This is a genomic window from Lentzea fradiae, assembly GCF_900100955.1.
Lineage (GTDB): Bacteria > Actinomycetota > Actinomycetes > Mycobacteriales > Pseudonocardiaceae > Lentzea > Lentzea fradiae.
Window position 1 is genome coordinate 1 of sequence record NZ_FNCC01000008.1, and the last position, 56334, is coordinate 56334.

Annotated in this window: 59 protein-coding genes and 2 rRNA genes (1 of these 61 only partly in view); 46 read left to right on the forward strand and 15 right to left on the reverse strand. The window is 70.5% G+C overall.

Translation table 11 applies throughout. From position 1 onward, the window contains the following. From BLT23_RS19445 to BLT23_RS19500, 13 genes are all read left to right on the forward strand, one after another. A 23S ribosomal RNA gene (locus BLT23_RS19445) occupies positions 1–111 on the forward strand; the annotation flags it as partial. An 89-nt stretch (positions 112–200) separates the two neighbouring features. Then, positions 201–317: ribosomal RNA gene (gene rrf, locus BLT23_RS19450) — 5S ribosomal RNA — on the forward strand. An 86-nt stretch (positions 318–403) separates the two neighbouring features. Continuing rightward, a complete protein-coding gene (locus tag BLT23_RS41680) occupies positions 404–2788 on the forward strand; it encodes a hypothetical protein (protein ID WP_143035980.1) in 2385 nt (794 codons plus the stop codon). Continuing rightward, complete coding sequence (locus tag BLT23_RS19460) at positions 2785–3579, forward strand: HAD-IIA family hydrolase (RefSeq protein WP_090051232.1); 795 nt, start codon at positions 2785–2787, stop codon at positions 3577–3579. Before BLT23_RS41680 ends, BLT23_RS19460 begins: the two co-directional genes overlap by 4 nt. A 4-nt stretch (positions 3580–3583) precedes the next feature. Then, positions 3584–3751 carry a hypothetical protein gene (locus BLT23_RS40815; protein WP_176946829.1) on the forward strand — a complete coding sequence of 56 codons (168 nt, stop codon included), beginning with the start codon at positions 3584–3586 and terminating at the stop codon, positions 3749–3751. A gap of 6 nt (positions 3752–3757) precedes the next feature. After that, positions 3758–4555 (forward strand): TlyA family RNA methyltransferase, encoded by a 798-nt coding sequence (locus BLT23_RS19465; RefSeq protein WP_090051233.1) that lies wholly within the window; start codon positions 3758–3760, stop codon positions 4553–4555. Continuing rightward, the gene (locus BLT23_RS19470) at positions 4552–5442 is read left to right on the forward strand and encodes an NAD kinase (protein WP_090051234.1); all 891 of its coding nucleotides are present in this window, start codon (positions 4552–4554) and stop codon (positions 5440–5442) included. The genes BLT23_RS19465 and BLT23_RS19470 overlap by 4 nt, the downstream gene beginning before the upstream one ends. An 80-nt stretch (positions 5443–5522) precedes the next feature. Continuing rightward, positions 5523–7304, forward strand: a complete 1782-nt coding sequence (gene recN, locus BLT23_RS19475; protein ID WP_090051235.1) for a DNA repair protein RecN — start codon at positions 5523–5525, stop codon at positions 7302–7304. Positions 7305–7481: 177 nt separating this feature from the next. Continuing rightward, entirely contained in the window at positions 7482–8141 is a 660-nt protein-coding gene (locus BLT23_RS19480; RefSeq protein WP_143035981.1) for a hypothetical protein, read from the forward strand. Continuing rightward, positions 8138–8569, forward strand: a complete 432-nt coding sequence (locus BLT23_RS19485) for a hypothetical protein (protein WP_090051237.1) — start codon at positions 8138–8140, stop codon at positions 8567–8569. The genes BLT23_RS19480 and BLT23_RS19485 overlap by 4 nt, the downstream gene beginning before the upstream one ends. After that, complete coding sequence (locus tag BLT23_RS19490) at positions 8566–9003, forward strand: hypothetical protein (protein ID WP_090051238.1); 438 nt, start codon at positions 8566–8568, stop codon at positions 9001–9003. The genes BLT23_RS19485 and BLT23_RS19490 overlap by 4 nt, the downstream gene beginning before the upstream one ends. Positions 9004–9066: 63 nt before the next feature. After that, on the forward strand, positions 9067–10251 hold the full coding sequence (gene steA, locus BLT23_RS19495; protein WP_090051239.1) for a putative cytokinetic ring protein SteA: 1185 nt from the start codon (positions 9067–9069) through the stop codon (positions 10249–10251). Continuing rightward, a complete protein-coding gene (locus BLT23_RS19500) occupies positions 10248–11186 on the forward strand; it encodes a copper transporter (protein WP_090051240.1) in 939 nt (312 codons plus the stop codon). Before steA ends, BLT23_RS19500 begins: the two co-directional genes overlap by 4 nt. A gap of 8 nt (positions 11187–11194) precedes the next feature. Here the strand turns inward: BLT23_RS19500 and BLT23_RS19505 are convergent, their stop codons facing one another. Beyond that, a complete protein-coding gene (locus tag BLT23_RS19505; RefSeq protein WP_090051241.1) occupies positions 11195–11878 on the reverse strand; it encodes a hypothetical protein in 684 nt (227 codons plus the stop codon). A gap of 178 nt (positions 11879–12056) precedes the next feature. Here BLT23_RS19505 and BLT23_RS19510 point away from each other — a divergent pair, with 178 nt between their 5' ends. From BLT23_RS19510 to BLT23_RS19520, 3 genes are read left to right on the forward strand one after another with little or no spacing between them, the layout of a single operon-like run. Then, positions 12057–13742, forward strand: coding sequence for a CTP synthase (locus BLT23_RS19510; protein WP_425434397.1), 1686 nt, complete (start codon positions 12057–12059; stop codon positions 13740–13742). Positions 13743–13795: 53 nt separating this feature from the next. Then, positions 13796–14374: an NUDIX domain-containing protein gene (locus BLT23_RS19515; protein ID WP_425434402.1), complete on the forward strand. Its 579-nt coding sequence runs from the start codon at positions 13796–13798 to the stop codon at positions 14372–14374. Between the two features lie 9 nt (positions 14375–14383). Further along, the gene (locus BLT23_RS19520; RefSeq protein WP_090051243.1) at positions 14384–14779 is read left to right on the forward strand and encodes a DUF2752 domain-containing protein; all 396 of its coding nucleotides are present in this window, start codon (positions 14384–14386) and stop codon (positions 14777–14779) included. On the opposite strand, the gene BLT23_RS19525 is transcribed toward BLT23_RS19520, so the two are convergent. Next, positions 14776–15378, reverse strand: coding sequence for an NINE protein (locus BLT23_RS19525; RefSeq protein ID WP_090051244.1), 603 nt, complete (start codon positions 15376–15378; stop codon positions 14776–14778). The two genes, BLT23_RS19520 and BLT23_RS19525, sit on opposite strands and share 4 nt — an antisense overlap. 53 nt (positions 15379–15431) lie before the next feature. Between BLT23_RS19525 and ald the strand changes: the two genes are divergently transcribed. The 14 genes from ald to BLT23_RS19595 all read left to right on the forward strand — a co-directional run bounded on the left by ald (position 15432) and on the right by BLT23_RS19595 (position 30087). Then, positions 15432–16502 (forward strand): alanine dehydrogenase, encoded by a 1071-nt coding sequence (gene ald, locus BLT23_RS19530; RefSeq protein WP_090051245.1) that lies wholly within the window; start codon positions 15432–15434, stop codon positions 16500–16502. Then, positions 16499–17386, forward strand: a complete 888-nt coding sequence (gene xerD / locus BLT23_RS19535) for a site-specific tyrosine recombinase XerD (RefSeq protein WP_425434398.1) — start codon at positions 16499–16501, stop codon at positions 17384–17386. Before ald ends, xerD begins: the two co-directional genes overlap by 4 nt. A 24-nt stretch (positions 17387–17410) precedes the next feature. Beyond that, positions 17411–17740 (forward strand): ArsR/SmtB family transcription factor, encoded by a 330-nt coding sequence (locus BLT23_RS19540; RefSeq protein WP_090051246.1) that lies wholly within the window; start codon positions 17411–17413, stop codon positions 17738–17740. Between the two features lie 102 nt (positions 17741–17842). Continuing rightward, positions 17843–18766, forward strand: a complete 924-nt coding sequence (locus tag BLT23_RS19545) for a ParA family protein (RefSeq protein ID WP_090051247.1) — start codon at positions 17843–17845, stop codon at positions 18764–18766. Then, positions 18763–19077: a hypothetical protein gene (locus tag BLT23_RS19550; protein ID WP_090051248.1), complete on the forward strand. Its 315-nt coding sequence runs from the start codon at positions 18763–18765 to the stop codon at positions 19075–19077. The genes BLT23_RS19545 and BLT23_RS19550 overlap by 4 nt, the downstream gene beginning before the upstream one ends. Beyond that, positions 19074–19925 (forward strand): segregation and condensation protein A, encoded by an 852-nt coding sequence (locus tag BLT23_RS19555; protein WP_090051249.1) that lies wholly within the window; start codon positions 19074–19076, stop codon positions 19923–19925. Before BLT23_RS19550 ends, BLT23_RS19555 begins: the two co-directional genes overlap by 4 nt. Beyond that, a complete protein-coding gene (scpB, locus tag BLT23_RS41685; protein WP_245744048.1) occupies positions 19922–20860 on the forward strand; it encodes an SMC-Scp complex subunit ScpB in 939 nt (312 codons plus the stop codon). Before BLT23_RS19555 ends, scpB begins: the two co-directional genes overlap by 4 nt. Beyond that, complete coding sequence (locus tag BLT23_RS19565; protein WP_090051250.1) at positions 20853–21587, forward strand: pseudouridine synthase; 735 nt, start codon at positions 20853–20855, stop codon at positions 21585–21587. The genes scpB and BLT23_RS19565 overlap by 8 nt, the downstream gene beginning before the upstream one ends. A 167-nt stretch (positions 21588–21754) precedes the next feature. Further along, a complete protein-coding gene (locus BLT23_RS19570; RefSeq protein ID WP_090051251.1) occupies positions 21755–24454 on the forward strand; it encodes an nSTAND1 domain-containing NTPase in 2700 nt (899 codons plus the stop codon). Positions 24455–24556: 102 nt separating this feature from the next. Further along, positions 24557–27295, forward strand: coding sequence for an nSTAND1 domain-containing NTPase (locus tag BLT23_RS19575; protein WP_090051252.1), 2739 nt, complete (start codon positions 24557–24559; stop codon positions 27293–27295). 246 nt (positions 27296–27541) lie between these two features. After that, positions 27542–28120 (forward strand): ABC transporter permease, encoded by a 579-nt coding sequence (locus BLT23_RS19580; protein ID WP_342713680.1) that lies wholly within the window; start codon positions 27542–27544, stop codon positions 28118–28120. Then, the gene (locus BLT23_RS19585) at positions 28117–28884 is read left to right on the forward strand and encodes an ABC transporter permease (protein WP_090051254.1); all 768 of its coding nucleotides are present in this window, start codon (positions 28117–28119) and stop codon (positions 28882–28884) included. The genes BLT23_RS19580 and BLT23_RS19585 overlap by 4 nt, the downstream gene beginning before the upstream one ends. Then, the gene (locus tag BLT23_RS19590) at positions 28868–29668 is read left to right on the forward strand and encodes an ABC transporter ATP-binding protein (protein WP_090051255.1); all 801 of its coding nucleotides are present in this window, start codon (positions 28868–28870) and stop codon (positions 29666–29668) included. The genes BLT23_RS19585 and BLT23_RS19590 overlap by 17 nt, the downstream gene beginning before the upstream one ends. A gap of 8 nt (positions 29669–29676) precedes the next feature. Further along, positions 29677–30087 (forward strand): DUF5956 family protein, encoded by a 411-nt coding sequence (locus BLT23_RS19595; RefSeq protein ID WP_090051256.1) that lies wholly within the window; start codon positions 29677–29679, stop codon positions 30085–30087. 191 nt (positions 30088–30278) lie between these two features. On the opposite strand, the gene BLT23_RS19600 is transcribed toward BLT23_RS19595, so the two are convergent. Both BLT23_RS19600 and BLT23_RS19605 read right to left on the reverse strand, forming a co-directional pair. Then, on the reverse strand, positions 30279–30656 hold the full coding sequence (locus tag BLT23_RS19600) for a hypothetical protein (protein ID WP_090051257.1): 378 nt from the start codon (positions 30654–30656) through the stop codon (positions 30279–30281). 147 nt (positions 30657–30803) lie between these two features. Continuing rightward, the gene (locus tag BLT23_RS19605) at positions 30804–31979 is read right to left on the reverse strand and encodes a 4-hydroxybenzoate 3-monooxygenase (protein ID WP_090051258.1); all 1176 of its coding nucleotides are present in this window, start codon (positions 31977–31979) and stop codon (positions 30804–30806) included. Positions 31980–32179: 200 nt separating this feature from the next. On the opposite strand from BLT23_RS19605, the gene BLT23_RS19610 reads away from it, so the two are divergent. The 5 genes from BLT23_RS19610 (at position 32180) to BLT23_RS19630 (ending at position 38038) form a co-directional block, all read left to right on the forward strand. Beyond that, positions 32180–33184, forward strand: a complete 1005-nt coding sequence (locus tag BLT23_RS19610) for an ABC transporter substrate-binding protein (protein ID WP_245744049.1) — start codon at positions 32180–32182, stop codon at positions 33182–33184. Between the two features lie 221 nt (positions 33185–33405). Further along, positions 33406–36207 (forward strand): nitrate- and nitrite sensing domain-containing protein, encoded by a 2802-nt coding sequence (locus tag BLT23_RS19615; RefSeq protein WP_245744050.1) that lies wholly within the window; start codon positions 33406–33408, stop codon positions 36205–36207. Beyond that, on the forward strand, positions 36204–36626 hold the full coding sequence (locus BLT23_RS19620; RefSeq protein ID WP_090051261.1) for a roadblock/LC7 domain-containing protein: 423 nt from the start codon (positions 36204–36206) through the stop codon (positions 36624–36626). The genes BLT23_RS19615 and BLT23_RS19620 overlap by 4 nt, the downstream gene beginning before the upstream one ends. Positions 36627–36654: 28 nt before the next feature. Continuing rightward, complete coding sequence (locus tag BLT23_RS19625; protein WP_090051262.1) at positions 36655–37251, forward strand: GTP-binding protein; 597 nt, start codon at positions 36655–36657, stop codon at positions 37249–37251. 271 nt (positions 37252–37522) lie between these two features. Next, on the forward strand, positions 37523–38038 hold the full coding sequence (locus BLT23_RS19630; protein ID WP_245744051.1) for a snapalysin family zinc-dependent metalloprotease: 516 nt from the start codon (positions 37523–37525) through the stop codon (positions 38036–38038). A 135-nt stretch (positions 38039–38173) separates the two neighbouring features. Here the strand turns inward: BLT23_RS19630 and BLT23_RS19635 are convergent, their stop codons facing one another. From BLT23_RS19635 to BLT23_RS19645, 3 genes are read right to left on the reverse strand one after another with little or no spacing between them, the layout of a single operon-like run. After that, positions 38174–38617 carry a hypothetical protein gene (locus tag BLT23_RS19635; RefSeq protein ID WP_090051264.1) on the reverse strand — a complete coding sequence of 148 codons (444 nt, stop codon included), beginning with the start codon at positions 38615–38617 and terminating at the stop codon, positions 38174–38176. Continuing rightward, the gene (locus BLT23_RS19640; protein ID WP_090051265.1) at positions 38595–39212 is read right to left on the reverse strand and encodes an RNA polymerase sigma factor; all 618 of its coding nucleotides are present in this window, start codon (positions 39210–39212) and stop codon (positions 38595–38597) included. Before BLT23_RS19640 ends, BLT23_RS19635 begins: the two co-directional genes overlap by 23 nt. A gap of 54 nt (positions 39213–39266) precedes the next feature. Next, positions 39267–40253, reverse strand: coding sequence for a S8 family peptidase (locus BLT23_RS19645; RefSeq protein WP_245744052.1), 987 nt, complete (start codon positions 40251–40253; stop codon positions 39267–39269). A gap of 66 nt (positions 40254–40319) precedes the next feature. On the opposite strand from BLT23_RS19645, the gene BLT23_RS41690 reads away from it, so the two are divergent. Next, a complete protein-coding gene (locus BLT23_RS41690) occupies positions 40320–40547 on the forward strand; it encodes a hypothetical protein (protein ID WP_245744053.1) in 228 nt (75 codons plus the stop codon). Beyond that, positions 40544–43132, forward strand: a complete 2589-nt coding sequence (locus tag BLT23_RS19650; RefSeq protein ID WP_245744054.1) for a CHAT domain-containing protein — start codon at positions 40544–40546, stop codon at positions 43130–43132. The genes BLT23_RS41690 and BLT23_RS19650 overlap by 4 nt, the downstream gene beginning before the upstream one ends. A 4-nt stretch (positions 43133–43136) precedes the next feature. Here the strand turns inward: BLT23_RS19650 and BLT23_RS19655 are convergent, their stop codons facing one another. Continuing rightward, positions 43137–43433, reverse strand: coding sequence for a YggT family protein (locus BLT23_RS19655; RefSeq protein WP_090051266.1), 297 nt, complete (start codon positions 43431–43433; stop codon positions 43137–43139). Between the two features lie 177 nt (positions 43434–43610). On the opposite strand from BLT23_RS19655, the gene BLT23_RS19660 reads away from it, so the two are divergent. After that, a complete protein-coding gene (locus tag BLT23_RS19660) occupies positions 43611–44057 on the forward strand; it encodes a nucleoside deaminase (RefSeq protein ID WP_090051267.1) in 447 nt (148 codons plus the stop codon). A 97-nt stretch (positions 44058–44154) separates the two neighbouring features. Here BLT23_RS19660 and BLT23_RS19665 read toward each other — a convergent pair whose 3' ends face one another. From BLT23_RS19665 to BLT23_RS19675, 3 genes are read right to left on the reverse strand one after another with little or no spacing between them, the layout of a single operon-like run. Continuing rightward, on the reverse strand, positions 44155–44517 hold the full coding sequence (locus BLT23_RS19665) for an STAS domain-containing protein (protein WP_176946830.1): 363 nt from the start codon (positions 44515–44517) through the stop codon (positions 44155–44157). Between the two features lie 19 nt (positions 44518–44536). Then, a complete protein-coding gene (locus tag BLT23_RS19670) occupies positions 44537–45304 on the reverse strand; it encodes an iron-containing redox enzyme family protein (protein WP_143035982.1) in 768 nt (255 codons plus the stop codon). Continuing rightward, positions 45304–46371 carry a carboxylate-amine ligase gene (locus BLT23_RS19675; RefSeq protein WP_090051270.1) on the reverse strand — a complete coding sequence of 356 codons (1068 nt, stop codon included), beginning with the start codon at positions 46369–46371 and terminating at the stop codon, positions 45304–45306. The genes BLT23_RS19670 and BLT23_RS19675 overlap by 1 nt, the downstream gene beginning before the upstream one ends. A gap of 49 nt (positions 46372–46420) precedes the next feature. Here BLT23_RS19675 and BLT23_RS19680 point away from each other — a divergent pair, with 49 nt between their 5' ends. Then, positions 46421–47344, forward strand: a complete 924-nt coding sequence (locus BLT23_RS19680) for a DNA topoisomerase IB (RefSeq protein ID WP_090051271.1) — start codon at positions 46421–46423, stop codon at positions 47342–47344. On the opposite strand, the gene BLT23_RS19685 is transcribed toward BLT23_RS19680, so the two are convergent. From BLT23_RS19685 to BLT23_RS19695, 3 genes are read right to left on the reverse strand one after another with little or no spacing between them, the layout of a single operon-like run. Next, a complete protein-coding gene (locus BLT23_RS19685) occupies positions 47331–47756 on the reverse strand; it encodes a DUF4383 domain-containing protein (RefSeq protein WP_176946831.1) in 426 nt (141 codons plus the stop codon). The two genes, BLT23_RS19680 and BLT23_RS19685, sit on opposite strands and share 14 nt — an antisense overlap. Positions 47757–47798: 42 nt before the next feature. After that, positions 47799–48518 carry a SigB/SigF/SigG family RNA polymerase sigma factor gene (locus BLT23_RS19690; RefSeq protein WP_090051273.1) on the reverse strand — a complete coding sequence of 240 codons (720 nt, stop codon included), beginning with the start codon at positions 48516–48518 and terminating at the stop codon, positions 47799–47801. A 13-nt stretch (positions 48519–48531) separates the two neighbouring features. After that, complete coding sequence (locus BLT23_RS19695; RefSeq protein WP_090051274.1) at positions 48532–48996, reverse strand: SRPBCC family protein; 465 nt, start codon at positions 48994–48996, stop codon at positions 48532–48534. 223 nt (positions 48997–49219) lie between these two features. Between BLT23_RS19695 and BLT23_RS19700 the strand changes: the two genes are divergently transcribed. The 7 genes from BLT23_RS19700 to BLT23_RS19730 all read left to right on the forward strand — a co-directional run bounded on the left by BLT23_RS19700 (position 49220) and on the right by BLT23_RS19730 (position 56270). After that, positions 49220–49993 (forward strand): ABC transporter ATP-binding protein, encoded by a 774-nt coding sequence (locus BLT23_RS19700; RefSeq protein WP_090051275.1) that lies wholly within the window; start codon positions 49220–49222, stop codon positions 49991–49993. Continuing rightward, positions 49990–50769, forward strand: a complete 780-nt coding sequence (locus BLT23_RS19705; protein WP_090051276.1) for an ABC transporter ATP-binding protein — start codon at positions 49990–49992, stop codon at positions 50767–50769. Before BLT23_RS19700 ends, BLT23_RS19705 begins: the two co-directional genes overlap by 4 nt. Beyond that, positions 50766–52601, forward strand: coding sequence for an AMP-dependent synthetase/ligase (locus tag BLT23_RS19710; RefSeq protein WP_090051277.1), 1836 nt, complete (start codon positions 50766–50768; stop codon positions 52599–52601). Before BLT23_RS19705 ends, BLT23_RS19710 begins: the two co-directional genes overlap by 4 nt. Beyond that, positions 52594–53481 carry a branched-chain amino acid ABC transporter permease gene (locus BLT23_RS19715; RefSeq protein WP_090051278.1) on the forward strand — a complete coding sequence of 296 codons (888 nt, stop codon included), beginning with the start codon at positions 52594–52596 and terminating at the stop codon, positions 53479–53481. Before BLT23_RS19710 ends, BLT23_RS19715 begins: the two co-directional genes overlap by 8 nt. Further along, entirely contained in the window at positions 53478–54578 is a 1101-nt protein-coding gene (locus BLT23_RS19720; RefSeq protein WP_090051279.1) for a branched-chain amino acid ABC transporter permease, read from the forward strand. The genes BLT23_RS19715 and BLT23_RS19720 overlap by 4 nt, the downstream gene beginning before the upstream one ends. A 13-nt stretch (positions 54579–54591) precedes the next feature. Next, complete coding sequence (locus BLT23_RS19725; protein ID WP_090051280.1) at positions 54592–55878, forward strand: ABC transporter substrate-binding protein; 1287 nt, start codon at positions 54592–54594, stop codon at positions 55876–55878. 185 nt (positions 55879–56063) lie between these two features. Next, positions 56064–56270, forward strand: coding sequence for a hypothetical protein (locus BLT23_RS19730; RefSeq protein WP_143035983.1), 207 nt, complete (start codon positions 56064–56066; stop codon positions 56268–56270). On the opposite strand, the gene BLT23_RS19735 is transcribed toward BLT23_RS19730, so the two are convergent. Next, positions 56259–56334: the end of an alpha/beta hydrolase gene (locus BLT23_RS19735; protein ID WP_218133800.1), read on the reverse strand. 827 nt of this gene lie beyond the right edge of the window; the window shows 76 of its 903 coding nt (coding positions 828–903); its start codon lies off the right edge, out of view — the gene reads right to left on this strand; it ends in the stop codon at positions 56259–56261. The genes BLT23_RS19730 and BLT23_RS19735 overlap by 12 nt on opposite strands.

Sequence of the window (56334 nt, forward strand, 5' to 3'; positions counted from 1 at the left end):
CACCCTTTGTGGGTTAAGGCCCCCAGCTAGACCACTGGGTTGATAGGCCAGAGGTGGAAGACCGGTAACGGTTGGAGCTGACTGGTACTAATAGGCCGAGGACTTGTTACAAAGACGCTACGCATCCACTGTGCGGTTCTGGAAGAACAACCAGGACCGATCGCGGCCCTGCGGGGTTGCTGGTTGTAATTTCATAGTGTTTCGGTGGTTATAGCGTTGGGGAAACACCCGGTCCCATTCCGAACCCGGTAGTTAAGCCCTTCTGCGCCGATGGTACTGCACTGGTTACGGTGTGGGAGAGTAGGTCGCCGCCGAACTTCTTCCCTGAAGGGGCTTGTGATTGCGGGGCACAACAACAGTGCTCGCTCACAAGCCCCTTTCAGCGTGTCCATAGGAGGATTAGGTGTCTAGGTTCGGGGAACGTCCCGGCGACCGTCAGCGTGGCCAGGGAGACCGACCGCGCCGTTCCGAGGGTGGCCGTCCAGCAGGCGATCGCAAGTTCAGCAGCAACTCCCAGCGTGGTGAAGGCTCCGGCGACCGCAGCCGCGGTGACCGTCGAGACGACCGCGCCGGCTCCGGGTACCGCGGTCAGGGTTCGGGTGACCGTCCCGGCTACCGCAAGGACGACTCCGGCGACCGCGGTGGCTACCGCGGCGACCGGTCGAACGACCGCGGCTCGAACGACCGCGGAGGGTACCGCAAGAGCGATTCCGACCGTGGTGGCTACCGCGGCCAGGGTTCCGGCGACCGCCCGGGCTACCGCAAGGACGACTCGAAGGACCGCGGCGGTTACCGCGGCTCCAGCGACCGGCCGAGCTACCGTCGTGACGACTCGGGTGACCGTGGTGGCTACCGCGGCGACCGCTCTGACGACCGCGGGTCGAGCGACAGGGGCGGGTACCGGAAGAGCGACTCGGGCGATCGCGGTGGATACCGCGGGCAGAGCTCGGGTGACCGCGGCGGCTACCGGAAGAGCGATTCCGGTGACCGTGGTGGGTACCGCGGGCAGGGGTCGGGCGACCGGCCCAGCTACCGCCGTGACGACTCCGGCGATCGTGGCGGGTACCGCGGCCAGGGTTCCAGCGACCGTGGCGGCTACCGCAAGAGCGACTCGGGCGACCGGGGCGGGTTCCGCGGCGAGCGTTCCGGGGACCGCGGCGGCTTCCGTCGTGACGACTCCGGGGACCGTGGTGGCTTCCGTCGTGGCGAGGGTTCCGGTGGCGGCTACCGCTCCGACCGTGGCGGCGACCGGCCGAGCTACCGCCGTGACGACTCGAACGAGCGCGGCGGCTACCGCGGCGACCGTTCCGACGACCGGGGCGGCTACCGCAAGAGCGACGACCGTGGTGGATACCGCGGTCAGGGTTCCAGCGACCGTGGCGGCTACCGGAAGAGCGACTCCGGCGATCGCGGTGGGTACCGCGGGCAGGGTTCGAGTGACCGGCCCAGCTACCGCCGTGACGACTCCGGTGACCGTGGCGGGTACCGCGGCCAGGGCTCCAGCGACCGCGGCGGCTACCGCAAGAGCGACTCCGGCGATCGCGGTGGGTACCGCGGCGACCGTCGTGACGACCGTGGCTCGAACGACCGCGGTTCGAACGACAGGGGTGGCTACCGTCGCGACTCGCGTCCCGGTGACCGTTCCGGTTCGCGCAGCGAGGGACGTCCCAGCTACCAGCGTGACGACCGCCGTGACGATCGGCGCGATGACCGCCGTGACGATCGGCGGGACGAGCGCAGTCGTGAGCGTGCGGCGCGGTTCCAGGAGCGCCAGGCAGAGCAGGAGACGACCAGCCCGGAGACCGCCTCTGAGGTGACCTCCGGTGGCGAGCGCGCCGGCTACCGCCTCGGCGACGGTGCCGCGGCCAGCCGCGCCGCCGCCAACCGTGAGCCGGTCGCCGAGACCGAGTCCGCCGACGAAGCCGACGTCGTGGAGGTCGCCGGCGACACGGCGGCCGAGGCGACCGAGGACAAGGCCGACGACAACGCCGGTGTTGAAGCCGAGGACGAGGTCGAGACCCGGTCCGAAGGCGAGCCCATCGACGCCGAGCCCGCCGACGCCGGTGCTCAGGCCGACGAGCGCGACGACGCCCCCGCCCCGCGCGGTGGTCGTCCCGAGCTGCCCGAGGAGGCCGACCTCTCGCTGCTCGACCCGGAGATCAAGGCCGAGCTGCGCAGCCTCCCCAAGGGGCTCGCGGAGATCGTCGGTCGGCACCTGGCCGCGGCCGGGCTGCTGATCGACGAGGAGCCGGAGCTCGCGCTGGAACACGCCCGGTACGCGCGCAGCAAGGCGGCGCGGGTGGGTGTCGTGCGTGAGGCGGCGGGTCTGACCGCGTACTTCGCCGACGAGTGGGCCGAGGCTCTGAGCGAGCTGCGGGCCGCGCGCCGGATGATGGCCGGTCCGGGCCACCTGGCGATCATGGCCGACTGCGAGCGGGCGCTCGGGCGTCCCGAGCGGGCCATCGACCTCGCCAAGGACCCGTCGGCCAAGGACCTGAGCCAGGAGGACGAGATCGAGCTGCGGATCGTCGCGGCCGGTGCCCGTCGTGACATGGGCCAGCTGGAAGCGGCCGTCGTGGCGTTGCAGGGACCGGACCTCGATCCCGGCCAGCGCACCCCGTACTCGGCGCGGCTCTTCTACGCTTACGCGGACAACCTGGCCGCGGCCGGGCGTACCGAGGAAGCGGTCAAGTGGTTCCTCAACGCCGCCGAGGCCGACGACGAGGGGGAGACGGACGCCGCCGAGCGCGCGTTCGAGCTGACCCAGGAGGAGACCCCGCAGCAGTGAGCGAGACGTTGGTCGACCGGTACGACGCTTTGCTGATCGATCTCGACGGCACCGTCTACCGCGGCAAAGAGGTCGTGCCCGGCGCGGTGGAAGCCGTCGCCAAGGCCAGAGAGCACGGCGTCGGGATCCGGTACGTCACCAACAACGCCTCTCGCACACCGCAGGCGGTCGCCGACCAACTCGTCGAGCTCGGGTTCGAAGCCGCTCTCGACGAGGTGAGCACCTCCTCGCAGGCGGGCGCGGCCATGCTGGCCGAACGCCTGCCCGCTCGCTCCACCGTGCTCGTGCTGGGCACCGAGGCCCTCGAGGCCGAGGTGCTCAAGCGCGGTCTCATCCCGACCGACACCGCCGAGGGCGCGGTGGCGGTCGTGCAGGGCATGTCACCGGACCTCGGCTGGCGTCAGCTGGCCGAGGCCGCGGTGGCCATCCGCGCGGGCGCGCTGTGGGTGGCGTGCAACGTCGACGCGACGCTGCCCACCGAACGCGGCTTGCTGCCCGGCAACGGCAGTCTCGTCGCGGCGCTGAGGACCGCGACGGACCAGGAGCCGCTCGTCGCCGGCAAGCCCGCCACCCCGTTGCTGCAACAGGCGGCGAAGAGCCTCGGCGCGCACCGGCCGCTGGTCGTCGGCGACCGGCTCGACACCGACATCCTGGGCGCCGTGAACGCGGGCATGGACTCGTTGCTCGTGCTCACGGGCGTGTCGACGGCCGAGGAGGCGCAAGCGCTTCCGGATGAGCAGAAGCCCACGTATGTCGGCGCGGACCTGTCGGTACTGCATCGGCTACCGTAGGTCCGTGAACTACCCCCTGCCCGGACCGCCGCCCAACCCGGCCGACGCCATCGACGGCGCGCTGGAGAGGCTCGACGGGCTCGAGAACGTTCCCCTCGCCGAGCACGTGGCGCGGTTCGACGCCGTGCACGCGACGCTCACCGACGCACTGTCGAGCATCGACAAGGTGTGATGCACAGTGCCTCGCAGGGTGCGGCTCGACGCCGAACTCGTGCGCAGGGGGCTCGCCAGGTCCCGTGAGCACGCCAGCCAACTCGTCGCGGACGGCCGCGTCACGGTGCGCGGCACCGTCGCGACCAAACCCGCGACCGCCGTGGAGACCTCCGACGCGGTCGTCGTCAAGGACATCGACAACGACCCGAACTGGGCCTCCAGGGGCGCGCACAAGCTGATCGGCGCGCTCGAGGCGTTCAAGATCGACCCGACGGGCAGGCGCTGCCTCGACGCGGGCGCGTCCACCGGCGGTTTCACCGACGTGCTGCTGCGCGGCGGTGCCCGGCAGGTCGTCGCCGCCGACGTCGGCAGGGGCCTGCTCGACTGGAAGCTGCAGACCGACGACCGGGTCGTGGTCAAGGACAAGACCAACGTCCGCGCCCTCACCCCCGAGGACATCGGCGGCACGGTTGAACTGGTGGTAGCCGATCTTTCGTTTATCTCGTTGAGGCTTGTGCTCCCCGCACTGGCCGCGTGCCTCGACGAGGAGGGCGATCTGCTGCCGATGGTCAAGCCGCAGTTCGAGGTCGGCAAGGAACGTCTCGGCTCGGGTGGTGTCGTGCGCGACCCCGGGCTGAGGGCCGCGGCCGTCCTGGACGTGACCACGGCCGCGGCGGAGCTGGGGCTGGCCGTGCACGGGGTGGTCGCCAGCCCCCTGCCGGGACCGTCCGGCAACGTCGAGTACTTCCTCTGGCTCCGCAAGGGCGACCCCGTCGACCCCGCGGAGATGGTGCGCACCGCCGTCGAAGAAGGGCCCCAATGAGGGAAGTCCTGCTGGTCGTCCACACCGGTCACCAGAGCAACATCGATCTCGCCCGTCAGGTGGCAGGCCGGCTCGCGGTCGGCGGCATCACGACGAGGGTGCTCGACGACGAGGCGCGTGACCTCGGCCCGTCGTGCTGCACCAAGGTCGTGCCCGCCGACGACCACGCCGCCGAGGGCACCGAGCTCGTCCTGGTGCTGGGAGGTGACGGGACGCTGCTGCGCGGCGCCGAGCTCGCCCGCCCGGCAGGGGTGCCGGTGCTGGGCGTGAACCTGGGCCGGGTCGGGTTCCTCGCGGAGGCCGACTCGGACGCGCTGCACGAGGCCGTCGGTCACGTGCTGGAGCGCGACTACTTCGTCGAAGAGCGCATGACGCTCGACCTGGTCGCCAAGGTCGGTGGCGAGGTCGTGCTGAAGACCTGGGCTCTCAACGAGATCAGCGTCGAGAAGCTGATCCGCGAACGCATCCTCGAAGTCGTGATCGAGGTCGACGGACGGCCCGTGTCCGCGTTCGGGTGCGACGGCGTGCTGTGCGCGACGCCCACCGGTTCGACCGCCTACGCGTTCTCGGCGGGCGGTCCCGTGGTGTGGCCGGACGTGCAGGCGATCCTGGTGGTGCCGAGCAACGCGCACGCGCTGTTCGCCCGGCCGCTGGTCGTCTCGCCGAAGTCGCACGTGGCGTTCGAGATCGAGAGCACCGGGCACCCGGCGGCGTTGTCCGCGGACGGGCGGCGCACGTTCGAGCTGCCGGCGGGTGCGCGGATCGAGATCGTGGAGGGCGAGGTGCCGCTCAAGGTCGTGCGGCTGCGCCATGCCCCGTTCACGGACCGGCTCGTCGAGAAGTTCGACCTGCCGGTGAAGGGGTGGCGGGGACCATCGGCAGGTTGACCGCGCCGCTCGGTGCGCCGGCACCGGCTCGTTCCGGTGCCCGCGAGGCAATGTCCGACTCGACAAGTAAGGTTCGCCCTGTGCTGGCCGAGATGCGCATCAAGGGCCTCGGCGTGATCGACGAGGCCACCCTGGAACTGGATCCCGGATTCACCGTCGTCACCGGTGAGACGGGCGCGGGCAAGACCATGGTCGTGACGGGGTTGCACCTGCTCGGCGGTGGCCGGGCGGAGGCGTCCCGCGTGCGCACCGGAGCGGACAGGGCGGTGGTCGAGGGTCGCTTCCAGGCTCCGGCGGGCAGTCCTGCCGCGAAGGTGGCGGAGGAGGTCGGCGGCGAGGCCGACGAGGACGGGTCGCTGATCGCGATCCGCACCGTCGGTTCCGACGGCCGTTCCCGCGCGCACGTCGGTGGCCGTTCCGTGCCGGTCGGCGTGCTGTCCGAGCTGGCGGAGCAGCTGATCGCCGTCCACGGGCAGAACGACCAGCTGCGGCTGATGCGTCCCACCGAGCAGCGCGCCGTGCTGGACCGGTTCGCCGGCGAGGACGTGGCGGAGCCGTTGCGCGGCTACCAGTCCGTGCGCGAGGAGTGGCTGCGCGTCTCGACGGAGCTGAAGGAGCGCACCGAACGTTCCCGTGAGCTCGCGCGCGAGGCCGACCTGCTGCGGCACGGCCTGACCGAGATCGACGCCGTCGACCCGAAGCCGGGCGAGGAGGCGGAGCTGCACGACGAGGCCCGCCGTCTCGCCGACGCCGACCAGCTCCGCGAGGCCGCGCAGGGCGCGCAGTTCGCGGTGTCCGGTTCGCTGGAGGGCGACCCGGACAACCCCGGCGCGCTCGGCCTGATCTCCGAGGCCGCCCGCCGCCTGTCCGCGTCGGAGGACCCGAAGCTGCGCGACCTGGAGCCGCGCCTCGTCGAGGCCGCGACCCTGCTCGCCGACGTGGGCGCCGAGATCTCCGGCTACCTCGACCACCTGGAGGCCGACCCCGGCCGCCTGGAGCAGGTGCTGCAGCGCCAGGCCGAGCTGAAGGCGCTGACCCGCAAGTACGCGGCGGACGTCGACGGCGTGATCGCGTGGGCCGCCGAGGCGCGCGCCCGTCTCGACGGCCTCGACACGTCGGAGGAGGCGCTCACCGCACTGGCCCAGCGCCGCGACGAGCTGGCCGCGGAACTGGCCGTGCTGGCCGAACGTGTCACCGCGGCCCGCACCGAGGCGGCGCTGGAGCTGGGCAAGGCCGTCACCGAGGAGCTCGACGGCCTCGCGATGCCGCACGCCTCGGTCGAGCTGGCCGTGCGCCCCCGCCACGCCGAGTCCGGCGACCAGCAGGCACTGCCCGTGGGCCGCTCGATCCTGCACGCGGGCGCGTCGGGCGTCGACGACGTGGAGCTGCGCCTGATCTCGCACCCCGGCGCCCCGGCCCTGCCGGTGCACAAGGGCGCGTCGGGCGGCGAGCTCTCCCGCGTGATGCTCGCCCTGGAAGTGGTGCTCTCCCACTCGGACCCGGTGCCGACCCTCGTCTTCGACGAGGTCGACGCGGGCGTCGGCGGCCGGGCGGCCGTCGAGGTGGGCCGCCGTCTCGCGCGGCTCGCGCGCTCGCACCAGGTCATCGTGGTGACCCACCTGCCGCAGGTGGCGGCGTTCGCCGACCGGCACCTGGTCGTGGACAAGTCCGCCGACGGCACCTTCACCCGCTCCGCCGTGCGCAAGCTCGACGAGACGCAGCGCGTGGTCGAGCTGGCGCGCATGCTCGCCGGTATGGACTCGACCGACACGGGCCGCGCGCACGCCGAGGAGCTGCTGGCGGCGGCGAAGGCCGACAAGTCGACGGCTCCGGTCGTGCGGCGGCGCAAGAAGAAGTCCTGACGCCCCCGGGTTCCGCGCTCGTGGTGCTGTCGGAGGCACGGCGTCCGGAATTCCTCTCACGGTCGATCGAACCGCGCCGTGGCCCGCTCCGGGCGGCCACGTTCGGCATGATGGGGGCGTGACCGAGCCACGGTCAGCGGACGCACACGGTGGTGCGGTGGAAGGTGGACCGGATCTGTGACGACGCGCCGGGTGTTCGGGGCGGTGCTGGTGTTCGTCGCGGCCGGGCTCGGGGTGGCGGCCACGTTCCTCCCTGCCTACGGGGTGCAGGTCGTGCTGGGCGGGCGGACGTTGCGGTTCGAGGCGACCTCGTGGGCTGTGGAGCAGGACGACTTCCGCGGTGCGCTGTTGCTCGGGCCGCTGGAGTTCGGGGAGGCGGCCACCGGGGCGGCGCTGGTGATGGCGTTGTCGGCGGTGCTCGCGTTCCGCGTGCCCGCTGTGCGGGTGGGGTCGTTGCTCGGGGCCGGGGCGTTGGCCGGGGTGGCCTGGTCGGCGGTCAGCAGTGTGCAGGCGACGGTGGAGCGGCTGCGTGATCTCGAGACGCCGGTGACGCTCGAAGTCGAGCAGGGGCCTGGGGTCACGTTGCTCGTCGTGGCGGCGGGGATCGCTGTCGTGTCCGCGGTGCTGCACCAGGAGCTGCCGCGGCGGGAAGAGCCCGCGGCGGACGGTGTGATGATCCACCAGATCGAGGGCGACGACACCGAGACGCCGCCGTACGGGTTCCCGGTGATCGTGGAGACGGGCAGGAGCGGACCCGAGGCCGAGACCACTCCCGGCGGGAGTGAGTTCGCCAGGGACGAGTCCGCGGGCAGCGAGCAGGGGCGGGAGTCGCGGTGATCGGAAGGGCTACGGCGGTCGCGCTCGTCGCGGCCGGGGTGGTGCTGACCGCGACGGCGCTGGTGCTGCCGTGGTACTCGACGGTCTACGCGGGTGGTGTCGAGGTCGTGGTCAGGGCGTGGGGCACGGAGGTCGTCAACAAGCCGGGCGACTGGCCTGCGGGGGATCTGTCGCCCTGGTACGGGGTGCCGGTCGTCGTCACGGTCGCGTTGCTGGTCGCCGGGGTCTGGGTGCGGCAGGCCGCGCTCGCGGGGTCGGCGGCGCAGGTCGGTGCCGTGGCGGTCATCGCCGCGCTGCTGGTGTCCGAACGCGGTCACGCCGTCGAGCAGCAGGGCGACTTCGCGCTCGGGTTCGGGCTGGTGTTCCTCGTCGCCGGCACGCTGGTGGCGCTCGTCGGGGCCGTCGCGGTGCAACGGGAGGCGGCGTGAAGCTGCTCAGCGCGGTGCTCCTGGCGGTGGCGGCCGCTGCAGCCGTGGCGGCGACGTTCCTGCCGCTGTCCGAGCTGTTCATCCGCCTCGCGCCGGACCAGCCGCAGACCGCGTACGTCACCACGGGCTGGAGCACGTACTTCGGTCAGACGAAGGACGAGCACGGTCCCTTGTTCGCCGTTCCGGTCGTCGCGGCGGCGGTCGCGACCTTGCTCGGCATCCGGTGGCGGAAAGTCGCTTACGCCGGTGCGGCGTCACTCGCCGGTGTCACAGGAATGCTCTTCGTCTATTTGTTGAACGCGATCAGCTTTCACCGCGAGGGCAACATCACAATCGACCCCGGCCTGGAAGCGGGCTTCGGCAGCGGTGTCTGGGTGCTCGTGACCGCGGTTGTCGTGGCATTCGCCGGGGTGCTCGTTCACCCCGACGACTGACCCCCGGAAAATGGCCCGGCGTGCCTCACCTGTCCCATCGGCACCGTGAGTCACTATCGGCCCATGAAGCTTTCCGGGTTGCTGAGCCGTACCAACCACGAACTTCCCGGTGTGACGGGCGTCGCGCGGGTGGAGCGGCGCGCGAGCGACCTGGTGCGGCGCATAGGCCCCGGAGACGTCGCCGTCTTCGACCTCGTGGACCTCGACCGGCGCACCGCGGAGGCGCTCGTCGCGGCAGAGGTGGCCGGGGTGGTGAACGCGTCGCCGTCGATCTCCGGCCGCTTTCCCAACCTCGGGCCGGAGGTGCTGGTCGAGGCGGGCATCCCGCTGATCGACGACGTCGGCGCCGTCGCGCTGCGGGAGATCAAGGAAGGCACGAAGGTCCGGCTCCACGAGGGAGTCGTCTACGCCGGTGAACGTGAGCTCGCCAGAGGCGTCGAGCAGAACGCCGAGAGCATCGCCGACGCCATGATCGAGGCCAAGGCCGGCATGTCGGCGCAGCTGGAAGCCTTCTCCGCCAACACCATCGAGTTCCTGCGCCGCGAACGGGCACTCGTCCTCGACGGCGTGGGCGTGCCCGAGGTGTACGTGCCGATGCGCGACCGGCAGGTGCTGGTCGTCGCGGGCGGGCCGTCGCACGCCGAGGAGCTGCGCAAGCTCCGCAAGTACATCCGCGAGTACCGGCCGGTGCTGATCGGCGTCGACACCGGCGCGGACACCCTGCTCGACGCGGGCCTCAAGCCGGACGTCGTCGTGGGTGACCCCGACGGCATCGGCACGGCGTCGCTGCGCGCGGCCAGCGAGGTCGTCGTGCCCGCGCAGACCGACGGCCACGCGCCGGGGTTGCAGCGCATCCAGGACCTGGGCATCGGCGCGGTGACGTTCCCCGCGTCGGGCAACGCCGAAGACCTCGCGTTGCTGCTCGCCGAAGCACACGGGGCGTCCCTCGTCGTGACGGTGGGACTGCGCGCCACGCTGCGCGAGTTCCTCGACCGCGGGCACTCCGGCTCGAACCCCTCCACCTTCCTCACCCGGTTGAAGCTCGGCAGCAAGCTCGTGGACGGGGAGGCCGTCGCCACCCTGCACCGCAGCCGGGTCTCGCTGGGCGTGATCGTCCTGCTGGTGGCCGCCGCGGTCACCGCCATGGCCGCGGCGCTCGCCGTCTCCGGTGTCGGTCACGTCTACGTCGGCCTCGCGGTCGACGGCTGGCACTCCGTCGTCACCTGGTTCAAGGGGTTCTTCTCGTGATCACGTTGCGCTACCACATCGTCTCGATCACCGCCGTGTTCCTCGCGCTCGCGGTCGGCGTCGTGCTCGGGTCCACCGCGATCAGCGGGCGGCTGCTGTCGGGCCTGAGCGGCGAGAAGAACACGCTCGCCCAGCGGGTGAGCGACCTGGAGAACCACCGCAACGCGCTCAACGCCAAGCTCGGCGAGGCGGACGAGTTCGCGGCGGCGGTCGGGCCGCTCGCGGTCAAGGACCGGCTCACCGACCGCACGGTCGTGATCGTCACGACCGAGGACGCGCGCCCGTCCGACCGCGACGCGGTGTCCGGGCTGCTCAAGGCCGCGGGCGCCACGGTCACCGGCGAGGTGCAGCTGACGGCGGCGTTCGCCGACCCGTCCCGCGGCGACCAGCTGCGCGACCTCGTCGCACGGCTGCAGCCCGCCGGGTCGCAGCTGCCGACGGCTGCGGACCCCGGCACCCGCGCCGGTGGCCTGTTCGGCACGTTGCTGCTGCTCAACCCGTCGAACAACGAGCAGCAGGCCACGCCGGAGGAGGCGGCGGCCGCACTGGCGGGCCTGTCCAACGCGGGCTTCGTGAAGGCGACGTCGGGCGTGAAGCCCGCGCAGCTCGCGATCGTGCTCACCGGCGGGGCCGCGGAGGGCGACTCGGCGGCCGACCGCGCGTCGACCATCGCGCGCTTCTCGACGCAGCTCGACCGGTCCGGCGCGGGGGTCGTGCTTGCCGGGGGCGACGGGTCTGCGAACGGCACGGGCGCCATCGGCGTGATCCGCGCCGACACCAACGCGACGTCCGTGCTGTCCACCGTGGACAACGCCGACACCCCGGCTGGCCAGGCCGTCGTCGTGATGGCGCTGCGGGAGCAGCTGGAGGGCCGGTCCGGCCGGTACGGGGTCGCGGGGAACGCCGAGGCATCGGCACCCGGCGCCGCGAGCTGACGGGGCGCTCAGTACTCGGTCGTCCAGTCTCCGGGGAGCTGCTTCACCAGCAGCTCCAGGGCGTCCGGTGTGCGGGCGCGGGCCCACAGCCACGCGTCCCCGTCCTGGCGGACGACCACGTCCTGTCCGGCGAACCAGCGGGTGCCGGGGCCGTGCAGCGGCAACGCGGTGAGGTGCTCGCGCAGCAGGGAGACGTCCGCCTCGGACATCTCCCTGTCGGCCGTCTCGGCGTCGTCGCGGAACAGCGCCTCCGACAGCACCATCTCCACGCACGCCACGGACAGCCGCGGCAGCCACGGGTCCCAGCGCTCCAGCGACCTGTCGGCGAGGTCGAGCTTGACCAGCACCTCGGGGTCGTCGCCCGCGGTCGCCGCGCCCCAGCTCGCCACCCACTGGTTCTCGTCCCGGAACACCAGGACGCCGCCGTCGAGGCGCAGCTCGGCGGGCATCAGCAGCCGGTCCTGGTTGCTCGTCAGGTCCGGGCGCTTGCCGAACAGCGACAGCGCCTCCCGCAACGCCTCGGGGATCGGTACCCCGAGCCTGTCCTCCGCCTCGGCGAGGTCGCGCCGGCTCCAGCCGTCCGCGGGTTCCAGCGGTTCCTCCCAGGACTCCGCGAACCTCTCGATGAACCGCCAAGCCGCCGACCGCCCCTGCACGGCCCGTGCGGCTTCCTCTGCCAGGTCGAAGGTCACGCGGCAACGATTCCCGATCCCGCCGCCTACCGGGCGGAGTTCGGCAAAACCGCCTGCTGGGCCGATCGGGTGATGTGCTGTGCCGGGTCGTGGTGCGCTGAGTGACCGGCGGCGTGTTAGCGTTATGGCCCGTGGATAGGGGGATTTCGCCCCCACGATTTTCACGGGAGCCCCGTTGGTGCAGCAGGCACGTACGACCAAGCACGTCTTCGTCACCGGAGGCGTCGCGTCCTCCCTGGGCAAGGGGCTCACCGCCTCGAGCCTCGGCCAGTTGCTCACCTCGCGCGGCCTGCGGGTAACGATGCAGAAGCTCGACCCGTACCTGAACGTGGACCCCGGCACGATGAACCCGTTCCAGCACGGCGAGGTCTTCGTGACCGACGACGGCGCGGAGACGGACCTCGACATCGGCCACTACGAGCGGTTCCTCGCGCGGGATCTGAGCGGTGACGCGAACGTCACCACCGGCCAGGTGTACTCCGAGGTGATCGCCAAGGAACGCCGCGGCGAGTACCTGGGCGACACCGTCCAGGTCATCCCGCACATCACCGACGAGATCAAACGCCGCATCCGCGCGATGGCGGAGCCGGACGCCGACGGCGTCAAGCCGGACGTCGTCATCACCGAGGTCGGCGGCACGGTCGGCGACATCGAGTCGCTGCCGTTCCTGGAGGCGTGCCGCCAGGTCCGCCACGACGTCGGCCGCGACAACGTCTTCTTCCTGCACGTCAGCCTGGTGCCGTACCTGGCGCCGTCGGGCGAGCTGAAGACCAAGCCCACCCAGCACTCCGTCGCGGCGCTGCGCAACATCGGCATCCAGCCCGACGCGATCGTGTGCAGGGCGGACCGCGAGATCCCCGACTCGCTCAAGCGCAAGATCGGCCTGATGTGCGACGTCGACACCGACGCCGTCGTCGCGGCCGTGGACGCGCGGTCGATCTACGACATCCCGAAGGTGCTGCACGCCGAGGGCCTCGACGCCTACGTCGTGCGCCGCCTCGACCTGCCGTTCCGCGACGTCGACTGGACGGTGTGGGGCGACCTGCTGGAGCGCGTGCACAACCCGTCGGAGACGGTGAAGATCGCGCTCGTCGGCAAGTACGTCGACCTGCCGGACGCCTACCTGTCGGTCACCGAGGCCCTGCGCGCGGGCGGGTTCGCCCACCACGCGAAGGTCGAGATCAAGTGGGTGCCGTCCGACGAGTGCAAGACGGCGGAGGGGGCGGCGCGGGCGCTGTCCGGCATGGACGCGGTGCTGATCCCCGGCGGGTTCGGCGTGCGCGGCATCGAGGGCAAGATCGGTGCGCTGACCTACACCCGCACGCGCGGTGTGCCGACGCTGGGCCTGTGCCTCGGCCTGCAGTGCATGGTCATCGAGGCCGCGCGGAACCTCGCGGGCATCGAGGACGCCAACTCGAGCGAGTTCGAGGAGGGCGGCTCCCCTGTCATCTCCACGATGGCCGACCAGGAGGACGTCGTCGCGGGCCAGCGGGACATGGGCGGCACGATGCGGCTGGGCGCCTACGTCGCGAAGCTCACGCCCGGATCGGTCGTCGCGAACGCCTACGGCACCACGGAGGTGTCCGAGCGCCACCGCCACCGCTACGAGGTGAACAACGCCTACCGCGCGCAGCTCGCCGACGCCGGCCTGGTGTTCTCCGGTCTGTCGCCGGACGGCCGCCTGGTCGAGTTCGTCGAGCTGCCCGCCGACGTGCACCCGTTCTACGCGGCCACGCAGGCGCACCCGGAGCTCAAGTCCCGTCCCACGAAGCCGCACCCGCTGTTCGCGGCGTTCGTGAAGGCCGCGATCGACTACCGGGTGGCCGACCGCCTCCCTTTGGCGACGGCGGGGGCGAAGCAGTGACCTCCTCCTCCGAGAGCCCCAGGCACGACTTCCGGACCGTCGCCAGCGAGGACCTGCACGTCGGGAAGATCCTGGCGCTGCGCGTCGACGAGGTCGAGATGCCCGGCGGTGGCACGGCCAAGCGCGAGATCGTCGAGCACACCGGCGCGGTCGCGGTCGTCGCCGTCGACGACGAGGGCCAGGTCACGATGGTCCACCAGTACCGGCACGCCCTCGGCAGGCACCTGTGGGAGCTGCCCGCGGGTCTGCTCGACCACCAGGGCGAGGAGCCGGTCGCCGGTGCGCGCCGCGAGCTGGCCGAGGAGGTCGGGCTCGACGCGCGGCAGTGGCACGCGCTGGTCGACGTGGCCGCCTCGCCCGGTTTCACCGACGAGGTCGTGCGCGTGTTCCTGGCGCGCGAGCTGTCCGAGGTCGACCGCGACGTGCAGGGCGAGGAGGAGGCGGACCTGGAGGTCCACCGCTTCCCGCTCGCCGAGGCCGTGCGGATGGTGCTCGCCGGCGAGATCGTCAACGCCTCCACGGTCGCCGGGCTGCTCGCCGCACGCGAGGTGCTCGACGGCCGGGCGGAGCCGCGTCCGGCGGACGCGCCCTTCCGCGACAAGCCGACCCGGTTCGTCGCGCGCGGCAAGTAGGTTGGACCCATGCGGACGTCGACGGGTGCCTTCTCACGACTGAAGGCGCCCCTCGGCGTGCTCGCGGCGGGGGCGGCGGGCGCGGCGCTGCTGCTGGTCGTCGACCCGACCAAGCCGGGCAACCTGTTGCCCAAGTGCCCGTTCAACTGGCTGACGGGGCTGGACTGTCCCGGCTGCGGCGCCACGCGCATGGTGCACGCGCTGCTGCACGGCGACATCGCCGGTGCGTTCCACTACAACGCGGTGCTGCTCACGTTGGGCGTTCCGCTGGCCGTGTGGTTGTTCGCGCGGTGGACGCGCGACAAGTGGACAGGGGAACGGCGATCCGTGCCGAAAGCGGTCGGTGTCGCCGTTCTCGCCGTGGCTGTGGTGTGGGGTGTGGGCCGTAACCTGGCCGGTACCTAGTCGCGGAGCTTGCGGCCCTGGGCGTCGGTGCCGCCGCTGACCAGGATGATGATCCCGTCGATCAGCGACCAGATGCCGCAGCCGCCGCAGGTCAGCAGCTGGGCGACGGCCATGCCGGTGTGGCCGGTGTAGAAGCGGCCGATGCCCAGGTTGCCCAGGAACAGCTGCAGCACGCCCGCGGCGATCTTCGACTTGTCCGACAGCGGCACGCCCGTGATCGGGTCGTACCCGTACGGCGCGGACACGTGCGCGTAGCCGCCCGTGGCCATGCCGGGCGGCGGGCCGGCGTACTGCTGCGGTCCGGTGGGCGGCGGGTAGTACGGCTGCGTGGGCTGCGGCGGGAAGCCCGGCGGGGGCGGCGGCACGGCCGCGAACGGCACCGACGGCGGCGCGAGGAACGGCGGGTGTGGCTGCGGGAGGTCGCGGAACAGCTCGGCGAGCTCCTGGTACGACTGGGCTCCCGACGCGCGGTTCACCCGGTCCTGGTACTCCGAGATGTCGAGCCGCGCCATCGCGAAGTGGTCGTTGAGCGCGGTGATCGCTTCCTCGCGCTGCTGGTTGCCGATGCGCTGCTGCTCCGGCCCGAATGCTTCTGACACGGCTCAGCACGGTATCCGATGCAGCGCGCCGATATCGGGAATACGCTGCGACGATGCGGGTCGGTGTCCCAAAGGAGATCAAGAACCACGAGTACCGCGTGGCGATGACCCCCGCGGGAGTGGTCGAGCTGACACGGCGCGGCCACGAGGTCGTCGTCGAACGGGACGCGGGCGCGGGCTCGTCGTTCCCCGACGAGGAGTACACGGCGGCCGGGGCGCGCATCGCCGAGTCGGCGGACGAGGTGTGGGCCGTCGCCGACCTGGTGCTCAAGGTCAAGGAGCCGATCGAGCCCGAGTTCCACCGGATGCGCCGCGACCAGGTGCTGTTCACCTACCTGCACCTCGCGGCGAGCCAGGAGTGCACGAGGGCGCTCCTGTCGTCCGGCACCACGGCCATCGCCTACGAGACGGTGCAGCTGCCGGACGGCTCGCTGCCGTTGCTGGCGCCGATGAGCGAGATCGCCGGACGGATGGCCGCGCAGGTGGGCGCGCACTGCCTGGAACGCGCGCAAGGCGGCCGCGGGGTGCTGCTGGGTGGCGCACCCGGCGTGGCGGCGGGCAAGGTCGCGGTGATCGGCGCGGGCGTGGCGGGGATGAACGCGGCCACGATGGCGGTCGGCATGCAGGCCGAGGTCGTCGTCCTCGACACCAACGTCAACCGGTTGCGGCAGATCGACTTCACCTACCGCGGGCACCTGCAGACGATCGCGTCCAACGCCTACGAGGTCGAGAAGGCGTGCCGCTGGGCGGACCTGGTCGTCGGCGCCGTGCTGGTGCCCGGTGCGAAAGCGCCGAAGCTCGTGAGCAACGAGCTGGTGTCGCGGATGCGTCCCGGCAGCGTGCTCGTGGACATCGCGATCGACCAAGGCGGCTGCTTTGAGGACTCCCGTCCGACAACGCACGACGCGCCGACTTACCGTGTGCACGACTCCGTGTTCTACTGCGTGGCGAACATGCCGGGTGCGGTGCCGAACACGTCGACCTACGCGCTGACGAACGTGACGCTTCCGTACGTCATCGCGTTGGCGGACAACGGTTTCGACCGCGCCGTAGCAGCGGACCCGGCACTGGCGAAGGGGGTCAACGTGCGTGCCGGCGAGATCGTGTTGGAAGGGCTCGCGTGATCGAAGAACTGGTGGCGACCTATCTCGACCACCTCGCCGTGGAACGCGGCACCGCTCGCAACACGCTCGACTCCTACACCAGGGACCTGCGCCGCTACGTCGAACACCTGGAGTCCGTCGGCGTGACGGACCTGGGCGCGGTGACCGAGATGCACGTGAGCGAGTTCCTGGCGTCGTTGCGAGAGAGCGGTCTCGCGGCGTCGTCCGCCGCACGGACGTTGGTCGCCGTGCGCGGGTTGCACCGCTTCGCACACCGTGAAGGCGTTGTACCGCAGGACGTCGCACGCGCCGTGCACCCGCCGTCACCGCCGAAGAGGCTGCCGAAAGCCTTGCCGGTCAACGATGTGCTGACCCTGCTCGACAATGCGGGAAACCTCAGGGACAAGGCGCTGCTGGAGCTGCTGTACTCGACGGGAGCGCGGATCTCCGAGGTGGTGGGCCTCGACATCGACGACATCGACGCGTCCGAGCGGACGGTGCTGCTGGACGGGAAAGGGGGCAAGCAACGACTGGTGCCGGTGGGCAGGCCCGCGCTGGCCGCGGTCGACGCGTACCTGGTTCGCGCGCGCCCCGCGCTGGCGGCGAAGGGGCGTGGCACGCCCGCGTTGTTCTTGAACGCGCGCGGCGGACGGCTCTCCAGACAGAGCGCGTGGACCGTGCTGAAGACCGCCGCGGAGGAAGCCGGCATCACCGCTCCGGTGTCGCCGCACACGTTGCGACATTCGTTCGCCACCCATCTGCTGGAAGGCGGTGCGGACGTTCGGGTGGTGCAGGAGCTGCTGGGGCACGCATCCGTTACCACCACTCAGGTGTACACACTGGTAACCGTTACGACTTTGAGGGAGGTCTACGCAACTGCACACCCTCGGGCCACTGGAACATGAGGCTTCCACGGGTACGGTGGTCGAGTGCCGAACTTGGACGAGCCGTCCCCCCAGGCCATCGATTTAGCCGCTGTGCTGCACGCGCTGAGCGACCCGACACGGCTCGCGGTCGTCCGCCAGATCCAGTCGAGCGGTGAACGCCTGTGCGGGGCCTTCGAAGTCGAGGTAGCGAAGTCGACCCTGTCGCAGCACCTGCGCGTGCTGCGCGAGGCGGGCATCACCCGAACACGCTGCCGGGGGAACCAGCGCTGGGTGTCACTGCGTCGTGATGACCTGGACCTTCTCTTCCCCGGTCTGCTCGACGTGGTGCTCTCGGCCGCGGACCGGCGCACACGTTCGGATGTCGCGGTCTAACCAAGTCTTGACAAACACCGGCGAGGCGCGTTGCCGCTCGCACGGGTGCGGCCTACGCTGCGCCCGGGAGAGACGACCACGACGAGTGAGGGACCGCCAGCCATGTCGACACCGGACCGCGCTTTCGCGCCGCGTGCCGACCTGAGCCTGGCGCCGCACGCCGCGCCGGTGGACGACGTCGCCCACGAACAGCTGGACGGCATCGGTCCCACCGGCCGGCCCCGCCGCGTCATCTCCGACCCGCCGCAGCTGCTGCACCACGGCCCGGCGAAGATCCTCGCGATCTGCAACCAGAAGGGCGGCGTCGGCAAGACGACGACGACCATCAACCTGGGCGCCGCGCTGGCCGAGTACGGCAGACGGGTGCTGCTCGTCGACTTCGACCCGCAGGGCGCCCTGTCGGTGGGCCTCGGCGTGCACCCGCACCAGCTGGACACCACGATCTACAACGTGATCATGGAGAACGACACCGCCGTTCCCGACGTGATCCGCAAGACCATGGTCGACGACATGGACCTGCTGCCGAGCAACATCGACCTGTCGGCGGCCGAGATCCAGCTCGTCTCGGAGGTGGGCCGCGAGCACACGCTCGTGCGCACCCTCCGCCCCGTCATCGACCACTACGACTACGTGCTGGTCGACTGCCAGCCCTCGCTCGGCCTGCTCACGGTGAACGCCCTCGCGGCCGCGGACGGAGTGCTGATCCCGCTGGAGTGCGAGTTCTTCTCGCTGCGCGGGGTGGCGCTGCTCATCGACACCATCGAGAAGGTCAAGGAACGCTTGAACCCCAAGCTCACCATCACCGGCATCCTCGCCACGATGTACGACCCGCGCACGCTGCACTCGCGCGAGGTCATGGCGCGCGTCGTGGAGGCGTTCGGCGAGATCGTGTTCGACTCGGTCATCAACCGCACGGTGCGCTTCCCGGAGACCACCGTGGCCGGTGAGCCGATCACCCGCTGGGCCCCGAGGTCCTCCGGCGCCAACGCCTACCGTGCGCTGGCCCGCGAGGTGATCGCCCGGTGAACCGCCGCCCCTCGTTGCCGGGCGCCGCGGAACTGTTCCGGCTGACCGCTGCCCCCGCACCGGCTGAGCAACCCGGGCAAGCCGGGAAGCGCCGCGTCTCCGGCCGCACCAGGCACACCACGAAGATCACGGTGTACGTGTCCGACGAGGAGCTGCTGGCCCTCGAACACGCCCGGCTGTCGCTGCGCGGCTCCTACGCGCTCGGCGTCGACCGCGGCCGGGTGGTGCGCGAGGCGATCGCCATCGTGCTGGACGACCTGGAAGCGCTCGGCGAGGAGTCGTTGCTGGTACGCAGGTTGCGCGAGCAGTGACCGAGGAAGCTCCCGCCCAGACCGGAACCGCGACCGAGGCAGCGGCACCGGACGACGGCAAGTTCAAGGTCAAGCTCACGAACTTCGAGGGCCCGTTCGACCTCCTGCTGCAGCTGATCTCCCAGCACACGCTCGACGTGACCGAGGTGGCGCTGCACCGGGTCACCGACGACTTCATCGCGCACATCCGCGGCATGGGCGAGGCGTGGGACCTCGACGAGACCACCGAGTTCCTGGTGATCGCCGCGACCCTGCTCGACCTGAAGGCCGCGCGCCTGCTGCCCACCGGCGACGTCGAGGACGAGGACGACCTGGCCCTGCTGGAGGCCCGCGACCTGCTCTTCGCGCGGCTGCTGCAGTACCGGGCGTACAAGCAGGTGGCGGCCCTCTTCGCGGAGCTGGAACAGGGAGCGTTCCGGCGCTACCCGCGGTCGGTGTCCCTGGAACCCCGCTTCGAGGGCCTGCTGCCCGAGGTGATGCTCGGCGTCACACCGGACAAGTTCGCGCTGATCGCCGCGGCCGCGTTCCGGCCCAAGCAGAAGCGCACCCTCTCGACCGCGCACGTGCACCAGCACCGGGTCTCGATTCGCGAGACGGCCGACCTGCTGCGCACACTGCTCGTCGAGAAGGGCACGGCGACGTTCGCGGAGATCATCGCCGACTGCACGGAGACCATGGAGGTCGTCGCGCGGTTCCTGGCACTGCTGGAGCTGTACCGGGAGAAGTCGCTGGCCTTCGAGCAGGAGGACCCGCTCGGCCCGCTCACGGTGACGTGGGTCGGCGGGACGTTGGGACAGGCGCAGTCGCAGCTGCACGCCGGTGACGAGGACGAGGACTACGGCGGATGAGCGAGCCACTGGCCGGACCGGACGCGGCGGAGATCGCGGACCCGGGACCGGCGTTCGACGCGAGCGGCGCGACCGGCCGCGAGGTGCGTGACGGCGAGCCCACGCCCGCGGGGGTCCCCCCGGTTTCCAGCCTATCGGGCGGCACCGACGAAAACGGCACGTCAGCCGATCGGGCTGTGGACAACTCGGCGTCCCGGCGCCCCGCGAAGCGGCCGCGCAAACCTGCCGCCGAGCCCGACCCTGTCTCGGACGCGGCGCTCGACGACGCCGCCCCCGGCCCCGTCGTGCTCGACGCCGCGGAAGCCACCACCGACACCGACACCGCCTCCCTCGAGGCGCAGCTGCTCGCCGCCGCCCCCGTGGAGGCGATCGAGGACAGCGGCCTGCCGGACCTCACCGACGACGCCACGTTCGAGGCGGCGCTGGAGTCCGTGCTGCTCGTCGTCGACAGCCCGATCGCGGAAGACCAGCTCAGCAGTGCCCTGGAGCAGCCGGTGCGGCGGGTCAAGCGGGCACTCCGTACACTTTCCACCCGGTACACCGAGTCCGGCAGCGGCATCGACCTGCGCAGGGCGGGGGACGGCTGGCGCTTCTACACGCGCGACCGGTTCGCCCCGTTCGTGGAGAAGCTGCTGCTCGACGGCCAGCGCGCGAAACTCACGCGCGCGGCCCTGGAGACGCTCGCGGTGATCGCCTACCGGCAGCCCGTCACGCGGGCGCGGATCGCGGCGGTGCGCGGCGTCAACGTCGACGGGGTGATCCGGACCCTGGTCGCACGGGGGCTCATCGAGGAGACGGGCACCGACAGCGACACGGGTGGGATCCTGTACCGCACGACCGAACTGTTCCTGGAGCGGTTGGGGCTGTCGTCACTGCACGACCTGCCGCCAATCGCGCCGCTGCTGCCCGAAGTGGATGCGATCGACGATGTCTGAGAACGAGGGCGTGCGCCTGCAGAAGGTGCTGGCGCAGGCGGGGATCGCCTCGCGCCGTGCTTCGGAGGAGCTGATCGACCAGGGCCGCGTCCAGGTCGACGGGAAGGTCGTGCGCGAGCAGGGGCGGCGGATCGACCCCGAGACCGCGGTCGTGCACGTCGACGGGGTGCGGGTGCAGATCCGCGAGGACGTCGTCACGATCGCCCTGAACAAGCCGTACGGGATGCTCTCCACGATGGAGGACGACCAGGGCAGGCCGTGTGTCGGCGACCTGGTCCGCAACCGCAAGGAGCGGCTCTTCCACGTCGGGCGGCTCGACGCCGAGACCGAGGGGCTGCTGCTGCTCACCAACGACGGTGAGCTCGCGCACCGGTTGATGCACCCCAGCTACAACGTCAAGAAGACCTACCTCGCCGAGGTGCCCGGCCCGGTCGAGAAGGGGCTCGGCAAGAAGCTCAAGGCGGGGGTCGAGCTCGACGACGGCCCGGTCAAGGTCGACTCGTTCAAGCTCATCAGCGCGGTGCCCGGCAAGGCGCTCGTCGAGGTCGTGCTGCACGAGGGCCGCAAGCACATCGTGCGTCGCCTGCTGGAGCACGTCGGCTACCCGGTGCAGTCGCTCGTGCGGGTCGCGGTCGGAGACGTGTCCCTCGGCAACCAGCGGCCCGGCTCGATGCGCGTGCTGAACCGCCAGGAGGTCGGCGGCCTGTACAAGCTGGTCGGGCTCTAGAGGAACGGCAACCGTGGGCGGCGTGCAGTGCCGCCCACGGCCACACCGGCGCCGGTTCAGGGCGTGAGCACCGGGTCTTCCCCGTTGGAGAGCTTCCACGTTAGGGCGAACGGGTTGTTCACGGTCAGTCCGCTGCCGTTGAACAAAGTTCTCTGAACAATGGCGGGGTGCCGAGACGGGAACGCCCTCTCGACGAGGGCGAGAGCGGTCTCCTGCGGTTCGCGGCGGACCTGCGCCGGCTGCGGGAGCGGGCGGGCCGCCCCACCTACCGGGAGCTGAGCCGGCGGGCGCACTACTCGGCCGCGGCGCTGTCGGAGGCGGCGGGCGGGCGGAAGCTGCCGAGCCTCGCCGTCACCAGGGCGTACGTCCAGGCGTGCGACGGCGACCAGGAGGAGTGGACGCGGCGGTGGCGGGCGGTCGCGGACAGCGAACCCCACCCGGCCGGTGGCAGCCCGTACGCCGGGCTCGCGATGTTCCAGCCGGACGACGCGCCGAAGTTCTTCGGCCGTGAGCGGCTGACCGCCGAGCTGCTCGGCACGCGGAAGCGGTTCACCGGCGTGTTCGGGCCGTCGGGCGTGGGGAAGTCGTCGCTGCTGCGGGCGGGGCTGATCGCGAGGACCGGGGACCCGGTGCTGCTGTTCACGCCCGGCGCCGATCCCCTGGAGGAGTGCGCGGTCGCGCTGGCCCGCCTCACCGGCGGGGACGTGGGCGAGATCGCCGCCGACCTGGCGGATCCGAAGGCGCTCCGCCGTCATCACGCGCACCTCGTGGTCGTGGACCAGTTCGAGGAGCTGTTCACGTTGTGCCGCAGTGAGGAGCTGCGCACCTGGCTCGTCACGGCGCTGCTGTCGTGCACGAAGGTCGTCATCGCGGTGCGTGCCGACTACCAGGCGCACTGCGCGCGATACCCCGAGCTGGTCGGCGCGCTCGACCAGGTCCACGTCGGTCCCATGACGCCCGACGAGCTGCGCCTCGCCATCACCGGGCCCGCGGCCGCCGTCGGCGCGAAGGTCGAGACGGCGTTGCTGGCCAGGCTGATGGCCGACGCGGTGGGGCAGGCGGCCGTGCTGCCGCTGCTGTCGCACGCGCTCGCCGAGACCTGGCAGCACCGCCGCGGCACGACGCTGACCGTCGCGGGCTACGAGCAGGTGGGCGGGCTCGACCACGCCGTCGCCCGCACCGCGCAGGAGGTCTACGACGGGCTGACCGGACGGCAGCAGGAGCAGGCGAAGCGGATCTTGCTGCGGCTCGTGACGGCGGAGTCGACGAAGCGGCGGGCGCGCGGGGACGAGCTGGAGGCCGACGAGGAGGTGCTCGTCGCACTGGCCGCGGCACGGCTCGTCGTGATCGGCCGCGACGGCGTCGAGCTGGCGCACGAGGCGCTGATCCGCTCCTGGCCGACGCTGCGCGACTGGGTCGAGGAGGAACGCGAGAACATCCGGGCGCAGCGCGAGCTGACCCACGCGGTGCGAACGTGGGAGTCGCTCGACCGCGACCCCGGCGCGTTGTTCCGCGGCCGCCGGCTCACCAGCGTGCCGCCGGGACTCGCCCTGAACGCGGCGGAACGGGCGTTCCTCGCCGCGAGCAGGGCCGCGGAGGAGGAGCTGTCCGCGACCACGCGAAGACGGACGCGGCGGCAACGCCAGCTGCTCGCCGCCCTGGTCGTGCTGCTGGTCGTGGCCGCCAGCTCCACCGTCTTCGCCCTGCGGGCCGGACGGACCGCCGACGAGCAGCGGACCAACGCCGTCGTGCTGAGGGCCGTCGGCGAGGCGGCCGCCCTGCGGTCCACCAACCCCGCGCTCGCCCAGCAGGTCGCGCTCGCCGCCCACCGGCTCGTGCCGCTGCCGCAGGCCCGCAACGGCCTGCGCCAGGAGGACGTGCCGTCGCAGGTCGTGCGCGAGGCACCGGCCGAGGTCACGGCGCTGGTGGTCGGCCCGACCCAGCAGCTGGTCGTCACCGGCCATCGCGACGGCGCGGTGGTGCTGGCCGCGCTCGACGACCTGCCGTCGCCGCGCACGTTCCACGAGGCCACGAGGCACACCGGTGCCGTCACGGCGCTGGCGATGGACTCGACGGGGACCCTGGTCGCCTCGGTCGGCGACGACGGCGCCGTGCACGTCGTGGACGTCTCGCTCGGCAGGCCCCGCGAGCTCGCCGCACTGCCCGCGAAGGCCACCGCGATCGCGTGGCGGGGCGGCACCCTGGTCACGACCGGCGACGACGGCACGCTGAGCTTCTGGACCGACCTGGACCGGCCGCGTCTCGTCACGACGGTCCAGCTCGGGCTGGGCCCGCTCGCGGCCCTGGCCTTCCGCGCCGACGGCAGGGTGCTCGCCGCCGTCACGACCGGGCGCGCCGTCCACCTGGCCGACGCCGCCGACCTGCGCGACGTCGAGCTGCTGGCGCTGACCAGGGAGTTCGCCGGCGGGGCCCAGTTCGCGGGCGACTCGCTGCTGACCACCGCGGGCACGGCGGTGCACCTCTGGGACGTGGGCGACCCGCGTGGGCCCGTCCTGCGCGCGGAGATCCCGTCCGGCGGTGCCCAGGTCACCTCGGCTCGGCTCGGCGCGGACCGGGTCGCCGTCGCCACGGACGACGGACTGGTGCGGCTGTGGCGGCTGGAGCGGGGAGAGCCGGTCGAGCAGGCGCTGCTGCGCGGGCACGCGGGGCCCGTCGCCGCGGTCGGGCTGACCCCGCAGGGCGACGAGGTCGTGACGGGAGGTGCGGACCGGGCGGTGCGGCTGTGGGAGGCCGACCCGCGGGACCCGGCGGTGCGGATCTGCGAGCAGGCGTTCCCGCGGATGACCCGCGAGGAGTGGGAGCGGTACTTCGGCGAGCTGCCGTTCCGGCCGCCGTGCCCGGGATGACCGAGGTGGAACGGTCACGAAGTACCCCCCGATCCGGTGGGGGATGAGCGGGGCGTTAGACGACGGGTCAGGCTCTGGGGGAGAATTCGTCCGGGAGGCGGTATGCCACGAGGGGAACGACCGCTGGGTCCGGAGGACACGGCGCTGCTGCGGTTCGCCGGTGACCTGCGCAGACTGCGTGACCAGGCGGGCAAACCGAGCTATCGCGAACTGGCGGTGCGGGCGAACTACTCGCCGACCGCGCTGTCGGACGCGGCCGGTGGCCGCAAGCTGCCCTCGCTCGCCCTGACCCTCGCGTTCGTCCGGGCCTGCGACCCCGCCGCCGACACCGCGCCGTGGACGAAGCGCTGGCGCGAGCTGGCCGCCGAGCACACCCAGCAGCTGCTCCCGAACGCCCCGTACCCCGGCGCCGAGCCGTACACCGAGACAGGCGCGAAGCACTTCTTCGGCCGTGAGCGCCTCGTCGGCCAGGTCCTCGACTCGGTACGCACCAGGCCGCTCACCGTCCTCCTCGGCGCGTCCGGCTCGGGCAGGACGTCGCTGCTGCGCGCCGGCCTCCTGCCGGCGCTCGACGACGCGGTGCTGGTCACACCGGGGGACACCGACCCGCTCGCCGACCTCGCCGAGGCACTGGCCGGCGTCTTCCCCGGCACGACGGCGGCCAGCCTCGCCGAGGAGCTGCGGGCCGACCCCGACCGCCTCCGGCTGCTGGTCCGCCGGCACCGCCCCGGTCTCGTCCTGCTCGTCGACGACGCGGAGAAGACCCTCGGCGCGGACGACTTCCTCGCCGCCGTCACCCGCTGCCCGCACGTGGTCCTCGCCGTGCGCGCCGATCACCGGCGCCGCTGCCTCGACCGGGGACTGGCCGGCGCGGAGATCACCGTCGAGCCGATGACGGCCGACCAGCTGCGCCGCGCGATCAGCGAGCCCGCCGCCAAGGTGGGCGCCACCGTGGAGACGGCGGTGATCACCCAGCTGGTCGCCGACGCCGCGAACCGGCACGCGCTCGCGCTGGTGCAGCGGACGCTGCTGGAGACGTGGCGGCGCAAGCGCGGGATGACGCTGTCGCTTTCCGGGTTCGAGGAGACCGGCGGCATCGGGCAGGTGGCCGTGCACGCCGCGGAGGCGTTCTACGACGGGCTCGGCGAGACGGCCCGCCGGTCGGTCCGCGGGGTGTTCCTGCGGCTGGTCTCGGTGCGGCGCAACGGCACGACGCAACGCCGGACCCGCGTGCTGGACACCGAACCGCGGCTGCTGGAGCAGCTCGCCAAGGCCAGGCTCGTCACGCTCACCGACGACGGCGCCGAGCTGGTCCACGACGCGCTGCTGGGCTGGCCGCGGCTCGCCGGGTGGATCGACGAGGAACGCGAGACCCTCGGCACCCACCAGCAGCTCGTCACCGCGATGGAGCTGTGGGAGGCGAGCGACCGCGACCCGCTCGCGCTCTACCGGGGCGCGCGGCTGCGCAGGGCCAGGGAGCTCGGCGAGTTCTTGACGGTCCAGGAGCGCCAGTTCGTCGACCTCAGCACCCGGCGCGAGACCCGCCGCTTCACGGCGTTCGTCGCCGCCGTCGCGGTGCTGATCGCGCTGGTGCCCGGCACGGTCGTCTACGCGCTGTCCAACGAGCGCAAGCTGACCGAGGCGCACGGCCGCGAGCTCGGCGGCAAGGCGCTCTCCGAGTCCGAGGAGCTGATCGAGCAGCGCAGGCCGTACGCGGACAAGTACGCGCTGGTCGGTTACAAGGTCAACCCGTCGCCCGAGGCGGAGAAGGTGCTGCGGCTCGCCAACGCGGTCACTCGCGGCATCCCGTTCACCGGCACGCCGAAGGACGACGCGGACGTGGTCGTCGCGCCGCGCGGCGACGTGGCTGCGGTGACCGACGCGGACGGCACCGACCGGATGTGGAGCCTCGACGAGGACAGCGCCACGTCCGGCGCGAGGTTCGCCGACGGCCACCGGGTCGTGAAGCTCGCCGAACGCCGTGCCATCACGAGAGACCAGACGGGCCGCGAGCACCTGTGGGCCGTCAACGCCGCGAACGACGTCACCCGCCTCGCCGCGCTGCCGGACCGGTTCCGCACGCTCGACCTCAGCGCGGACGGCTCGCGCGTGGTCGGCAAGGTCGGCGACGCGGACGGCCTCGGGCTGCCGACGCCGGACGAGACCGCGCACGCCGAGCTGTTCGACCTCACCGACCCGAGGTCCCTGCGCGAGCTGCCCATGCCGGTGCGCGACCCGGAGGCCGTGGCGCTCAGCCAGGACGGCCGCGAGCTCGCGACAGCGGTGTGGGACGCGGCGGCGGGCGCCACGACGGTCGAGTTCTGGAGCATCGGCGGCACGGCGGAACCGGCGGCGCCCGCGTTGCGCCAGCCCGTCTACGTCCGGGGCATCACCTACAGCGGCGACGGCCGGTGGCTCGCGGTGGAGCACTCGCCGGAGTCCGTCGTCGAGGTGTGGCAACGCGTGCCGAGCGGCGCGCCCGTGCTGCGCGCCCGGCTCGACAGCGCTCTGCGTTACGGCGCCGGCATCTCGTTCTCCGACGACGACCGCATCGCCATCGTGCGCGACAACATCTTCGAGGTGCAGCAGCTCTACACGAACGACCGTGCGCCCGACCGGCTCGTCTACGTCGTCGGGCACGGCAACTCGACGCGCGCGATTTTCCGGGCGCAGCACGGCGACTTCCTCGTGCGCAGCGGCGGCCGGAACCCCGAGCTGCTGCCGTACGACCTCGACAGCGGGCACATCATCAAGAGGATGTGTGAAAAAGACGGAGCACGGCTCACAGACTCCGAATGGGTGAAGAGCTTCGGCGAAGTGGAGCGCGTGGAGGTCTGCTGAACCGCCGTGCTGTGCTTGAAACTACGCGGAGTTGGTCCACCACGCATTGTGAAGCCGAGGTCCACTCTCTAGGGTGACCGAGTGCGTGCGTTCACAAGGGGAATTCTCGGCATTGCCGGTTTTCTCGTGCTGTGGGAGCTCCTGGGGCGCTCCCCCCTCCTTCCTGCTCACGCGCTACCGCCACCGTCCGTCGTGTTCGGTGAGCTCGTGACGCAGCTGTCCTCTCCTACCTTCTTCCGTCATGTCGTGGCAACGGTTCTGGCGTTGCTGATCGCCATCGGCATCGCGATCGCCATCGCGGTGCCGAGTGGACTCGTGCTCGGCAGCCTTCCGGCCGTGCGCCACGCGACGCGCGCGGTGATCGAGTTCCTGCGTCCGATCCCTTCCGTGGCACTGATTCCGCTGGCGTTGGTGATGCTCGGGTTCGGGCCGGAAACGAAGATCACCCTCGCGGTCTACGCGGCGCTGTGGCCGATCCTGTTCAACACCATCTACGCGCTCGACGAGCTCGACCCGTTGCAGGTCGAGACCGCGCGGACGTTCGGCCTCGGCCGGGTGGGCATCCTGTTCCGGGTGGCCCTGCCCAACGCGCTGCCGTTCGTCCTCACCGGAATCCGGCTGGCGGCGACGACGGCGCTGATCGTGATGGTGAGCGTCGAGATCATGGCCAGCAGCCAGACCGGCCTCGGCTTCTTCATCATGGAGGCCCGCAGCGGGCCCGGCCGGATGGACCAGGTGCTCGTCGGCACCGTGGTCGCCGGCGTGATCGGCCTGCTCCTCAACAACGGCCTGGAGCAGGTTCGCCGACGTTGGGTGGCCTGGTGAACAAGTTCCTTCAACGGTGGGCCGTGTTCGCGGGACTCGTCGCTGTGTGGGAGGCGCTCGGCCTCCTGGCCGACGACCCCTTCTTCCCGCCGCCGTCCGAGATCGCCGTGGCGGCCTGGGAGTGGTGGGTCCTCGAACCGGAGAACCTCACCGACCACGTCCTTCCCTCCATCGGGCGGTTGCTCGCCGCGTGGGCGATCGCCTCGGTGATCGGTGTCGCGCTGGGGCTGCTGCTGGGCCGTTCCGACCGGGCGATGGAGTACGCGAACCCGCTGCTGGTGTTCCTGCGCTCGATCCCGCCGCCCGCGCTGGTGCCGGTGTTCCTGCTGCTGTTCAAGGTGGGCACGTCGATGCAGGTGGCGACGATCGTGTTCGGCGTCATCTGGCCGGTGCTGCTCAACAGCGTCGACGGCGCGCGTTCCGTCGACGTGACCAAAGTGGACACTTCGGCGGTCTTCCAGATCCGGCGCGCGCAGTGGGTCTTCGGAGTCGTCCTCCCCGCCGCGTCGCCGAAGATCTTCGCGGGGCTGCGGGTCTCGCTCTCGCTGTCGCTGGTGCTGATGGTCATCTCCGAGCTCGTGGCCGCGGACAACGGCATCGGCTGGCAGCTCATGCAGGCACAGCGCGATTTCGACTACACGCGCATGTGGGCCGGGGTCGTCCTCCTGGGCGTCCTCGGATACGGACTGAACACCGCGCTGCTCGCGGTCGAACGCAGGGCATTGGCGTGGCAACCGAGGAGTCGGGATGAGCAACATGCTTGAGGTGGCCGACCTCGGCCACACCTATGGTGACTACGAGGCCATCGGCGGCCTCACGTTCGACGTGCGCGCCGGTGAGCTGGTGTGCGTGGTCGGACCGTCCGGCTGCGGCAAGTCGACGCTGCTGCGGACGATCTCCGGACTGATCAAGCCCACGCGCGGTGACGTGCGGCTGAACGGCTCGCACCTCGCCGTCGTGTTCCAGGACTACCAGCGTTCGCTCTTCCCGTGGCTCACGGTGCAGGGCAACGTGGAGTTCCCGCTGAGGTCCCTGCCGCGCGCGGAACGGCGCAAGCGGGCCGCGGAGGCGCTGGAGTGGGTGGGCCTCACCGCCGCGGCGCGCAAGCGGCCGTGGCAGCTTTCCGGTGGCATGCAGCAGCGGGTGGCGATCGCGCGGGCACTGGCGTTCCGGCCCGCCCTGCTGCTGATGGACGAGCCGTTCGCCTCGGTGGACGCGCAGACCCGCTTCGAGTTGGAGGACCTCTTGCTCCGCGTGCGGCGTGAACACGACACGACTGTCCTCGTCGTCACCCACGACATCGACGAGTCGGTGTACCTGGGTGACCGGATCCTGGTGCTCAGCAGCTCTCCCGCACGGCTGGTGGCGAACCTCGAGGTGCCGCTGCCCGCCGAGCGCGACCAGGTGACCACCCGGACCGCGGACGGCTTCGTCGCCCTGCGGTCCAAGGTGGCGCGGCTGCTGAACGTCGGCAAGCCGTCGATGGACGTGGAGAAGTGGGCGGCCGCGGAGCGCGAGTCCCTGAGCGAGACCGTGTCCTCCTCCTGACCTCCTCGGTGACGGACTGGAACCTGTTCCTGGTCGTCGACGCGGAGCCGGTCGAGGTGACCGGCGGGCGGGACCGGGTCGTGCTGCTCGCGGGCAGGCGCCTGCTCTGCCTGCCGGACAACGGGTACCAGCTCCTGCTCGCGTGGGTCGCCGGTCCGCGCAGGGTGGTGCGCACCCCGGTGCCGCTGGACCCGGACCAGCCGATCGTCGACGCGTTCGTGAACTCCTACCTCGTGGAGGCCGGTGTTCCACCGCGTCCGCGCGGGTTCGCCTGGTACCTCGACCTCCCGGCGGACACGGCCCCCGCGGGCGTGTGGAGCGCCGTCGGGGCAGGCGGCGTGCACGGGGCACCTGTGGACCTCCTGCGCGTTCGTGAGGCGATGGAACGGGGTGTGGCCGCGCTGTACGGCACCGCCTGAGGAAACCTTCCCGCAACAAGTGAGAAACCGTTGCGGCGCAAGTGAAGAAGATCGGCCCCGGACCCGCCGCGGTCCGGGGCCGATCTTGTGTGCACATAGGAGGGTGTGTGCACCGGGCAGGGGGACCGGCGGCTCGTTCGCCCGGGGCAGGACGTGATGACCGTTCGGTTTCCCTTGCCCTGTCTGGTGGTTCAGAGGCCGGCCTCCCCGTCGTCACGGGTGCCGAAACCGTTTTCGGGGGCGTCCAGGTCGCCGATCGTGCCGATGTACAGGTCTCCCACCAGATCGTCGGCGGCCGGGTGTGCGTGGTCCGGCCCAGCGGCGTCTGTGACCGTCTTGGGGGCCGTTCCGGCGTCTGGGGTGTCCTGGCCCTGCGGGAGGACGTCGGCGGCGCTGTGGGCGTCCACGGCGTTCGTGGCCGGTGGAGCCGAACGGTCCGAAGTGGACGACTCGGCGCCGATGACGATGCCGTCCACTTCCGTCGCGAACGTGGTGCCGGGCACCGGTCGCGGCGTCCGGTCGTCGTGCGGGACCGGGGCGGGGTCGCGCGGCGACTGCTGGGTGCCCATGAGAAAACCGCAGCTCCTGAGGGGTCGGGGGGTGCCGGTTTGCACCGTACGGGTGAACCTCACCCCCCAACATCGGGAGTTGTCCCCAAATCGTGACGTTCCGAATCCCCTAGGGGAGAGGGCGAACTTGTTAGGGGACAGGGGATTTCACTCGATCGGACCGACGTAGTTCTCGGCAAACGACGCTTGGTAGGCAGGGGACTGCGACAGGTGCTCCAGTCGCGCCTGCGCCAGACGTCCGAAGAACGGTGACTGCATATCGGTGTGGATCATGTTGACCATCCACTGCGAGAACTCCTGGGCGCGCCAGACGGAGCGCAGGCAGTCCTCCGAGTAGGTCTTGAGCCCGGTCTCCGACCCGGTGCCGTAGAAGTCGATAAGCGCACGTCCGAAGGTTGCGGCGTCGTTCATGGCGAGGTTCATGCCCTTGCCGCCGACCGGGGTGATGATGTGGGCTGCGTCACCCAGGAGGTACAGCCGGCCGTGGGACATCGGCTCGACCACGTAGCTGCGCATGTCCAGCACGCGCTTTTCGATGATCTTTCCCTCGGTCAGCGTCCACGACGAGTCGTGCAATGCGAAACGCTTGTGCAGCGCTTCCCAGATCTGTTCGTCGGACCAGTCTTCGGCCTTTGTCCCGACCGGTACCTGGAGGTAGAAGCGGGAAATCGTGGAGGACCGCAGCATGTGTCCGGCGAAACCGTCGGCGTGCAGCGCGTAAATGACCGCTTTAGTCGACGGGGGAGCTTCCGCGAGAATGGAGAGCCACTCGATGCCGTGCTGGTGGGTGAATTCCGTCAGGCTGCCCTCGGGAATGGACTTCCGGCTCACCCCGTGGAATCCGTCGCACCCGGCGACGAAGTCCGCGGTGATGGCCTCCCTGACCCCGTCTGCGCTGGTCCAGACCACGGAGGGCTGCGACGACGTCAGATTCCGCAGCTCCACGTCACTGACCGAGAACCTGATGTCACCTCCTGCGTCCAAAAATGCCCCGATGAGGTCCTTGACTACTTCCTGCTGTGGGTAGACGTACTGCTGGCGTCCCTCGTACAGGTCACTGAACGCCACCTGGAAGGCTTGTCCGTTGACGCGAAATTCACACGTACCGTGACGGTCTGCTTCCGCCAGCAATCGATCCGCCAGCCCGAGTGACTGCAGCAACATCACGGAGCGGTGTTCGAGGACGCCTGCGCGTGCACGTGTTTCCACGTGGCTCCGACTTGCTCTTTCGAGCACAACGCAGTCGATACCTGACTGCTGGATCAGGTTTGCCAAGGTCAGACCGGCCGGCCCTGCGCCGATCACGGCCACTGAGCGCTTCACTTGGGGTTCTCCTAGCCCTAGACCTGTTGTGCTTAGATGCTCACCGCAGGTAGTGGACTGGAACCTGCTCGTGTCGGTCAACTGGGGTCTTTTGGAGCAGCATCACTACTCTGAGTGGTTGACCGTCGCGACCCCTCCCCCCGCAACGACGACACCGCTCCGACAGGAGAGTGCTCCCGATGACTCGAAGAGTCCGCCGTATGTCCATCCGTGGCATCGCCCTGGCCACGATGCTCGCCACCGTGGCGAGCTGTGGTGCGCTCGGCGGCACAGAGCAGGCGCCCCCGGCCGACGCGAACAGCAGCAACGCGAGCGGTCCGGTCGAGAAGAAGAAGATCGTGCTGGGGACCATGCCGGTCCTCGACGTCGCGTCGATCCACGTAGCGCTGAAGAAGGGTTACTTCGAGGCCGAGGGCCTCGAGGTCGAGCTCAAGACCATCCAGGGTGGTGCCCAGGCGATCCCCGGCCTGATCAACCAGGAGCTCGACTTCACCTTCGGCAACTGGGTCTCGTTCTTCTCGGCAGAGGCGAAGGAAGCCGCCAAGGCGGTCGACGGCATCAAGCTCGTCGCCGACGGCTACCAGGCGAAACCCGAGATGTTCCTGATCCTCGCCGACGGCAACTCGGCGATCAAGGGGCCGAAGGACCTCGAAGGCAAGACCATCGCGATCAACACCTTCAAGAACATCGCCGAGCTGACCGCGAAGGCGACTCTCGAGGCCGCGAACGTCGACGTCAGCAAGGTCAAGTTCGTCGAGTACGCGTTCCCGGACATGCAGGCCGCGGTCCAGAACAAGTCCGTTGACGCCGCCTTCATGGTCGAGCCGTTCATCACCCGCGCCCAGCGCGCCGCCGGTCAGGTCAAGGTTCTCGACGCCGCCACCGGCCCGACCGACAACATCCCGATCGCCGGTTACGCGACGAGCGGCAAGTTCGCCAAGGCGAACCCCAAGACCGTCGCCGCGTTCCAGCGCGCGATGGCCAAGGGCCAGGCCGACGCCGCCGACCGTCCGACGGTCGAGCCGCTGCTCGTCGAGTACGCCAAGGTCGACAAGGAAACCGCGGGTCTCGTCCACTTCGGTGCCTTCCCGACCACCCTGGACGCGACGCGTCTGCAGCGCGTCGTGCAGCTGATGCAGCGGTACCAGATGCTGGACAAGGAGCTCGACGTCAAGCCGATGCTCATCCAGCCCTCCGGTAGTTGACGAACAGCGCGGGTGACTGTGATCGAGCCGTGATCGCGGTCACCCGCGCGCCTCGTTACCGCCACATGAATTATCAACTCGGGGCCGTTTAGCCGCCCACATCAAAGTTGTTGATTCTCGAACCAGCTGTTTTGTCGTCCGAACGGCGGTATGAGAACGGTGTTTTTTACTCCAAGATCCACCAGGTTTGCAGCTATTAAACGGGGCGGGGAGTGTTGACGGTGCGCGGTCGTGAGGACCAGCGAGGCATCGACCGGTTCCGCCTACGCAACTGGCGGTTGCGGAGCAAGCTCGCGGTTGTGTTGCTAGTTCCGGCTCTGAGCACCGCGACTCTCGCGGGCCTGCGCCTGAACACCCAGCTCGACGACGTCGAACTCTTCGACACAGTCCAACGCGAGCTCGCGGTCAGCCACCAGGCGGCGAAGGTGGAGAACGCGCTTCAGGTCGAGCGCGACTACGCCGTGCAGTGTGTGGCAGCAGGCAGGCAGAACGCGTGCCCCGAGCACGCGGCCCGCACTGGGCTCACTGACACGGAGCTGAGGAAGTATCGGGACTCGGGCGCGACGGCCACGGCCTTGAGCGCGCCCCTCCAGGAGTCGTTCACGAAGTCGCTCGAGTCCCTCGACGGACTGGCGAGCTTGCGTGTCACTCTGCTGAGCACGAAGTACCCCGACATCGCCGTTGTCGGTGCGTACAACCAGATCATCGCTCAGGTCAGCCAGGTGCACCGCGCCGCTGTGTCGAGTCTGAGCGAAGCCGAGATCGTGCCGCTGGCATCTGCCGCACAGGCGCTCTACAACGCGCAGGAACAGCTCGGCCAGCAGAACGCGATCCTGGTGTCCACCGCGCTGCGCCGGGCGTTCGCCCCCGGTGCCGCCGACGAGCTGCGCGCCGCGCAGTCCAGGTTGGACGCCGCCTTCGTCGAGTTCAACGACGCGGCTTCGGTGCCGAACCAGCAGAAGTTCCAGGACGTCGTGTCCGGATCGGCCGTGGACGGCCGGAACCGGCTCGTGAAGCTGGCACTCGCGCAGGACGCCGAGCGGGAGCCGGTGAGCATCTCGGACGGCGAGGTGCTCAAGGTCGGTCAGGACACCGCGAACCTGGTTCGCGAGGTCGCGACCGAGATGGAGAAGCAGGCCAACGAGACGACCTCGCGGCTCGCCGACGCGGCACGTGCGGCCGCCTGGCGCGACGCCGGCCTTGTGGCGTTCGCTCTGATCATCGCGTTCGGCCTGATGGCGATGGTCGCCCAGTCGATGCTGCGCCCGCTGCGCGTCCTGCGCCGCAGCGCCCTCGACGTGGCCCGCAACCAGCTGCCGGAGGCCATCAAGCGAATCCGTTCGCACCGCGACCCGGAACGGGCCGCGGAGGAGGCGATCGTCCCGGTGCCGCTCAACACGACCGAAGAGGTCGGCCAGGTGGCGCGGGCGTTCGACCTCGTGCAGCGCGAAGCGGTCCGCCTCGCCGTCGAGCAGGTGGCGCTGCGCGCGAACGTCAACGACATGTTCATCAACCTGTCGCGGCGTTCGCAGGCGTTGGTGGAACGGCAGATCAGCGTCATCGACCGGCTGGAGCAGGACGAGCAGGACCCGGACCACCTGGCGTCGCTGTTCGAGCTCGACCACCTCGCGACGCAGATGCGCCGCAACAGCGAGAACCTCCTGGTCCTCTCCGGCACCACGGTCAACCGCCGCGTCACCCGGCCCGTCGCGATCGCCGAGGTGCTCGGCGCCGCGGTGTCCGAGGTCGAGAAGTACGCGCGCGTGCAGATCGCGCCGACGCCGGAGCTGATGGTGCAGGGCCGCGTGGTCAACGACCTCGCGCACCTCGTCGCCGAGCTGCTCGACAACGCCACCGCGTTCTCCAAGCCGTCCACCAAGGTCACCGTGCGCACGATCGAGACCCGCAAGGGCGAGGTCGCGATCCGCATCCACGACCGCGGTGTCGGCATCCAGGAGAACGAGGTCGCCGAGTTCAACGCGAAGCTCGCCGAGCCGCCGGAGGTCGACGTCTCCGTCGCCCGCGAGATGGGCCTGTACGTGGTCGGCCAGCTCGCCAAGCGGCACGAGATCCGCGTGACGCTCGCGAACAACGACGACATCGAGGGCGGTGTCACCGCTCAGGTGATCCTGCCGACGTCGTTGCTGCACAAGGGCGCCGCGCCCGCGCTGCCGCTGCCCGCCGCCACCCAGGCGCAGGCCATCACCTCGGGTGCCGAGCAGACCGGCGAGGCTCTGTCCGGCGTTCCGAAGTGGACTCCGGAGCACCCCGTCGCGCTGCCCTCGGCGGCGTCGGTGGAGGAGAGCTCCGGCCGCCACCGCATCGAGCAGACGTCCACGGACGGCCTGTTCACGGCGCGGATCGAGGCGAACGAGTCGACGGCCGAGAACGGGTACTCCTACGAGCCGCCCGTGCAGCGGCCGGTCGAGCAGAACGACCCGGCCACCGAGATCTTCCCGGCCATCGTCGAGGACGACGAGCCGCTGATCTCGCCCGACGCGTTGTCGCGGTGGTTCCAGACCCCCGCGGCCGACGAACCGACCGTCATCGGCCGTCCCGTGGGGGACGGCGCACCGGCGGTGCGGGAACGTCAGGAGGAAGAGCCGGAGCCGGCCACGGTGAACGGACTGCCCAAGCGGCAGCGTTCGGCGGAGCCGGCCAAGACCGAGGCGCCGGTCGCGGTGCCTCGCGCGGTCGCCGACTACGCCGAGTCCGACTGGGGCACGGCAGATGACGGGTGGCGCGCCGCCGCAGGCGCGCTCGGCCCGGGTGAGTCCGCGCAGACGACGGAGAACGGCCTGCCCAAGCGCGTGCCGAAGGCCCGGCTCGTGCCGGGATCGCTCCCCAAGCCGTCGTCACCGGCGCCCCAGCTGGCGACCGCCGCGGCTGTGCCCGCACGGTCCGCCGACAGGTTGCGTCAGCGGTTCGCCACGTACCAGAAGGGTGTCCAGATGGGTCGTGAGTCGCTCTACGACTCGTCCGTCGGCGGCATCCCCGTGATCGCAGAAAGGGAACGCCAGTGACCACCGCGACTGAGGAACTGGACAACTTCAGCTGGCTGGTCGAGGACTTCGTCAGCAGGGTCGCCGGTGTCGCGCACGCGATCGTCGTCTCGGCGGACGGCCTCCTGCTCGCTTCGTCGGACCGCCTCCCGCACGACCGTGCGGAACAGCTCGCCGCCGTCTCTTCCGGCCTGGTTTCGCTGAACCAGGGCGCGGCGCGCTGTTTCGAAGCGGGTGAGGTGAAGCAGACTGTCGTGGAGATGGAACGGGGCTACCTGTTCCTGATGTCCATCAGCGACGGGTCGTGCCTCGCCGTGCTCGCCGCGCCGAACTGCGACATCGGGCTCATCGGTTACGCGATGACCCGTCTCGTGGAGCGCGTCGGTCTCCAGCTCACGCCGGAGATCCGCGCCCAGCTGCACGTCTCCATGCGGGCCTGAGAGAGTTGAAGAGCAGAAGGAAGTTCCCATGAGCAACGGTGCTCCGGGCCGGCCGGGGTCACCTGGGGCCGTCCCGAAGACGACGTCGGCCAAGATCGTCGTCGCCGGCGGCTTCGGTGTCGGCAAGACGACGTTCGTCGGATCGGTCTCGGAGATCACCCCGCTGACGACCGAGGCCGTCATGACCCAGGCTTCGGTCGGGGTCGACGACCTGTCCATGGTGCCGGACAAGGTCACCACCACGGTGGCCATGGACTTCGGCAGGGTGTCGCTGGACAAGGAGCTGATCCTCTACCTGTTCGGCACGCCGGGCCAGCACCGGTTCTGGTTCATGTGGGACGACCTGGTGCGCGGTGCGATCGGTGCCGTCGTCATGGTCGACACCAGGAGGATCGACGAGGCGTTCGCGCCGATCGACTTCTTCGAGGACCGCAACCTGCCGTACGTGATCGCGGTGAACTGCTTCGACGGCAAGATGCTCCACCGCGCCGAGGAGATCAGGGACGCGCTGACGATCTCGTCCGCGGTGCCGATCATCCCGTGCGACGCGCGGAACCGTCAGTCGACGAAGCAGATCCTCATCGCACTCGTGGAACACGCGATGAGGCAGCCTTCGTTCGCCTAGATCACCCATGACGGTGAGGCCCTCCGGACCATCAGGTCCGGAGGGCCTCAACTTTTATGGCCTCTCCGCGACCCGTCTTCCGGGCGGCCGGAAGAGCGCCTCCCGGGACTGTTTCCGCTCTCCACGGGCACACCGGTGCCCGGACCGGGGACGCGCACCGACGAAGTGCCTGGACCGTGCCAGGACCGCTTCACACTTGACTCTTCTTGTGCGCCAACGGCTCGGCGCTACAGTCGGGGAGCAATTCCCCTGCAATTGCAAGGAGATCCCTGTGTTCCTGCGCAAGACGATCGCCGTGGTCGCCAGCGCCGCCGCCCTGTCGGCGGGCCTGGTCACCACCGCGCATGCGGCGCCCCGCACGGTCACGTACAACTCGAGCAGCACCGGAGAGTTCCAGGCGGCCATCGACCAGGGCGCCCAGATCTGGAACAACAGCGTGACGAACGTGAAGCTGGTCAAGGTGACCGGCTCCGCGAACATCACCGTGAGCGTCGACAACCAGTGGCCTCGCGCCTACGTGTCCGGCCTCGGCCGCGGCCGGTGGGTCATGGGCCGCCAGGCGGTCAACGAGGGCCACAACACGGTCCGCATCTCGTCCCACGAGTTCGGGCACCTGCTCGGCCTGCCGGACCGCAGGACGGGCCTGTGCACCGACCTGATGTCCGGTGCGAGCGCCGGCACGTCGTGCACCAACCCCAACCCGAACTCCCGGGAGAAGTCCGAGGTCGAGGCGAACTTCCGGACGAGCGTGACCGTCCAGGCCACGACGTTCGAGGACGCCGCCTAGTACCGGGCTTGACGCGGTGAGTGGCCGCGGCCGACCCTGACGGTCGCGGCCACTCACCGCTCCACATCGGACGATGACGATCCACAGTGGACGGAAGTGCGCACATCCGTGTCGTGCAACGCTTCCCGGAGTGTTCTAGAGGATGAACCAGTCGGTGCAGCCGCCCTGGAACCGGAACTTCACCGGTCCCCGCGGCGCCGTTCCCATCACGAACGTCCCCAGCTCGTCGACGGGCACCGTCTCGTGGTCGCCGTCCGGCGTCACCAGCGTCACGGAACCGCCGGGCGGCATCAGCTGACCGGTGATCCCCGCCGCCGACACCTCCACCTGCAGCATCACGCCCTCGGCGTCGAACACCAGCTGGCGCGCCGTCGCCGTCGACCGCGCACGGGCGAACAGCGTGTCGTCCAGCACCGAGTCGTACGACGTGATGAGCAGCAGCTCCTCGTCGACGGTGCGCCAGGTGAACGCGGCCTTGGCCGCCTCCACGAACTCCGGCGGAACCTCTTCGGAAGGTGTGCTCAAGGCGTCGCGCAAGGCGTCGAGCAGTACTTCGTCACTGTCCCAGTCGTGCCGCACCCAGCACACCTCCTCTCTTGACCGGCGATCCCAGGAACGCGGCGATCGCGGGGGTCTTGCGCAGCTTCTCCAGGCAGCGGATGCGCGTCGGCCCGATGCTGCCGACCGGCATCGCGAGCTCCTCGCTCACGACCTGGTAGCTCGGCGGCGGGTCGGTCATCAGCTTCGTCAGCAACCGCTTGCACTGGTCGGTGAGCTCGGCGAACCCGTCCCGCAACGCCTGCCGCCGCTCCAGCGCCAGCAGGTCGGACTCCACCTCCGCGTCCGTCTGCTCCGGCTCCAGCGCCTCGGCGGACGTCAGCGGGTCGTAGAGGTGCGTGCGCTGCTGCACGCGCAGCACGCGCAGGCACTCGTTGCGGGTGGTCGTCGCGATCCAGCCGGGCAGCGCCTCGGGCTCGCGCAGCCGCCCGATCTGCTCCACGAGCCGCAACCACAGCGTCTGGTTCACGTCGGCCGCGTCCGCGGGGCGAAGCCGGTGCTTGTAGATCACCGACACCACCAGCGGCGTGTAACGGTCCACGATCTCGTTCCACGCCGACTGGTCGCCCTCGGCCGCCGCGCTCACGAGCGCGGCGATCGGGGAGGCTGAGGTCACGTCGACTCCTTGCGGTCACACCTGGCGGAGGCCGAGGTCGCTCCCCAGATACAACTATTTGACAAAAACACCGTAGCCGGGGTGGAACTCGTCCCCGCTGACCAGTTTGTCACGAGCCTGAGCTGCGGAGATGCCGTCAGCGACCATCGTCGCGGCGATCCGGCCGGTCACCAGCGGGGCGGCGAACGACGTGCCGTACCAGTACGCCCACAGCGCGAACGGCGTCGGGGCGGCCTCACCCGGCAGGTGCCACGAGCCCTTGAGGTAGGTCGAGGCCCGGTTGCCGATCGCGCACGCGTCGACCCAGTGGCCCCAGTTCGAGTAGAACGCGGGGACGACGGAGCCGTCCTCCTTCTGCTCGGCGGCGGCGACGGCGGTGACGCCGTCCAGCGCGGCGGGCCAGCTCGGCCGCTGCGTGCCCTGGTTGCCCGCCGACGCCACCACCACGACCTCGGCCGGCAGTGCCGCGATGGTGCGCCGCATCGGTTCGGACGCCACGTCGTCCTCGGTGAAGCAGCCGAGTGACAGGTTGAGCAGGTCGATCTTCTTGCGGCCCAGCTCGGTGATCTTGCGGCAGAGCCGCTCCTCGTCGCCGAAGCCGTTGTGGTCGAGCCCGATCTCGGGGTCGAAGGTGACGCCGGGAGCCGCGTTCTGGATCACGCCCGCGACGAACGTGCCGTGTCCGCCCTGCAACGCGAAGACGTCGCCGCTGCGGTAGGCGGGGTCGACGTCGTCCGCCTCCAGCACGTAGCGCCCCTCGAACCACTCGGCGTGCTCGCTGGAGGCGCCGGAGGAGATGCCGGTGTCGATGACGCCGACGCGGACCTTCTTGAGGCGGTCGTCGTACTTGGGGGCGGAGACCGGGTCGGTGGGGTACGGGCGGTCGCCGGGGTTGCCCATGACGAGACCGCCGTGCCCGACGACGACGTGGTGCGGCTGGACGAGCGGCACGCGCTGGTTCGGCCACGTCCGCTGGTCGCGCAGCAACCTCACGATCCGCGGCACGTCCTCGGGGTTGTCGGGCAACGTCAGGCGTGCCATTCCGGCGAATCCTTCGCCGGGGCGGGAGGGGATGTCATTTTCGCGCAGCTTTTCGACGACCCGTTGTTGATCCTCGGAGCCGACGAGCAGCTGGCCGGGTCGATAAAGGAATTCACGTCCACGTTCGGCGTGGAAGCTGATGGTCTTGTCCTCGGCGATGAGCTGCAGGAAAGCTCTTTGGTAAAGCTCCGCGCTTTCTGGCGATTTCGACACCACGGCCTCACTAAAGCAGCGTTGACGGGCACCCCGACCGAGCTTGATCAAGCTACCACAGCGGATAAAGTGTTGCCGTGACCGACTTTTCCGCGGAGGACGCGCTGGAGGCCAGACAGCGCAACCCGCGTGAGGCCGTGGAGATGGCCCGCGCCATCCTCCGCGCCACGGACGACCGCGCCGAACGGTCCGTCGCCGAGCGCGCGATCGGCCTCGCGCTGCGCGAGCTGCACGACTTCCCCGGCGCCGCAAGGCACCTGCGCCGCTCGATCCGCATCGCGGCCGAGGCGGGACTGCCCCGGCTGTCGGCGCTCGCCCAGATGAGCCTCGCCTGGGTGCTCGCCTACACCGGCAAGCAGAAGCAGGCGCTGAAGCTCCTCGACGACGCGATGCCGTCGCTGACCGGTGCCGACTCGGTGGCCGCGCTCATGCAGCGCGGTGTCGTCTTCCACTACCTGACCCGGTACGCCGACGCCCAGCGCGACTACACCGCGGCCATCGCCGGAGCGCGGCGAGTGGGGGACCGGCTGGTCGAGGCACGGGCGCTGAACAACCGAGGTCTGGTGCGGGCGTACGTCGGCGACATGCGCGAGGCGTCGGCCGACTTCGAGCTGGCCGCGTCGCTGCTGGGCGAGCTGGGCCAGGAGCTCGGAGTCGCCGACGTGCACTGGAACGCGGGCATCATGGCGACCCGCGGCGGTGACGTGCCGGCCGCGCTGACGTTGTTCGACAAGGCGGAGGAGGTGCACCGCCGCCTCGACGTCATGCGCCCCGTGCTGCTGGTGAACCGCCTGGAGCTGCTCGTCTCCGTGCCGCTGCTGGACGAGGCGCGTGCCGCCGCCGACCGCGCGATCACCGAGCTGAAGGCGTTGCGCAACCCGCTGGGCGTCTCGGAGGCCCTGTACTTCCGCGCGCGCATCGCGCTGCTGGACGACGACCCGGACGCGGCCAACTCCTTCGCCGCCGAGGCCCGGCGCCGGTTCCGCCGCGAGCAGCGGCTGCTGTGGGCGGCGGGCGCCCGCTACCTGGAGCTGCACGCCGCCGTGCTGCGCGGCGACCGGACGCGTCCGCTGCGGCTCGCGCTGTCGAAGGTCGCGGCCGAGCTGGACGCGATGGACTGGCGCCTGCCCGCCCTGGAGGCCCGCATCGACGCCGGTCTGGTCGCCGCCGACCTCGGGCACCGCGCCCGCGCCGCCGAGGAGCTGTCCCTCGCGGCCGCCGCCCGCAGACGCGGACCCGCGGGCCTGCGCGTGCTCGGCTGGTACGCGGAGGCGTTGCGACGCAAGCTCTCCGGCGACGTCCGGGGCACCTCGTCGGCGCTGCGGCGGGGGATCGGCCTGCTCGACGAGTACCGCGTGTCGCTGGGCGCCGCCGAGCTGCGGGCGTCGGCCGGTGTGCAGGGCCAGGCCCTGGCGCTGGAAGGGCTGCGGCTGGCCGTCGCCTCCGGCACCGCGGCACGCGTGCTGTCGTGGACCGAGACCTGGCGGGCCGGTGCGCTGCGGATGAAGTCCGTGTCGCCGCCGGACGACCCGCGCCTGGAGGACGCGCTGGCGTCGTTGCGCGCGGTCGCGGCCGACATCGAGACCGCCGTCCTCGCCGGCAAACCCGCCGGAGCGCTGCGCGCGCAGCTGATCCGCGCCGAGCAACGCGTCCGCGACCTCACCCGGCAGGTGTCCGGCGAGGTCTCGGTGTTCAAGCCACCGCCGGTCGCGGCACTCGCCTCCGCGCTGGGGTCGTCGGCGCTGATCGAGTTCGTCGAGTACGACGGGACGTTGCTCGCCGTCGTGCTGGCGGGCGGCCGTGCGTCCCTGCACTCCCTGGGGGCGCTGGACGGCGTGGTGCGCGAGATCCGGTTGCTGCGCTTCGCCCTGCACCGCCTGGTCACCCTGCCACCGCACCTGCCGAACCTGGCCGTGGCCCGCGCATCGGCCGCACACGCCGCTTCGCTGCTCGCCCGCCGCCTGCTGGACCCGCTGGCGTCACGGATCGACGGCCGCCCGCTGGTCGTGGTGCCGACCGGCGCCCTGAACGGCCTGCCGTGGGCAGTGCTGAACCGTCAGGTGACGGTCGCCCCGTCGGCCTCGGTGTGGCTGCACGCCTGCTCCGCGACCGCCGCCACCGGCGAGTCCGTGCTGGCCGCGGGGCCGCGCATGGCCGCGGCGGGGACCGAGATCAAGGCGATCAGCGCCCACGTGCCGGGCCGCGTGCTCGTCGGCGGCGAGGCCACCGTCAGCGCCGTGGCGTCCGCGATGGACGGTGCCGCCCTGGCCCACATCGCCGCCCACGGCTCGTTCCGCGTCGACAACCCGCTGTTCTCCGCCCTGGAACTGGCCGACGGCCCGCTGACCGTCCACGACATCGAACGCCTCCGCACCCCACCGGCCAGGGTCGTCCTGTCGGCCTGCGACACCGGCCAGTCCGCCGTCCGCCCCGGTGACGAGCTGATGGGCTTCACCGCCGCCCTGCTGGGCCTGGGCACCAGAACCCTGATCGCCCCGGTGATCCCCGTCCCGACCGACGGCACCGCCCCGGTGATGGTGGACCTGCACCGCAAGCTCGCCGCGGGCGTGGCCCCGGCAGAAGCCCTGGCCTCGGTGCAACGCTCGGCCTCCGACGACGCCGCCTACGCCGCCGCGGTCGGCTTCGTGTGCTTCGGCGCGGGCTGACTGTTCACCACACGATCGACCGCAGGATCAACGCCGCGATGAACACCACCGTGAACGCGAGATCCAACCCGAACCCCCCGAACCGGACCGGCGGCAGCACCTTCCGCACCGGCGCCAGCACGGGCTCGGTGATCCCGTGCGTAACCCGCCGGACCTTCCACACCCAGTCACCCCGAGCCTGGAACGTGACAGCCCAGTCCACGACCATCCGGCCGATCATCACGATGATGAACAGCGTCAAGATCCACCCGATCACCCAGCCGACCAAGCCGAACAAAATGGCCTCCTCCGTGTCCTCCATGTCCCCTATGTCCATCAAGCCACAGAAGCCTGAGAGAAGGCTGGCAACGCGCTGAGGCAACTTTCAGCCCAGGGCGAAGCACGAAGCCGAAGACGAACACCCGAAAACAGGCCCCCACAACCCCAGACCGTCCACAAAGGTCCCAAAGACACCCTCGACCCCGTAGCGTCACCCAGCATGACTTCAGCACAGGAAATGCTGGCCGTGGCCATCGAGGAGGCGAAAACGGGCCGAGCCGAGGGAGGCATCCCGATCGGCGCCGCCCTCTTCGCCGCAGACGGCCGCCTGCTGGGACGAGGCCACAACCGCAGGGTGCAGGACAACGACGCCTCCATGCACGCGGAAACCTCGGCGTTCCGCAACGCGGGCCGTCAACGCAGCTACCGGGGCACGACGATGGTCACGACTTTGTCACCGTGCTGGTACTGCAGCGGCCTGGTGCGCCAGTTCGGCATCTCGAACGTGCTGATCGGCGAGGCCACGACCTTCCACGGCGGCCACGACTGGCTGGCCGAGCACGGCGTGGGCGTCACGGTCGTCGAGGACCAGGAGCTGGTCGAGCTGATGACGACGTTCATCAGCGAACGTCCCGAGCTCTGGTACGAGGACATCGGCCAGGACTAGCACCGCCGAGGTGAACATCGTCACGCCGGAGACCCACGAAGGCCCCCGGCCGAGGGACAGCCCCGAGCCGGGGACGAAGAACGTGACCGAGCCCCGGCTACCCGGTGTAGCGCTCGGCAGCCTCGTCGACCGAGGCCAGGATGGTGAACACGGCGTCGAGGCCGGTCGCCTCGATGGGCCGCAGCGCGGCGCGCGCGGAGGCGACGACGACGAAGTCGACGCCGACCCGCGACGCCCGCTGCTGTCCCAGGACCAGGGCTTCGAGGCCCGCGGAGCCGAGGAACCGCACGCCGCCGAGGTCGACGACGACGGCGCGGTTCTCCTTGACCAGGTGACTCTCCAGGGGGGCGGTCAGCTCGCTGCTGCTCGTGGTGTCGAGCTCGCCGGAGACGCGCAACACGACGACGTCGGGCGCGATCCGGTCGGCGACCACGGACGCTAGAGCGGAAGGGTCGTGCACGCTCTCTCCCTTCAAGAAGTCAACACCCCACGTTAATACGGCCGTGTGAGGCCAGCCAACGGCCCCTCAGCGAGGTGCGGCCTGCCTGCAGGGACGCGCCGACGTGCTGGGTGAGGCGCGCGTGCAGTTCGTGGCAGACGGTGAAGCCGAGCCGGACGTCGTCCGGCGGGCACTGCACGGGCAGCAGCTGCGCGAACGGGTCACCGCCGATCGTGTCGACGGCGGTCAGGAACCCGACGAGCGCGCCGACCAGCCGCTGGTGGAAGCCGAAGAGCGACAGCGCGTTCGCGAGCGCGAGCGTGGGGCCTGGCACCTCGTCGACGCCGACGGCCGGGTCGAGGTCGCGCAGCGTCACCGTGAACAGCACGGAGTGCGTCCGGGCCGACCGGCTGCCGTACGCGTCGCCGTGGATGTCGCGCAACGCCGAGCGCATCTCGCGGCGCGGCCGCCAGAACGCGTGGTGGCGGCGCAGCTCGGCGAGACCCTCCTCGGTCAGCACGGCGGGGGCCGTCACCTCGGGCAGCGCGCGCAGGCCGGTCTCCCAGCGCTGCTCCAGCGCCGTGTGGAACTGGGCGAGGGCGGGGTGGTCCTGCCAGCCGTCGGCGACGTCGTCGAAGCCGCGCATCCGCAGCTCGTAGCAGATCCACAGGGTGAGCTGCAGGTCGTCGTCCGCGTGCACGTCCCTGGTGCCGGCGCTGACGAGCAGCGCGGGCCTGGCGGGCGGGGGAGTGCGCAGGGCGGAGATCAGGGCGGAGCTCATGTGCCCGCGGGGAGCAGGGAGGCGCATCAGGTTTCCTCACGCGTTCGGGCGATCAGCACGTCCACAAGGGACTCGGGGTCCGGGCAGCGTCGTTGCCGGGCGGCACCGCAGCCGTTGTGGCGCAACCAGTCGATCTGCCGCTCCACAGTAGACAGAGTGCCGCGTTCGCGCAGAGCGGCCTCGACGTGCCGCACGAGGGCCGCCGCCCGGTCGAACGCGGGGGAGAGCTTTCCGGTGCGCGGATCGGAGGCCAGTCCGTCGACCCCGTCGCGCGACGCCCGCCAATATGCCGCCCGCAGCACGGAGTCGTCCACCCGCTGTTCGGAGGGTTCCGTCACCACGAGCGCCCGGATCAGCTCGGCGAGGACGGAGACTTCCGTTGCCAGCTGGGGGATGTCGGCGACGCGGACCTCAACGGTGGGATGATCGGCCGACGGGCGGACGTCCCAGTAGACCATCGCCCTGTCGATCAGCGCCTGCGAGTTGATCAGCGCCTCGACGGTGTCGTCGTAGTGCGCGGGGGAGTCCCAGTGCGGCGGCGGGCCGCTCACCGGCCAGCGCGACCACACCATCGACCGCCAGCTCGCGTACCCGGTGTCGGCGCCGTCGGAGTACGCGGAGTTCGCGCTCAGCGCGAGCAGCGTCGGCAGCCACGCCCGCACCTTGTTCGACGCGGCCAGTGCCTCGGCCTTCGACTCGACGCCGACGTGCACGTGCAGCCCGCAGGCGCCCGTCCCGCTGACGAGCCTGCGGTGGGAGTACTCGATCTGGTGATACCGGGGGTCGTCGGAGCCGGGCGGCGGTCCCGCCTCGCCGAGCGGGGGCATGCCCACCGCCACGAGCCGGCACCCCGCGGCGTCGGCGGCGTCCACGAGCACCCGGCGGCCGCGCCGGACCTGCTCGTCGAGCTCGGCGAACGACGACGTCACGCCGGTGGCGATCTCGATCTGGAACGGCGTCAGCTCGCCCTGGACGTCCAGGTCACCGGGCGCGTCCGAGGCGGACCGCACCTCCGGCGCGAGCGGAACCGGCCGTCTGGTGCCCGGATCCACCAGCAGGAACTCCTGCTCGACCCCCACCGTGTAGTCGTTCATCGGCGAGCGGGTACCCGGAGGCCGAGCTGATCAACCTCGGAGCGACCACATGAGACTGCGCCGCAGTGACCCGGCACGACCGGGCTGGACCCGCCGCCGCCACGGCAAGGGCTTCCGCTACCTCGACGACCGGGGCGAGCCCCTCGGCGCTGACGACATCGTGCGGGTGAAAGCGCTGGTCATCCCGCCCGCGTGGCGGGAGGTCTGGATCTCGCCGCACCCGAACGGCCACATCCAGGCCGTCGGCTACGACGACGCGGGCCGCCGCCAGTACCTCTACCACGAGAAGTGGCGCACGGACCGGGACGCGGAGAAGTTCGACCGGGTGCTGAAGCTCGCGCCGAAGCTGCGGGGGTTCCGCGAGCAGATCGTCGCGGACATGCGGACGCGGGGCCGCAAACGGTTGCTCGCCATCGCGTTGCGGATGCTCGACCTGGGTGTCTTCCGGGTGGGGCACGAGCAGTACACGGAGGACAACGGCACCCACGGGGTCGCCACCCTGCTGTGCGAGCACCTCAGCGTGCGCGGCGACAAGGTGACGTTCTGCTTCCCCGCCAAGCACGGCGTGGAGGTCAACGAGGTGATCACCGACCCGCAGCTGGCGCGGGCGGTGCGGTCGCTGCTCAAGGACCGCACGCCGGACTGCCGCCTCTTCGACATCACGGCCGACGACGTCAACGAGCGCTTCCGGGAGCTGGTCGGCGCCGAGTTCAGCGCGAAGGACCTCCGCACCTGGCACGCCACGGTCCGCGCCGCGGAGGAGTTCGCCGAAGTGCTGCGCGAGCGCGGCAAGCCGTCGAAGCGCGCGGTGAGCGCGGTCATGAAGGAGGTGGCCGAGCACCTGGGCAACACGCCCGCCGTCGCGCGGAAGTCCTACGTGGACCCGCGTCTGGTCGAGGCGTTCGAGAAGGGCGAGGTGATCGGCGGAGGCGACCCGGAACGGGCGGTGTTCCGGTTCCTCAAGCGGCTTTGACGGCCGACACGCGGTCGCACTGGCGGCACCAGGCGGCACCCTGGGCCGCCGCCAGCGCGGCGAACCCGGCGACGAGGTGCAGCGCGTTGCTGCCGGGGTTCACGTTGAGGAAGTTGACGACCTGCTCGTCGTAGCGGGCCATGCCGAAGCCGAACGTCACCAGGCACAGCAGGGCGACCAGCAGAGCGGCGCCGCTCAACGCCTTCAACCGGCGGAACGAGACGAGCAGCAGAGCGCCGAACACGACGTGCAGCGTGTTCTGCAACGGGTTCACGCGAAGGCCGGCCAGCCACGTGTCGGACTGGCCGGCGAAGTCGGAGAAGCCGGTCACGAAGAACCCGGCGATCCCCCACGCGACGAGCAGGACGCCGGTGCCGATCGCCAGCTTCTGGGGCCACCGCACCCTGGTCATCGGGTCAGTATCGCGACGGTCCGGCATTCCCGCTCGTCCATTTCACTCTTCCGCCAAGAGGTTGTGCCGCAGCTGCTCCAGCGACTTCGTGAGCAGCCGGGACACGTGCATCTGGGAGATCCCGACGCGGCGCGCGATCTCGGTCTGCGTGAGCCTGCCGAAGAACCGCAGGACCACGATGGTCCGCTCGCGCCGAGGAAGACCCCGCAGCATCGGCTGCAGGGCCTCGTGGATCTCCACACCTTCCAGGGCCGGGTCGTCGACCGTCGAGTTCTCGAGGGAGTCGAGCGGAGCGAAGGACACGTTGTGCTCCACGCGCAGGCCCTCGTACACGTCGGTCAGCGGGACCCCGAGGTGCCGGGCGATCTCCGAGGGGGTCGGGGACCGCCCGGTCCGGTGCGACAGCTCGGCGGTGGCTCCGTCGATCGCGTCGCAGAGCTCCTTGAGCCTCCTGGGTACTCGCACCGCCCAGCACTGGTCCCGGAAGTGACGCCGCACCTCGCCGGTGATCGTGGGCACGGCGAAGGACAGGAAGTCCGTCTGCCTGCCCACGTCGAACCGGTCGATGGCGTTGATCAGACCGACCGCCGCCACCTGGGCGAGATCTTCCAGGGGCTCGCCGCGTTCGCTGAAGCGACGGGCGATGTGCCGGGCGAGCGGGAGGTACTCGCGCACCAGCCGGTCACGCAGCGCGTAGTACCGCGGCGTGTCCCGGCCGGCGCGCGCGAGCTCCTCGAACGCCGCGTGCTGGTCCGGCGTCAAGGCGCACCACTCGTCAGACCTGGGGTGGCGGGGTCACGTCGCCACGCCACGCACCGGTCTCCGCGCCGCGGTTCTCGATGAACTCCTTGAACCGCTTGAGGTCGCCCTCGACGCGGTGGCCGACCACGCCCAGCGCGGCACCGGCCTTCTCGGTGAGGGTCTCCGGGTCGTACTCCATCTGGAGGTGGACCCTGGTCGTGTCGTTGTCCAGGCGGTGGAAGGTGACCACGCCGGCCTGCTGCGGCCCGTCGACCGTGGTCCACGCCACGCGCTCGTCCGGGTGCTGCTCGGTGATCTCCGCGTCGAACTCGCGGACGACCCCGCCGATCTTCGTGGTCCAGTGGGTCCTGGTCGGCGTGACCTGGTCGATCTTCTCGACGCCGTCCATGAACGCCGGGAAGGATTCGAACTGGGTCCACTGGTTGTACGCGGTGCTCACCGGAACGTGGACGTCCACCGACTTCTCAATGGTGGTCACGAAACCTCCTCCTTGAATGTGGTGTCGGGAGGTGAGTACCCGTGTCACATCCGGTTACACATCCGGTACCTGCCGGTGATGGTCCACACTGGACTGTCACGCACGGTGGTCACCCGATCGCGATCCGCGCATCACGAAATCACCCTGTGTGCGTGAAGGCTCTGTGATCCACGTCTCATGAGCTGCATACTGCTCGGTATGTCGCTGGTCCGAGGAGGCGCTGGTGCTCGAGGCGAACAACCTTGAGGTTGTCTACGACGACGTCATGCAGGTGCTCCGCGGCGTGAGCCTGAGAGTGCCGAAAGGCCAGGTCGTGGCCCTGCTCGGGGCGAACGGAGCAGGCAAGACGACCCTGATGAGGGCCTTCAGCGGGCTCCTCGGCGTGCACGACGGCAAGGTCACCAAGGGGTCCATCACCCTCGACGGTGAACCGATCCACCGGCTCTCCCCCGCCCGGATCGCCGACCGCGGCGTGAAGCAGGCGCTGGAGGGCCGCCGCATCCTCGGCGAGCTGACGGTCGAGGAGAACCTCAGGGTCGGCGGGCACGCCCGGCCGCGCACCCTGCGGGCGAACCTCGACCGGTGCTACGAGCTGTTCCCGCGGCTCGCCGAGCGCCGAAGACAGAGCGCGGGCTACCTGTCCGGGGGCGAGCAGCAGATGCTCTCGATCGGCAGGGCGCTCATGTCCGACCCCTCCTACCTCCTGCTCGACGAACCCGGCCTCGGCCTCGCGCCGTTGCTCGTCCAGCAGATCCGCGACCTCGTCGTGAAGATCAACGAACAGGGCACCACCGTCCTGCTGGTCGAGCAGAACGCCGGCATGGCGCTCTCGATCGCCGACCACGGCTATGTCCTGGAGACCGGCAAGGTCGTGATGGACAAGCCCGCGGCGGCACTCCTCGCCGACGACGACATCCGCGAGTTCTACCTCGGGCTCGGCACCTCCTCGTTCCGTGCGGTCAAGCACTACAAGCGCAGGAAGCGGTGGTTGTCGTGAGCGTCCTCGAAGTCACCGGCGTCCGCCTCGCCTTCAACGGGGTCGTCGCCGTCGACGGGGTGTCGTTCAGCGTCGAGGAGGGCGAGCTGTTCGCCGTCATCGGCCCGAACGGCGCCGGGAAGACGTCCGTCTTCAACGTCCTGAGCGGCGTCTACCGTCCGCAGCGCGGCACCGTGCGGTTCGCGGGGGAGGACCTCACGGGCCTGCGGCCCCACCGCATCGCCGCACGCGGCATGGCCCGCACGTTCCAGAACATCGAGCTGTTCTCCCACCTCACCGTCGTCGACAACCTCATGCTCGGCCGCCACAACCACATGCGCCACGGCGCCCTGTCCGCGTTCCTCTGGCTCGGCAGGGCACGCCGCGAGGAGCTCGCGAACAGGGCGGCGGTGGAGGAGGTCATCGACTTCCTGGAGCTGGAGCAGTGGCGCCGCTATCCCGTCGGGCTGCTGCCCTACGGCGTGCAGAAGCGCGTCGAGCTGGGCAGGGCGCTCGCGATGGAACCGAAACTGCTGCTGCTCGACGAGCCGGTCGCAGGCATGAACGTCGAGGAGACCGAGGACATGGCCCGCTTCATCCTCGACGTCCGCGAGGAACTGGCCATCCCCATGATCATGGTCGAGCACGACATGGGCCTCGTCATGGACCTCGCGGACCGCGTGATGGTGATGGACTTCGGCCGCCCCATCCGCACCGGCACCCCGTCCGAGGTCCAGCGGGACCCGGACGTCATCCGCGCCTACCTGGGCGAGCAGCACCGGAGCGTGACCTCGTGACGACGACGGTGGTGACCCGCGTGCGGGACAGGGCGGCCGCGACGCCGGACCTGGTCGCGTTGCGCGCCAAGGACCTCGGCATCTGGCAGGAGGTCAGCTGGGCCTGCTACTGGGCGAACGTGGAGCTGGTCGGCAACGCGCTGCTCGCGCTCGGGCTCGAGCCGGGCGACCGGGTGGCGATCCACTCCGAGAACCGGCGCGAGTGGCTCTACGCCGACCTCGGCGCCGTCGCGGCCGGCTGCGTCACCGTCGGCCTCTACCCGACGAACCCGCCGCCGGAGGTCGCGTACCTGCTGTCCCACTCCGGGGCGCGCGTCCTGATCGCCGAGGACCAGGAACAGGTCGACAAGGCGCTGGCCGTGCTGGAGGACACGCCCGAGCTGGAGTGGATCGTCCACATCGAGCCGCGGGGCGTCCGCGGCCGGTACGACAACCCGAAACTGCTGTGCTGGGACGACTTCCTGGCGCTGGGGGCACGGCACCGCGACGAGCACGGCGGCGAGCTGGCCGCGCGGATGGAGCGCACCACACCGGACGACGTCATGACGTTGATCTACACGTCCGGCACCACCGGGCCGCCCAAGGGCGCGATGCTCACCGTGGCGAACGTCGAGTTCGCCGTCCAGGTGCTGGTGGAGGGCGGCGGTTTCACTTCGCCACCGCCGTCCCCCGCCGACGTCACGCTGTCCTACCTGCCGCTGTGCCACGTGGCCGAGCGGATCTTCACGACGTGGTTCAGCGCGGCCAGCGGCGTGCAGGTGCACTTCGCCGAGTCGATCGAGACCGTGCAGGCGAACCTGCGCGAGGTGCAGCCCACGATCCTCTTCGGCGTCCCGCGGATCTGGGAGAAGGTGCTCGCGGGCGTCATGATCAGCGTCTCCAGCGCGTCGTGGCTTAAGCGGACCGTGACGCGTTTCTGGTTGCGCAGGGCGGAGAACATCGGCGAGACCCTCGTGCGCACCGGAGGACGGCACACCGGCAAGAGCCGTCTGCTCTACGCGCTGGGCTGGCTGTTCTGCTTCCGTGCGCTGAAAGCGCGGATCGGCATGAGGTACGTGCGCTATGCCGCATCCGGTGCCGCCCCGATCGCACCGGACGTGCTGAAGTTCTTCATGGGCATCGGGGTGCCGATGCACGAGGTCTACGGCATGACCGAGAACACCGCCGTGGCAACGGGAAACCGGCCGGGCCGGGTGAAGGTCGGCACGGTCGGCGAACCACAGCCCGGCACCGAGCTGCGCATCGACGAGGAGACCGGCGAGGTCCTCACCCGGCACCCCGGCACGTTCGCCGGCTACTGGCGCGACCCCGACGCCACCCGGCGCGTGCTCACCGGCGGGTGGCTGCGCACCGGCGACGTCGGCGAGTGGGTCGGCGGCACGCACCTGAAGATCACCGACCGGATGAAGGACATCATCATCACCGCGGGCGGCAAGAACATCGCGCCGTCGGAGCTCGAGAACGCGCTGAAGACCTCCCCGTACATCAAGGAAGCCGTCGTCATCGGCGACCAGCGGGCGTACCTGGTGGCGTTGATCGGCATCGAGTACGAGACGGTCGGGCACTGGGCCCGGCAGCGCCGGATCCCCTACACCACCTACCGCGACCTGTCGGAGAAGGCGGAGGTCCAGGAGTTGGTGCAGTCCGTCGTGACCGAGGTGAACACCCGGTTCGCCACCGTCGAGCAGATCAAGAAGTTCCGGACGCTGCCCAAGGAGCTCGACCACGAGGACGGCGAGCTGACCGCCACCCAGAAGGTGAAGAGGTCCGCGCTGGGCAAGGCGTTCGGCGGCCTCGTCGACTCCATGTACGAGGGGGCGCGCCGTGGATGAGCTGCTCCAGTCGCTGGTCCGCGGCCTCGGCACCGGGTCGATCTACTCGCTGCTCGCGCTCGGGTTCGTGATCATCTACAAGTCGACGCAGGTGATCAGCTTCGCCCAGCCCGCGTTCATGCTGGCGGGCGCGGTGCTGGTCTCCTACCTCGCGCCCGCGGTGTCGTTCTTCGGCGCGGTGGCGGTGGCCGCCGTCGTGATCGCGGTGCTGGCGCTCGGCGTCGAACGGACGGTGCTGCGGCCGATGGTCGGCAAGCCGGTGTTCGTCGTCGCGATCATCACCATCGGCGTGGACGTCGTGGTGCGCGTCGTCACCAACGCGTTCATCGGCCTGGACGTGCGCCAGGTCGGCGACCCGTGGGGCCTCACGACCGTCTCGCTGCTCGGGGCGGAGGTCCAGCAGCGGTACCTGGTGATGATCGGGACCACCGCCGCCGTGACCGTCGCGCTGTTCCTGTTCTTCCGGTACTCGCGGATCGGGCTCGCCATGCGGGCGGTGGCCTACGACCAGGAAGTCGCGCTGGCGCAGGGGATCTCGGTCGGGTCGGTGTTCGCGCTGTCGTGGGCGCTGGCCGGTGGTCTCGCCGCGCTGGCGGGGGTGTTCGTCGCGACGGGCGCCGGTGTCGACCAGCAGCTGTGGATCGTGGCGCTGAAAGCGTTGCCCGCCATCATCCTCGGCGGCCTGGAGTCGCTGGGCGGGGCCGTGGTGGGCGGTCTCGCGGTCGGCGTCGTCGAGTCGCTCTTCGGCACCTACCAGAACGACTTCGCGCCGTGGCTCGGACCGAACTTCGGGCTGGTCGCCCCGTACGCGTTGATGCTGCTCGTCCTGCTCGTCAGACCGTACGGGCTCTTCGGCAAGAAGGAGGTGGAACGGCTGTGAAAGGCAGACCCGAGCTGTACACCTCCTACGCGCAGGACATGGCGTTCCTGAACACGCGGCCCAAACGCGCGTGGATGGGCGCACTCGTCGTGTTCGCACTGCTGGTCCCGTTCCTCATCGCCGATGACCTGTTGCAGCTGCTCGCCACCGGGTTCGTGGCGGCGATCGGCGCGATCGGGCTCAACATCGTGACGGGCTACGCGGGCCAGGTCTCGCTGGGGCACGCGTTCTTCCTCGCGATCGGCGCGTACACGGGTGCGGCGCTCAGCGGGTCCGAGACCGGGCGGGTGATCGGGTTCGGCATCACGTCGCTGCCGGTCTGGCTGCTCGCCTCGGGACTGGTCGCCGCGTTCTTCGGCGTCCTAGTGGCGCCGGTCGCGGTGCGGCTGCGGGGTCTCTACCTCGCGATCGTGACGCTGGGCCTGGTCTTCCTGGGAGAGCACGTGTTCCGGGAGTGGACCTCGCTCACCGGAGGTCCCGGCGTCGGCCGTCCCGCCGCGGTGCCGGAGCTGTTCGGGGTGCGGCTCGACCGCGACAGCGCGTTCTTCACGGCGGCGCAACAGCTCTACCTCGTGATGTTCGTGCTGCTGGTCATCTTCGGTGTGCTGGCGCGGAACCTGGTGCGCTCCCGCGTGGGGCGCGCGTTCGCGGCGGTGCGCGACCGCGACCTGGCCGCGTCGGTGATCGGCGTGGACCTCACCAGGTACAAGGTGCTGGCGTTCGCGGTGTCCTCGTTCTACGCGGGCGTCGCGGGCTCGTTGTTGTTCGTGGTGAACGGGTTCGTCGACCCCGGCTCGTTCACCCTGCTGTTGTCCGTGCAGTACATCGCGATGGTGCTCATCGGTGGCGCGGGCACCATCTCCGGGGCGGTCATGGGCGCCCTGTTCATCACGCTGCTGCCACGCATCACCAGGGAACTGCCCGCGGTGCTGCCGTTCGTCAGCGGTGACGCGACCGGCGCGGTCACGGTCTTCCAGGTGGAGGCCGTGCTCTACGGCGTGCTCATCATCATGTTCCTCATCGTCGAACCACGCGGTTTGTTCGGCATCTGGGTCCGCGTCCGCAACTACTGGCGCACCTGGCCGTTCTCGTACTGAGGAGAGAATCTTCATGTCTGGTAAGAGACTCGCGACAGTGGCCGTGGCAGCGCTGGCACTCGCGTCGTGCCGGGGCGGCGACACAGCGGCGCCCCAGGAGGGCGCGGGCGGCATCAAGGTCGACTTCGGCGTGACGGCGGAACCCTGCCCGCAGCCGGTGGACAGCTCCAAGGGCTGCATCTACCTGGGCACCATCTCGGACCTCACCGAAGGCCCGTTCAAGACCCTCGCCGTGCCGATCACCGACGCGCAGAAGGCATTCTGGAAGCGCGTGAACGACCAGGGCGGCATCGGCGGCTACGAGGTCGACGTGACGAAGTACGTCAAGGACAACAAGTACAACCCGCAGATCCAGAACCAGGTCTACCAGGAGATCAAGGGCAACATCCTCGCGCTCACCCAGACCCTCGGCTCGCCCACCACGGTGGCGATCCTGCCGGACCTGCAAAGCAGCAACATCGTGTCGGTGCCCGCGTCCTGGACCTCGTTGTGGGGCTTCGAAGAGGTCATCCTGGAGTCCGGCGCCAACTACTGCATCGAGTCGATGAACACCGTCGACTACGCCGCCGACAAGCTCGGCGCGAAGTCCGTCATGGCCGTGCACCTCGCGGGTGACTACGGCGACGACGCCGCGGCCGGTGCCAAGATCGCGGCCGAGAAGCGCGGCCTGTCGTTCGAGAGCGTGACCACGCAGACCGGCCAGGACAACCAGGCCGGCGCGATCGACGCCGTGGTGTCCAAGAAGCCGGACCTGGTCGTGCTCACCACCGGCCCGACCGACGCCGCCGTGATCATCGGTCAGACCGCGGCCCGCGGCTACCAGGGCAAGTTCATCGGCACCTCGCCGACGTGGAACCCCGGCCTGCTGCAGTCACCCGCCGCGCCCGCCATCAAGGCGCTGTACCTGCAGTCGGCGCCCTGGAAGGCGTGGAACACCGAGTCCGTCGGCCACACGGCGATGCGCGCGGGCCTGAGTGGCGTGACGCCCAACGACGGCTACACCGCGGGCTGGGTGTGGGCCTACCCGTTGAAGGCGGCGCTGCGGAAGGCCGCGGAGAACAAGGATCTGACGCGTGCCGGGGTGGTCGCCGCGGTGCGTCAGCTCACCTCTGTGGACTACGAGGGGATGCTCCCTTCGGGTGCAGGCAATTTCTCCGCTTCGCCCCAGGAAGCCGCTTTCCGCCAGACGCTGCTCTACCAGCCCGACGAGGCCGCTCCGACCGGAGTTTCGCTGGTGGAGGACTTCTTCACCGGTCCGACGGCGAAGGATTTCACCTTGGACAAGCCCTGTTACCAATGACGCCGAACGGGTGACAGTTGACACTGGTTCGGGGGTCTCCTGACTAGGCTCTCCCAGTAGCAGGTTGCTAGGAGGTTGCAGCGGTGTTGTCGTGCGTTGAAGTTCGCCGATCCGCGGGGGGCCTCCGGTTGTTCGTCCGTCCCCCCGCCGCGCTGCGTTCGAGCGCGCGGCTGGGGTACGAACGGGTGTCGGAGTTGTTGGCCGCGATCCGCAGGGCCGAGTCGTGCTCGGTGCCGGACGTGTCGCTGAGGTACGTGCCCGACCAGCGCACCGGGACGGCGGAGCTGACGTGCGAGACGGGGTCCGTGCACCTCGGCGCCGACGAGGTGAGCGCCCTGCACGACGCGCTGCGGGCGCACATGCCCGACCGCATGAAGCCGCTACCGGCCTAGCTTCCTGACGAGCCACTCCGTGCGCGTCCGCCGTGCCGCCGCGGAGACGCGGGCGTCCGGGAAC

Bases quoted from the DNA above. Each gene is read 5' to 3' on its own strand.
- BLT23_RS19470 (WP_090051234.1), top strand. From the start codon at position 4,552: ATGAGGGAAGTCCTGCTGGTCGTCCACACCGGTCACCAGAGCAACATC.
- steA (WP_090051239.1), top strand. From the start codon at position 9,067: ATGAAGCTTTCCGGGTTGCTGAGCCGTACCAACCACGAACTTCCCGGT.
- BLT23_RS19520 (WP_090051243.1), top strand. From the start codon at position 14,384: ATGCGGACGTCGACGGGTGCCTTCTCACGACTGAAGGCGCCCCTCGGC.
- ald (WP_090051245.1), top strand. From the start codon at position 15,432: ATGCGGGTCGGTGTCCCAAAGGAGATCAAGAACCACGAGTACCGCGTG.
- BLT23_RS19545 (WP_090051247.1), top strand. From the start codon at position 17,843: ATGTCGACACCGGACCGCGCTTTCGCGCCGCGTGCCGACCTGAGCCTG.
- scpB (WP_245744048.1), top strand. From the start codon at position 19,922: ATGAGCGAGCCACTGGCCGGACCGGACGCGGCGGAGATCGCGGACCCG.
- BLT23_RS19565 (WP_090051250.1), top strand. From the start codon at position 20,853: ATGTCTGAGAACGAGGGCGTGCGCCTGCAGAAGGTGCTGGCGCAGGCG.
- BLT23_RS19575 (WP_090051252.1), top strand. From the start codon at position 24,557: ATGCCACGAGGGGAACGACCGCTGGGTCCGGAGGACACGGCGCTGCTG.
- BLT23_RS19590 (WP_090051255.1), top strand. From the start codon at position 28,868: ATGAGCAACATGCTTGAGGTGGCCGACCTCGGCCACACCTATGGTGAC.
- BLT23_RS19600 (WP_090051257.1), bottom strand. From the start codon at position 30,656: ATGGGCACCCAGCAGTCGCCGCGCGACCCCGCCCCGGTCCCGCACGAC.
- BLT23_RS19610 (WP_245744049.1), top strand. From the start codon at position 32,180: ATGTCCATCCGTGGCATCGCCCTGGCCACGATGCTCGCCACCGTGGCG.
- BLT23_RS19625 (WP_090051262.1), top strand. From the start codon at position 36,655: ATGAGCAACGGTGCTCCGGGCCGGCCGGGGTCACCTGGGGCCGTCCCG.
- BLT23_RS19645 (WP_245744052.1), bottom strand. From the start codon at position 40,253: ATGGCACGCCTGACGTTGCCCGACAACCCCGAGGACGTGCCGCGGATC.
- BLT23_RS19655 (WP_090051266.1), bottom strand. From the start codon at position 43,433: ATGGAGGACACGGAGGAGGCCATTTTGTTCGGCTTGGTCGGCTGGGTG.
- BLT23_RS19660 (WP_090051267.1), top strand. From the start codon at position 43,611: ATGACTTCAGCACAGGAAATGCTGGCCGTGGCCATCGAGGAGGCGAAA.
- BLT23_RS19670 (WP_143035982.1), bottom strand. From the start codon at position 45,304: ATGCGCCTCCCTGCTCCCCGCGGGCACATGAGCTCCGCCCTGATCTCC.
- BLT23_RS19675 (WP_090051270.1), bottom strand. From the start codon at position 46,371: ATGAACGACTACACGGTGGGGGTCGAGCAGGAGTTCCTGCTGGTGGAT.
- BLT23_RS19680 (WP_090051271.1), top strand. From the start codon at position 46,421: ATGAGACTGCGCCGCAGTGACCCGGCACGACCGGGCTGGACCCGCCGC.
- BLT23_RS19685 (WP_176946831.1), bottom strand. From the start codon at position 47,756: ATGACCAGGGTGCGGTGGCCCCAGAAGCTGGCGATCGGCACCGGCGTC.
- BLT23_RS19725 (WP_090051280.1), top strand. From the start codon at position 54,592: ATGTCTGGTAAGAGACTCGCGACAGTGGCCGTGGCAGCGCTGGCACTC.